Source organism: Planktosalinus lacus (assembly GCF_014640155.1).
GTDB classification, from domain to species: domain Bacteria; phylum Bacteroidota; class Bacteroidia; order Flavobacteriales; family Flavobacteriaceae; genus Planktosalinus; species Planktosalinus lacus.
The window spans coordinates 1-44,409 of sequence record NZ_BMGK01000014.1; the positions used below are offsets into that span (position 1 = coordinate 1).

Annotated in this window: 40 protein-coding genes and 1 tRNA gene; 27 read left to right on the forward strand and 14 right to left on the reverse strand. The window is 35.9% G+C overall.

Annotated elements, in window-relative coordinates; genetic code table 11:
* Together IEV69_RS13195 and IEV69_RS13200 are read left to right on the forward strand one after the other, a co-directional pair.
* A partial coding sequence (locus IEV69_RS13195) for a hypothetical protein (RefSeq protein WP_188443213.1) occupies positions 1 to 314 on the forward strand: 314 nt, incomplete at its 5' end.
* 12 nt (positions 315 to 326) lie between these two features.
* Positions 327 to 1,088, forward strand: a complete 762-nt coding sequence (locus tag IEV69_RS13200) for a hypothetical protein (RefSeq protein ID WP_188443215.1) — start codon at positions 327 to 329, stop codon at positions 1,086 to 1,088.
* A gap of 207 nt (positions 1,089 to 1,295) precedes the next feature.
* Here the strand turns inward: IEV69_RS13200 and IEV69_RS13205 are convergent, their stop codons facing one another.
* Both IEV69_RS13205 and IEV69_RS13210 read right to left on the reverse strand, forming a co-directional pair.
* Complete coding sequence (locus tag IEV69_RS13205; protein WP_188443217.1) at positions 1,296 to 1,925, reverse strand: response regulator; 630 nt, start codon at positions 1,923 to 1,925, stop codon at positions 1,296 to 1,298.
* Between the two features lie 75 nt (positions 1,926 to 2,000).
* Positions 2,001 to 5,099 carry a sensor histidine kinase gene (locus IEV69_RS13210; protein WP_188443219.1) on the reverse strand — a complete coding sequence of 1,033 codons (3,099 nt, stop codon included), beginning with the start codon at positions 5,097 to 5,099 and terminating at the stop codon, positions 2,001 to 2,003.
* Between the two features lie 63 nt (positions 5,100 to 5,162).
* Between IEV69_RS13210 and IEV69_RS13215 the strand changes: the two genes are divergently transcribed.
* The 5 genes from IEV69_RS13215 to IEV69_RS13235 all read left to right on the forward strand — a co-directional run bounded on the left by IEV69_RS13215 (position 5,163) and on the right by IEV69_RS13235 (position 10,267).
* Positions 5,163 to 5,867 (forward strand): hypothetical protein, encoded by a 705-nt coding sequence (locus IEV69_RS13215; RefSeq protein WP_188443221.1) that lies wholly within the window; start codon positions 5,163 to 5,165, stop codon positions 5,865 to 5,867.
* Positions 5,868 to 6,071: 204 nt separating this feature from the next.
* Positions 6,072 to 6,425, forward strand: coding sequence for a hypothetical protein (locus tag IEV69_RS13220; RefSeq protein ID WP_188443223.1), 354 nt, complete (start codon positions 6,072 to 6,074; stop codon positions 6,423 to 6,425).
* 34 nt (positions 6,426 to 6,459) lie between these two features.
* Positions 6,460 to 7,848 carry a TlpA family protein disulfide reductase gene (locus tag IEV69_RS13225; protein ID WP_188443225.1) on the forward strand — a complete coding sequence of 463 codons (1,389 nt, stop codon included), beginning with the start codon at positions 6,460 to 6,462 and terminating at the stop codon, positions 7,846 to 7,848.
* 480 nt (positions 7,849 to 8,328) lie between these two features.
* Positions 8,329 to 9,120 (forward strand): alpha/beta hydrolase family protein, encoded by a 792-nt coding sequence (locus IEV69_RS13230; protein WP_373283677.1) that lies wholly within the window; start codon positions 8,329 to 8,331, stop codon positions 9,118 to 9,120.
* A gap of 367 nt (positions 9,121 to 9,487) precedes the next feature.
* Positions 9,488 to 10,267 carry a peroxiredoxin family protein gene (locus IEV69_RS13235; RefSeq protein WP_188443229.1) on the forward strand — a complete coding sequence of 260 codons (780 nt, stop codon included), beginning with the start codon at positions 9,488 to 9,490 and terminating at the stop codon, positions 10,265 to 10,267.
* 152 nt (positions 10,268 to 10,419) lie between these two features.
* Here IEV69_RS13235 and IEV69_RS13240 read toward each other — a convergent pair whose 3' ends face one another.
* Positions 10,420 to 10,584 (reverse strand): hypothetical protein, encoded by a 165-nt coding sequence (locus IEV69_RS13240; protein WP_188443231.1) that lies wholly within the window; start codon positions 10,582 to 10,584, stop codon positions 10,420 to 10,422.
* Positions 10,585 to 10,619: 35 nt separating this feature from the next.
* On the opposite strand from IEV69_RS13240, the gene IEV69_RS13245 reads away from it, so the two are divergent.
* Entirely contained in the window at positions 10,620 to 11,735 is a 1,116-nt protein-coding gene (locus tag IEV69_RS13245; protein WP_188443233.1) for a DUF2914 domain-containing protein, read from the forward strand.
* A gap of 366 nt (positions 11,736 to 12,101) precedes the next feature.
* Here IEV69_RS13245 and IEV69_RS13250 read toward each other — a convergent pair whose 3' ends face one another.
* The 5 genes from IEV69_RS13250 to IEV69_RS13270 form a co-directional block, all read right to left on the reverse strand.
* Positions 12,102 to 13,334 (reverse strand): DUF418 domain-containing protein, encoded by a 1,233-nt coding sequence (locus tag IEV69_RS13250; protein WP_188443235.1) that lies wholly within the window; start codon positions 13,332 to 13,334, stop codon positions 12,102 to 12,104.
* A 78-nt stretch (positions 13,335 to 13,412) separates the two neighbouring features.
* Positions 13,413 to 14,894: a serine hydrolase domain-containing protein gene (locus tag IEV69_RS13255; RefSeq protein ID WP_188443237.1), complete on the reverse strand. Its 1,482-nt coding sequence runs from the start codon at positions 14,892 to 14,894 to the stop codon at positions 13,413 to 13,415.
* A 13-nt stretch (positions 14,895 to 14,907) separates the two neighbouring features.
* Positions 14,908 to 16,053, reverse strand: coding sequence for a retropepsin-like aspartic protease (locus IEV69_RS13260; RefSeq protein WP_188443239.1), 1,146 nt, complete (start codon positions 16,051 to 16,053; stop codon positions 14,908 to 14,910).
* A 94-nt stretch (positions 16,054 to 16,147) separates the two neighbouring features.
* Positions 16,148 to 16,879 carry a TMEM175 family protein gene (locus IEV69_RS13265; protein WP_188443241.1) on the reverse strand — a complete coding sequence of 244 codons (732 nt, stop codon included), beginning with the start codon at positions 16,877 to 16,879 and terminating at the stop codon, positions 16,148 to 16,150.
* Between the two features lie 150 nt (positions 16,880 to 17,029).
* On the reverse strand, positions 17,030 to 17,905 hold the full coding sequence (locus IEV69_RS13270; RefSeq protein ID WP_188443243.1) for a LytR/AlgR family response regulator transcription factor: 876 nt from the start codon (positions 17,903 to 17,905) through the stop codon (positions 17,030 to 17,032).
* A gap of 414 nt (positions 17,906 to 18,319) precedes the next feature.
* On the opposite strand from IEV69_RS13270, the gene IEV69_RS13275 reads away from it, so the two are divergent.
* Genes IEV69_RS13275 through IEV69_RS13315 form a run of 9 tightly spaced genes read left to right on the forward strand, consistent with a single transcriptional unit; the run spans position 18,320 to position 31,402 of the window.
* Positions 18,320 to 19,459, forward strand: coding sequence for an FIST signal transduction protein (locus tag IEV69_RS13275; protein WP_188443245.1), 1,140 nt, complete (start codon positions 18,320 to 18,322; stop codon positions 19,457 to 19,459).
* Positions 19,460 to 19,467: 8 nt separating this feature from the next.
* Entirely contained in the window at positions 19,468 to 20,628 is a 1,161-nt protein-coding gene (locus IEV69_RS13280) for an FIST signal transduction protein (protein WP_188443247.1), read from the forward strand.
* Complete coding sequence (locus IEV69_RS13285) at positions 20,625 to 21,716, forward strand: sensor histidine kinase (RefSeq protein WP_188443249.1); 1,092 nt, start codon at positions 20,625 to 20,627, stop codon at positions 21,714 to 21,716. Before IEV69_RS13280 ends, IEV69_RS13285 begins: the two co-directional genes overlap by 4 nt.
* Positions 21,713 to 27,571, forward strand: a complete 5,859-nt coding sequence (locus IEV69_RS13290) for an ATP-binding protein (RefSeq protein WP_188443251.1) — start codon at positions 21,713 to 21,715, stop codon at positions 27,569 to 27,571. The genes IEV69_RS13285 and IEV69_RS13290 overlap by 4 nt, the downstream gene beginning before the upstream one ends.
* A gap of 11 nt (positions 27,572 to 27,582) precedes the next feature.
* Entirely contained in the window at positions 27,583 to 28,875 is a 1,293-nt protein-coding gene (locus IEV69_RS13295) for an ATP-binding protein (RefSeq protein ID WP_188443253.1), read from the forward strand.
* Positions 28,876 to 28,896: 21 nt separating this feature from the next.
* Positions 28,897 to 29,274: a response regulator gene (locus IEV69_RS13300; RefSeq protein WP_188443255.1), complete on the forward strand. Its 378-nt coding sequence runs from the start codon at positions 28,897 to 28,899 to the stop codon at positions 29,272 to 29,274.
* A complete protein-coding gene (locus IEV69_RS13305; RefSeq protein ID WP_188443257.1) occupies positions 29,271 to 30,311 on the forward strand; it encodes an adenylate/guanylate cyclase domain-containing response regulator in 1,041 nt (346 codons plus the stop codon). Before IEV69_RS13300 ends, IEV69_RS13305 begins: the two co-directional genes overlap by 4 nt.
* Positions 30,312 to 30,340: 29 nt before the next feature.
* Complete coding sequence (locus IEV69_RS13310) at positions 30,341 to 30,913, forward strand: Pycsar system effector family protein (protein WP_188443260.1); 573 nt, start codon at positions 30,341 to 30,343, stop codon at positions 30,911 to 30,913.
* A 45-nt stretch (positions 30,914 to 30,958) separates the two neighbouring features.
* Positions 30,959 to 31,402: a nuclear transport factor 2 family protein gene (locus IEV69_RS13315; RefSeq protein ID WP_188443262.1), complete on the forward strand. Its 444-nt coding sequence runs from the start codon at positions 30,959 to 30,961 to the stop codon at positions 31,400 to 31,402.
* Between the two features lie 50 nt (positions 31,403 to 31,452).
* Here IEV69_RS13315 and IEV69_RS13320 read toward each other — a convergent pair whose 3' ends face one another.
* A complete protein-coding gene (locus tag IEV69_RS13320; protein ID WP_188443263.1) occupies positions 31,453 to 32,961 on the reverse strand; it encodes a hypothetical protein in 1,509 nt (502 codons plus the stop codon).
* 461 nt (positions 32,962 to 33,422) lie between these two features.
* Between IEV69_RS13320 and IEV69_RS13325 the strand changes: the two genes are divergently transcribed.
* The 4 genes from IEV69_RS13325 to IEV69_RS13340 all read left to right on the forward strand — a co-directional run bounded on the left by IEV69_RS13325 (position 33,423) and on the right by IEV69_RS13340 (position 35,588).
* Positions 33,423 to 33,983, forward strand: a complete 561-nt coding sequence (locus IEV69_RS13325) for a helix-turn-helix domain-containing protein (protein ID WP_188443265.1) — start codon at positions 33,423 to 33,425, stop codon at positions 33,981 to 33,983.
* A 396-nt stretch (positions 33,984 to 34,379) separates the two neighbouring features.
* A complete protein-coding gene (locus tag IEV69_RS13330) occupies positions 34,380 to 34,673 on the forward strand; it encodes a hypothetical protein (RefSeq protein WP_188443267.1) in 294 nt (97 codons plus the stop codon).
* Positions 34,674 to 34,767: 94 nt separating this feature from the next.
* Entirely contained in the window at positions 34,768 to 35,133 is a 366-nt protein-coding gene (locus tag IEV69_RS13335; protein WP_188443268.1) for a hypothetical protein, read from the forward strand.
* Between the two features lie 29 nt (positions 35,134 to 35,162).
* Positions 35,163 to 35,588, forward strand: a complete 426-nt coding sequence (locus tag IEV69_RS13340; RefSeq protein ID WP_188443269.1) for a hypothetical protein — start codon at positions 35,163 to 35,165, stop codon at positions 35,586 to 35,588.
* 19 nt (positions 35,589 to 35,607) lie between these two features.
* Here the strand turns inward: IEV69_RS13340 and murA are convergent, their stop codons facing one another.
* From murA to IEV69_RS13355, 3 genes are all read right to left on the reverse strand, one after another.
* The gene (gene murA, locus IEV69_RS13345; protein WP_188443270.1) at positions 35,608 to 36,918 is read right to left on the reverse strand and encodes a UDP-N-acetylglucosamine 1-carboxyvinyltransferase; all 1,311 of its coding nucleotides are present in this window, start codon (positions 36,916 to 36,918) and stop codon (positions 35,608 to 35,610) included.
* A gap of 11 nt (positions 36,919 to 36,929) precedes the next feature.
* The gene (locus IEV69_RS13350) at positions 36,930 to 37,571 is read right to left on the reverse strand and encodes a DUF4290 domain-containing protein (protein ID WP_188443271.1); all 642 of its coding nucleotides are present in this window, start codon (positions 37,569 to 37,571) and stop codon (positions 36,930 to 36,932) included.
* Positions 37,572 to 37,653: 82 nt separating this feature from the next.
* Positions 37,654 to 37,944 (reverse strand): DUF493 family protein, encoded by a 291-nt coding sequence (locus IEV69_RS13355; protein WP_188443272.1) that lies wholly within the window; start codon positions 37,942 to 37,944, stop codon positions 37,654 to 37,656.
* A 93-nt stretch (positions 37,945 to 38,037) separates the two neighbouring features.
* Between IEV69_RS13355 and IEV69_RS13360 the strand changes: the two genes are divergently transcribed.
* The 5 genes from IEV69_RS13360 to IEV69_RS13380 all read left to right on the forward strand — a co-directional run bounded on the left by IEV69_RS13360 (position 38,038) and on the right by IEV69_RS13380 (position 42,693).
* Positions 38,038 to 38,583, forward strand: a complete 546-nt coding sequence (locus IEV69_RS13360; protein ID WP_188443273.1) for an AAA family ATPase — start codon at positions 38,038 to 38,040, stop codon at positions 38,581 to 38,583.
* A 107-nt stretch (positions 38,584 to 38,690) separates the two neighbouring features.
* Positions 38,691 to 40,586, forward strand: a complete 1,896-nt coding sequence (locus IEV69_RS13365; RefSeq protein WP_188443274.1) for a RecQ family ATP-dependent DNA helicase — start codon at positions 38,691 to 38,693, stop codon at positions 40,584 to 40,586.
* Positions 40,586 to 41,533 carry a methionyl-tRNA formyltransferase gene (gene fmt / locus IEV69_RS13370; protein WP_188443276.1) on the forward strand — a complete coding sequence of 316 codons (948 nt, stop codon included), beginning with the start codon at positions 40,586 to 40,588 and terminating at the stop codon, positions 41,531 to 41,533. Before IEV69_RS13365 ends, fmt begins: the two co-directional genes overlap by 1 nt.
* A 186-nt stretch (positions 41,534 to 41,719) precedes the next feature.
* Entirely contained in the window at positions 41,720 to 41,992 is a 273-nt protein-coding gene (locus IEV69_RS13375) for an HU family DNA-binding protein (protein ID WP_188443279.1), read from the forward strand.
* A gap of 140 nt (positions 41,993 to 42,132) precedes the next feature.
* The gene (locus IEV69_RS13380) at positions 42,133 to 42,693 is read left to right on the forward strand and encodes a YqgE/AlgH family protein (protein ID WP_188443280.1); all 561 of its coding nucleotides are present in this window, start codon (positions 42,133 to 42,135) and stop codon (positions 42,691 to 42,693) included.
* Here the strand turns inward: IEV69_RS13380 and IEV69_RS13385 are convergent.
* Positions 42,686 to 43,531, reverse strand: coding sequence for an aminotransferase class IV (locus IEV69_RS13385; protein WP_188443281.1), 846 nt, complete (start codon positions 43,529 to 43,531; stop codon positions 42,686 to 42,688). The genes IEV69_RS13380 and IEV69_RS13385 overlap by 8 nt on opposite strands.
* 54 nt (positions 43,532 to 43,585) lie before the next feature.
* Positions 43,586 to 43,972 (reverse strand): START-like domain-containing protein, encoded by a 387-nt coding sequence (locus tag IEV69_RS13390; RefSeq protein ID WP_188443282.1) that lies wholly within the window; start codon positions 43,970 to 43,972, stop codon positions 43,586 to 43,588.
* A gap of 284 nt (positions 43,973 to 44,256) precedes the next feature.
* Between IEV69_RS13390 and IEV69_RS13395 the strand changes: the two genes are divergently transcribed.
* Positions 44,257 to 44,330: transfer RNA gene (locus IEV69_RS13395), tRNA-Met, on the forward strand.
* Positions 44,331 to 44,409 lie beyond the last annotated feature (79 nt).

The following is a 44,409-nucleotide window of genomic DNA, read 5'->3' on the forward strand; positions in this document are numbered from 1 at the left end:
GATATCTCGAACAGTTAAAAAGTAGAGAATTGAATGCCAATACTGAAATCAAAACAATGTATGAACCTTACGTAAAAGAACACTATTATTGGATATGGAACAAAACAAATCCGTGGCATCGACAAGCTGAATTTTATAAAGACGACCCAAGAACTCTGGAGAATATTGATTTACAAAGTGTAATAAGTAACAAGCAATTAGAGGTAATGATAATGAATAGAAGATATCAATCGATATTAATTTTAGATTTCTATTCAAACACCATGAAACTTGCGAAAGATATCATTGCTGACATCAATAAAGAACAAAATTAAAATAACTATCCAATGATAAAATTCTTCCAAAAAATCCGCAAAAAACTCATTGAAGAAGACAATGTTCGAAAATATCTGCTTTACGCCATTGGCGAAATTGTGCTTGTGGTGATTGGTATTTTGATTGCACTTTGGATTAATAATCTAAATATAAACCATCAACTAAAAAAAGAACAGACAACGTTAATTACAAATCTAAAACAAGAACTCAATGAAAATTTGACCCAGTTTAATAATAGGACAAAACGATTAGCAGATCTTAATAGGAAACTTATTGAAGTCCTGAATTTTTCAGCGAGCGCACCTAAAAATACACCTTTAGATAGCCTTAAAACCTATACTACAAGTGTATTCACATTTCCAGCTGCAGTACTAAATAACTCTAGATTAAGTAGTGCAAAATCCTCGGGTAAGTTTAGTTTATTATCCGAAAATATCACAACATCACTTACAGATTATGAGACTTCAATTAATAATTACAGTAAATTTACAGAAATATCATCTTTGACATTTCAAGACGACTGGTCAAATTTAGTCATTAGGCTTAACTCTTTACAGCGTTTTCATACTATATACTATCCAGATACAGATCTTATAACACACCCAGAATTTGTTTTGGATGATGAAGCATTAAGCTTGTATTTAAAAGAACCTCAAACTTATGAACTGCTTCACAAATATTATGTGCAATCTATGGCAGAACAAGCTTGGTTAGAAGAATTGATAGATAGAATTAATTCTACACTAAAAACTATAGAACAAGAACAGTTATGATAAAATTCTTCCGAAACATCCGCAAAAAACTGATCGAACAATCCAAAGTTCGCAACTACTTCTTTTTTGCTATTGGCGAAATTGTACTTGTGGTGATTGGAAAGATGATTACTTAACAAATTGCCCCAACCCGCCCACTAGAGGGTTTTCTAGGTGGTATGCTCTTCTAAAAATAGCTCAATCCAAACTGTATTTTCAACTACCAATTCACAACTCCTTATTATAAGATTTCTTAATCAACTCCGCCTTGGAGTTGATTTCCAAAGCATTGTAAATATTCTTGATATGACTTCTGACGGTGTCTAAAGAAATAAACAAATCATCGGCGATCATTTTATAGCTTTTTCCGTTGACAATGCCTTTTACGATATCCAGCTGTCTTTTGGTGAGTTGATGTTTGTTTTTGGGAGCGTAATAATCAGCAATTTTTCTGGCAATAGCAGGCGACATATACGAACCACCATCAGAGACTACCTCTACCGCTTCTTTGATTTTTTGCAACGAACTGCGTTTGGAGACATACGAGCAGGCACCGGCACTCAGGGCTTTAAAAATCATGTCAGTTTCTTCAAAAGTGGTGAGGATAATGACATCTAAATCCGGTTTCAATACTTTCATTTCGGGCAAAGACTCCACACCCGTTTTTCCCGGAAGTTGGATGTCTAAGAGCAATATAAAATCGGTTTCACTTTCATGCTTGAGCCAGTCTTTAAAATCTTCTGTATTCCCAAAAGTTTTTAAAACCTGAACAGAACTTTGAAACCCAAAATAAGTGACCAAACTATCTAAAACCACAGGGTCGTCTTCTACGATGATGATGTTATTTATAATTTGCAATTGACGCTGTTTTAGATTGTACAAGTTATGGAAATAAAGCCAGGTTTGGTATCACATCATAATGTGAGATTATTATCAAGCTACATTGGGGATAAAAAGATAGATTCCAAAGCCATCTTCCAAATCAAATTTTAAATCGGCATTGATGCTTTGAGCCCTCATTTTCATATTGGCCAGACCGAATCCTGAAACCTGTTTTTTTACTTTTATATGACCATTGTCTTTTATGCTAAACTCACAATTTCCTTTGTTGATATTAAGCTTAATTTTAACCTGTTTAGCATCTGAATGTTTGATAATGTTGTTGATGGCTTCTTTGTAAATTAAATACAAATTTCTGCGACTATTAAAATTTATCTTTTTTTGAAGGTTGAGGTCATCTATATCTATTTGGTAAGAAATACCTGCCGGCAATAAAAGTTCTTCTGCCAACTCGTGCATGCGTTCTACTAAATTCCCCAAGGTGTCTCTTCGGCTATCTATACTCCACACCAAATCTCTCATGTGAGAAATGGTGCTTCTACTTAGGTGGGTAATCTTATGAAGTTTGTTTTTTTGATTAGGATTGGTGGCTTGCATTTCAAGCATTTCGGTTTGCATAGCCAACCCAGTCAACATAGAGCCCACGTCATCGTGTAGGTCGCTTGAAATTTTGGTGCGCAAGCGCTCCATTTCCATAGCTTGATGGAGACGATATTGAAAAACACTGTAAATAATTACCGCAATACAAAGAATCATCAAAAGTAAAAACCACCAGGTTTTATAAAAAATGGGGTTCACTACAATGGGAATCATCAATCCGGCTTTACTCTCATTCCCGTTGATATCTACGGCTTTTATTTTCAATTCATACGAGCCGGCTGGCAATTGGTTATAACGGATGCTGTTGGTGTGGCCTTGATAAAACCACTGATTTTCCAAACCTTCCATCTTGGTATAATAGCTATAATAGTCTTTATGGAAATAATCAGGAATTGACCAATCTACCTTCAAGTTGATGTCATAAGGCGATAAAACCACAGGTTTTTGATTCCATTTCGTTAGCTGAATGAGACTGTCTTTTTGTTGATTAAATAGTTCTATTTGGGTCAAATTCATAGCCGGTAAATCTCGCTTTTTCGATAGATTTTCAACTGAAAATTTGGTAATGCCATTCAGCCCACCAAAGTAAAATTGGTCGCTTTCTGATTTGTAAGCTGAGGTGTAGTTGAATTCATTGTGTGTTATACCATCTTGTTCAAAAAATTTTTGAAATGAATTTTTATCTAAATCAATAAGGTTTAAACCTTTATAGGTGGCTGCAATTATCTTATTCGTGTCTATTGTTAAAATGGATACCACATTGTCATTTGTCAATCCCCTTTCTTGATTGATCACTTGCAGCTGTTGGTTTTTTAAGTCTAAAATGTTGATGCCCCCCCCATAAGTGCCTATATAGAGCTTTGAATTTACCTCATTAAGACTTAAAATAATGTTTTTACTCAAAGCCGGTATTGAATGAATGGTATAGATTTTTTCTATGCTTCCATTCAGGTTTAGTTTCAATATCCCGTGATTTTGCGTTCCAACCCAAATGGTTTCCGGGTCAAGTTGGCTTTGTTCAAAACAACGAAGTATATACTGATCTTCTTTGGGGGGTGTTTTAAATAGGGGTTTGTAAGCCTTTGTCTCAGGTTGAATACGTATCAATTTTGAAAGCCGATGTCCGGTAAGCAGCTCTCCTGTATTCAATTGAATAATAGGGTTAGGCTCAGTGCCGTCTAGGAAAGGCTCAAATTGAGGAAAGGTTTTTATGGAAGTATCCTCAAAATTAATTTCGATGAGTTCATCGTTTACTGAATAGGCTTTGTTATTTGAAGTATCAGAAACAAAAAACTTAGCATTATGCAGTTTTAGACCTAAGTTTTTGAATGGAATAGGTTTGGCTGCATCGTTTTTGCTAATCTCATAAAGTTGCCATTCAGTTTCGCATAAGGCGGCCAAATTTCCGTTTTTTAAAGGAAATATACTCCTAAACGATCGGCCCCAACCCTCGTTTTTATTCTTAAGAATGCTTTGAAAGTTTTGCAGGTTTTGTTTGACTTTTATCAAGCCATTGTCTGTTGCTATCCATAACAAATTTGTAGCATCAATGAACAGATGATTGATGTTCTCGTAGTCTAGTTTTGCATTGATATCGGTTGTATAATTTTTGATTTCACCTGAAGGATTGAGATAAAACAGCTCTTTTTTTGTTGCAAACCAGATACCGCCATTTGTATTTTCAACCGCTTTATAAAAGGGTTCCTGATGTTTAAAAAGTGTACCAATAAACTCAAAATCTTCATACAAATCTATACCGCCCGAGCTTATGGGAAAGTAATAATGTTGCCCTTTAGCATTAAAAAAAGATTCCCCAAAATGCAAGTCTTTTCCAAGCCAGTCATAAGTGTCTAAAATTTTGTTGTCCAGAATCAATCCATTTTGATCAAAAAGCGTTACCCCATGGTTGATGGTCGCCCAACAGATAGTATTCTTTGGGGTCAATTCTAATGAGGTAAAGCCAGTGGTATTTCTTTCATAAGATTTGATAAGCTCTATTTGCTCACCATCATATTTTTTCAATAGTTGAACAGGTTTTGAATTGGGTTTTTCCACTCCTTCTATCAGCCATAAATTATTGTTTTTATCCAATAAAATTTCAATGACTTTTCCTTTTATTTCTTCGACAATGCGTTGATGAGAAATGAAAGTTTCACTCTTTAGAGAGAATGCAAACAATCTGTCATTTGCAATATACCAGAGCGTTTGCCTTAAAGGGTTATATTGAAATTGTTTGATGTCTTCAAAAGGAATAAAGTTTGGATTGTTTTTATTGCTGTTAAAAATTGTGAAGGTATTGCCATCATATTTTATGATGCCTTGTTCGGTGCCAAGCCACATAATACCATCGGTGTCTTGTAGTATCGCTTTAACATTTCGATTGTGCAATCCATTTTCTGTAGTCAGGGTTTTGACCTGAATGGTATTTTGGGCAAAGAGAAACGGATTCATGCTACAGAAACCAAAACAGATGACCAGTATTAAAGCTTTCGCATTCAAAACAATAGGATTTGTATTATCAAATATACTATTTCCTTCTAAAACCACATCAAAATGTGATTGACGGGATTTGATATCTAGTCTAACTTGCACCAAACTAACTAAAAATATACTATTATGAAAAAAGCATTACTGATTTTATTAGTCTTACCGCTTATGGCTTTAGGACAAGAAGAAGAAAGAGGAAGAATCATGGCATTTATGGAGTTTACCGTCAAACAAGGACATAGTGCTCAATTTGAAGACGGTATGAAAAAACTGAAAGCCTGTTATAATGATAACGGCGGTGAAGATGGTTGGACTGTGTGGAAACGTGTTCAGGGAGAAGGCAGTGTGTATAACGTTGTAAGTGCTATGGATAACTGGGCAGAAATGGATGAAGTTGACGAAGGATGGAAAGGCTGTTATAATATTATTAGGAACTTTACCGCGCCTCATGTTGAAAAAGTAAAGCGCAGTTTCGCAAGACAACTACCTAAATGGAGCCAAAAAAACCACGAGGGTCCACACAAACTTGTCCAGGTGTCTAGCTTTATAGTCAATAACAACACCCTTTTTAGCGAAGCTATTAAAGAGTATATTGATATTATGACTGAGATGGACGAAGATCTCTCAGGGTATTGGTCATATAGTATGGGTGTTGGTAAAGATGGTGCTGATTATACTTTGGCGAGTTTTTATAAAGATTATGCCGCTTTAGATGAAACCAGTAACCTATTTGAAAAATATGAAAAAGCCAATGGAAAAAAGAAAGCCGATGAGATGCGGGATCGAATGAAAAAAGCCGGTGAAAAATGGAGTGAAGCAATTGAAGATTCATGGGGCTATATATGGGAACGCAAACCGGAATTATCTAACTAAACCGGTCTATTCTTTTATATAATTTACCTAAAACTGGGCTAAGAATTCATCTCAGCTCAGTTTTTAATAGTTCCACAAAGCTTAAGTCTCATTTCCAACACCTATTGATTGAAGCATCTTACTCTTGAAGACCCATTTTCATAGCTATGCCAACCTTAAAAATACAGACCCTATTTAAATAAATCATTTTAAAATTCTGTTACAATGAAAACAAAGTATTTAAAAAAGACACTATTTCTTTTCATGCTATGCTTTTCTTTATTGAGTTGTAAAGAGCGGATGAAAACAGTTGGAAGTTTTAAGTTAAACTCAGAACTTACAACCGCTTACAGTACTATGTATTCAAAAGAGAACCGCAATCATACCAATTTTATGTATACTGATAAGGTCAACTTAGACGCTCAGGCCGAAGACGTAATTAAAATTTTAAAAGTGGCTGACCAAAGAGCAAAAAACTACAAAAAACAACTTCCAAAATATGCTTGGTTTATTGTAGAGGATGTAGCTTTGATTGAATCTATTATTGAAGTTGAATTGGAAGGGTATACATTTGAATAGTTTTTAAAACTACTTAAATCAAAGAAGTAAACTTATGAAAACACGAATTACACTGGGATTTGCAATGGTGCTCCTCTGTTTATCCTGCCAGAAAAAACAAGAAATCCCTAATGAGGTTTCAATAACAGGTCAAATTGAAAATCACAACGAAACAGTTTTGAAGTTTCAAGAGTTTATGGGTAAAGGAACATGGTTTACTGAAATAGAGGTGCAGGATGGAACGTTTGCGCTAAACCTACCCCTAGATAAACCTGCTATCAAAACGTTGACCTTTGGGAGTATGTTCAAAACTATTTATTTACAGCCGGGAGAATCCTTAGAAATTTCATTTGATGCTTTAAAGATTGACAGCAGTTATAACTATGGCGGAAGTTTGGCTGTAGAGAATGTATTGTTAGACTTAATAAGAAAAAAAATCAGAAAGGTAGATTATAATTATGTTTACAATGAGTCCTTAGAAAATGCCGGTAAATACCTAGATTCTATGTCATCTGCAAACAAAGAATACATTGAAGAATTGATTGGGAACCAACCACTATCAACTGATTTTGAAGAATATGCAAAAGCGATGGTTGCGTACAATAATGCAGCACTTAAAATAATGTTAGGCGAACGAAAAGAGGAGCAACCCAAAAACTATTATGATTTCATCAATCAATTGTCATTAGAGAATGAAGATTACCTTAATATTTGGGAATATCGCTTTTTTTTAAGTAACTATATTGAGATGAAAGCCAACAAACGCTTAAATAAGATGGATTCTGTTAAAATAGCTGAACCCGATGCACTTTTTGATGAAAGCTTAGGTGTGATTAAAGCATTTAAAAATGAGAATATAAGAAACTACGCACTATTTAATGCGCTGAATATGAGACTGAGAGAGAAAGGTCTTGTAGGTTTTGAGAACTACTACACTTATTTTAAAGAGCATAACAAAGATCCTCATTATGCAGAGCACTTGAAATTACTTTATGAGAAAAAGCAATTGTTAGCACCGGGACAACCGGCGCCAACATTCACACTTGAAGATGTTGATGGTAATCTGGTTACATTAAATGACTTTAAAGGTAAGTATGTATACATCGATTTTTGGCAAACCCTCTGTCCGCGTTCAGGACGTGAATTACCCTATTTATTAAATCTACATTCAGATTATGAACATGAAAATATTGAATTTGTGAGTATCTCAGTAAATGAAGACGAGAATGTATGGCGTGACTATGTCAAGAAAAATAAAAATATGGGAACCAGTCTCATAGTTCCACAATCTTGGGATTCTAAAACCTACACAGACTATCAAGCTTTTGGGTTACCCACCTTCATATTGATTGATACAGAAGGAAAAATTATTGATCCAAAAGCAGCCAAACCTTCATCAAAAGAAATCAGGGAAACTTTTGATCAACTTTTAAAGAGCAGCTGACTTCGGGTTACCAACCTGGTTGCTAACTCCCAGCCCAAATAGACACGGAGTGCACCTTTGCCTACAGAATGATGGTTCCTATAAAAAATTAAAAATCAATGAATTAAGTTTACGGTTGTGCGTTGTAAGATCAAATATTTATATTTGAGTACTCCCTAAAAACATGTTGTTTATATGACTTATAGAGTGTATAAACACTATTAAAACCTAAACAGTAGCACATAAGAAATTGATAGCAATAACCGGAGATTTTTTTTTGATATACTTATGTCGAACACAATTTAAAAAAACCACACTATGAACTATTTAAAGTCAATTATCCTAGTTCTATTTACTGTATCAATTCAAGCACAAGAATCTAATCTTTTAATAAAAAAAGATTTGATTAACGATTGGTCAAATTATCCAATATTTCCTTATTTGATAGATTCTACAAGTGCTGATAAACAATGAAAACCTGAATTTAAATATCTAGACAGTATTGAAGTTTATGGCATCACTTACATCAGTGACGGTTTAAAAATTAAAGGATTAATGGCTAAACCTAAAAAAGATGGCAATTACCCTTGTGTGATATATAATCGTGGAGGAAATAGAGATTTTGGCTCACTGAAAGTTGCTCATGGCGCGATAACTCTTGGGCAAATAGCAAAAGAAGGATATGTTGTAATAGCAAGTCAATACAGGGGAAATGGTGGTAGTGAAGGAAAAGAAGAATTTGGCGGAAAAGATGTTAATGATATAACTATACTACCAACAGTCCTAAAAGAAATACAAGGAGCAGATACTGAAAGAATAGGCATGTATGGCTGGAGTCGAGGTGGAATGATGACATACATCGCATTATCAAAAATGGATGAAATTAAAGCTTCTGTTGTTGGTGGAGCATTATCAGATGCATTAAGCATGATGGAAGATAGACCTGAGATGGAAAAAAATGTTATTGCAGAACTGATTCCTAATTATGTAAATAGTAAAGATATTGAAATTGAGAAAAGGTCTGCTATAAAATGGGCAGATAAATTTCCTAAAGACGTTCCTATTCTTATGTTACACGGAAATGCTGATTGGCGTGTAAAACCCGAACAAAGTCTAAATTTAGCATTGGAATTTGAAAAATATAGAATTCCATACAGGCTAATAATGTTTGAAGGAGGAGATCACGGAATATCTGAACACAGGGAAGAAGTTGACAAACAGGTGATTAATTGGTTTAATAGGTTTTTAAAAAATAACGAGGAATTACCTAATATGGAGTATCATGGAAGATAAAAACTGTTTACACCCTATGATTTATGGCGAGAGAAGTGCTAAATCGAAAATTTTTGAATTTTTAGAAGTTAATTTATAAACCGAAACTTTGGCACTTCTTAACCGCTTACTTTTCAGATACCAAGCGTTGGCAAAAAATGTAAAAGATATGTATATGATGTATATTTACACTAACTAATAAAATTATGCCTAGACAAAGTATAGCATTTACAAAACCAAATGACAAATATCTGAAAAAGTCAAATTGAGAATTCTGTGATTTGTTTATTTTTTTAGTGCCTAACCAAACAACTAACTTTACACATAAACCTTAGCGGAAATTACAGATAAAAATCAAACAAATAACTTTCACCAAACTAACAACATTATGAAACAGCAAAAAAACATATTTCGTGTAATTTTAGCATTGGTCCTCTGTGCTTTGATTCTCCCTTGTACTGCGCAAGATTCCAAAAGTGGAAACCCTGAGATGCACCACGCTGAGGCAGATCCCGAGAATGACTATGTAACCGTGAAGTCTTGGGAGCACCAGCGTGAGCTTTTCATTGAGAAAGGAATGTCTGAGGCAAAAGCCGATTCCATAATCGCAGAATATTTAAAGTATCTTACAGATATGGATAGAACTGCAGGTGATGACCGCATCGGTGTTCAGGCACCTCCATTCAGGTTTGATGGATGGCTCAACTCCGAACCTCTTACTTTGGAAGACCTTAAGGGAAATGTTGTGTTGGTTCGTTGGTTTACTGACACCTGTCCCTTCTGCGCAAGTAGTACCCCTGCGCTTAATCAGCTGTACGAAGAATACGCTGACAAAGGCCTTAAGATGATTGGTGTTTTCCATCCTAAAGCCGGTATAGATGATCCTTTAGATAAAGAGCGGGTAAATCGTGTGGTGGAAGCTAGAGATTTTAAGTTTCCGATCGCTATTGACTGGGATTGGCGCAATAAAACACTAAAGGACTGGTGGTTGACAGGTCCTGATCGACCGGGCACTTCTGTGACATTTATACTGGACAAGTCCGGGGTAATACAGTTCATTCATCCCGGCATGGAATATCACGAAGACAATGGTTCAGAGCTGCACACAATGTGCGCGAGTGACATGGGTCGTATCCGAGCTGCAATAGAGCGGCTCATCGCTGAATAAATAGTCAGTGATGACAGATTTTACATTTTTGATGGAACTAACAAGGCCGTGGTTATAAACAGAACCTTGCGAGGAATTAGAATCAGTTGCACTTTGACGTTATTTGGGATGGAAGTGAATATAAGGAACTAACAAAAATAACTACCCCGCTCTCAGAAGTCTCTGACTTCGGAGCATACCAATTGCGATAAAGCTACCAAAGCAATGCTGCCATCTCCTGACGGCATTCCCATAATCCATTTACAGTCCCCCACCCCAACAGCCCCATACTCTCTACTGTAATTTCGATTGCTTACTTTATTTAAGAATAATATCAAGGGAAATACGCTACTTTTGTCGCGACTGCAATCGTATGAAAAGAACTTTAGTAAGATATAGAAACAGTGCTTTTGGAAAGACTGTGATTCGCAATCAAAAGTACGCCCCCATTCTTTTTTTTATGGGTGGCTTTATTTTTGACACCTTGACTTTAGGGCGTATAGATCGTGTTTATGATACGGTGGTACTTTGTTCGCATATGACCTTATTATCGGTAACGCTTTATATGTATAATTTAGCGGATGACGGCACCTTGAAAAACGCTTTTATCGAGCGTTATTCTGACTATTTTCCGCTCGCCATACAGTTCTTCTTTGGAGCACTTTCAAGTGCTTTTGTCATCTATTTTTTTAGAAGTGTATCCTTGTCAAAAACGATGTTTTTTTTCATACTACTGGTGCTCCTCTTATTTGCAAACGAGTTTCTTAAAAGGAAAATCTCCAATAAATACCTCCTGTTCAGTGTTTATTTTTTTATAAGTTTTACCTTTTTCACCTTTATGATTCCCACGCTGATAAAGGAAATGAACACCTTTATTTTTATTATTTCCGGACTTGTAAGTTTAGGGTGTACGCTGGCTCTCATCCTGTTTATTTACACGTCAAGCCCAAGCACAAGAGCAGAAATAAGTCTAAAAAAACTAATCAGCGGTATCCTTTCTATCTATTTAGTAATCAATGTTTTTTACTATTTCAATTTGATTCCACCGGTACCGCTGGCTATGGAAACCGGGTTGGTGGCTCATGATGTTCAGAAAAAAGATAACGAATACATCGTAACTTACGAGAAGGATGAATGGTATATATTTTGGCGTACTCACAACATCAATTTTCATCGTCAGGGGGATGAAAGTGTCTATGTGTTCACTTCTGTTTTTGCACCTACAGATATAAAAAAGTCCATTTTTCATCGCTGGCAATGGTACAACCCCGAAACCAAAAGTTGGGAAATAACCGAGGACATTGGCTTTGAGGTTACCGGTGGGCGTGGGCGTGGTTTCCGTGGATATACTTATAAAAACAACCTAACGGAAGGCCAATGGAAAATTCATATAATTACGAAAGAAGAACTGATACTTGGTGTTGTCGATTTTGTAGTTAAAAACACTTCTGAACCCAACAGAAGAAGAATGGTAAATAAATCATTTTAAAAACTGTTTTCCTCAATCATAGGACTGTAAACTATATGGTGCTTTAGGATTAAATATCCGTAAAAATCTTCTTTAAAAACACAAAACTAACACATATTTAAATTTGCCATAGGCGAGGACGAGCTTGTGGTTCATTAGATAAGAAATTCAAGAAAAGTAGTGAAAAATTTGATTCAATAAACCCTCAATTGATTTTTTTGATAAATATTTTTCGTGTTTTGAAATATTTTAATCCCTCTCTATTCAACACGGAAATTTTCTATGAAAGAAAAATCAATAATAAGGGAAAATCCAGTATCCATTCAATTTTCTCTAGAGCAAGATTCACCGAAGGTTTTCATCTGACTCTCGCCCTTATTGTAATCACTAAAGTTTATTTTCTCTTTGCATTGGCTGCATTTTTCCATATGTAAGAGAACGCCATAGCCATTCCAGCGGTCCAAATTGAAAACGATCCAACCAAGCCTTTGACCATACATATTGGATGATCCAAATAAACAACGTGATTAGTAACTGAATACTTCTATCTATTTGTCCGAATAGACCAAAACCAATACCATAAAATATAAAAACACAAATAACAGACTGTGCTATATAATTTGTTAAAGCCATTTGGCCAATAGCTGCAAATCGTTGTTTCACAGTCAAGCCTATTTTAGATTGACTTATCAACATGATGATGCATATGTATCCAAAACCTACGAACAGACTGCCGTAGTAGTTGTACTGAGAACCGAAAAACATAGAGTATTCAAAACTCCAGTTGGCATCAAAATTCTTAACCATCCCATATATCACTATCGGAAACCCAATCAACCAGGATATTAGCAATCCTCGTAAGTAGAATTTTTTGCTTTTCAATGCTTGCAGGATTTTCCATTTATATAAGGCCATACCAATCAGCATGAGCCCTCCGGCCCGCCATAAAAATAAGATCGGAAACACGAAAGTTTCCATAAATAAAGCCGATGCTGAATTATGTTTGATTTGCATAAAAAGCGGTCCTGTGACAGCTTCAATTTCGCTGTTGATTTCATTTTGATTTGGTATCCAGCTGTCTTTTATGGATGCCAATGCTTCTTTTGGCATATGCTCCAATGATGCTCCAAAAAACCAATAAATCAATGTATGAATAGAGATGAAAACCATACCCACAATGAACAGACTTAAAGGGCTTTTTTTGCGGAAAAAATAAACAAATAATGCGCAAATGACATAGGGAACCAATATGTCCCCGTACCATATAATGTGAGCATGAATAATACCGATTACCAATAACCAAAATGTTCTCTTATAATGCAGACCTGCAGAGCTTCCATGCTTTGTTTCGACCTTTTGAGTAACCAGAAGAATGCCTGCACCAAACAGTATGGAGAAAATAGTCATGAATTTTTGATCTGCAAACAAATGAGATACGATCCAAACCCACTTGTTTATGCCTTCCAAGTCACCGTATGCCGTTGGATTCATATAGGCGGCTCCCGGCATTGCAAAGCTCTGAATATTCATAATTAAAATGCCTAGTATAGCAAAGCCTCTGAGAATATCCAGACTCTTTATGCGCTCACTTGAATTTATCGGGGAAAAATCTTGTGTCATAATATTTCTTTTAAAAAATTAAAAGGACTTCATAATATCAACGAAATCAATAAAGGTTAAACGAGTTCATTGAAAAAACTACTTTATCTTCATAAAGGTTTCCCTTTGATGAAATAAGCTAACCACCTTTCCTTCTTTCAGATTAAAACCAATGATAGTTCCTGAACCTGGCACTAACTCTACCCGCATCGTATTTTCAGTAGGGAATGGAGTTGCTATAGTTCTTAAATTTCCCGCCATCACTACAAATTGTCCCTCCTCATATAGTATTTCTACTGAACCGTATTTTTCGCTGGTGAATATTCCCTCATATTGTGCTTCGGGTAGCGATAAATTCCATGTTCGTTCCGCCATCTTTTGCTCATGGTCAAGTTGTGCTTTGCGTTCTTGAGCAAGTGCCTTCGGCACTTTTTTGTTAAGAATTTTCTCTGCTTTTTTAAGCTCTTTTTTGTTTCCCAAATACAAATTATAAGCATATTTCGAAACTAAGTTAGCGGCAGTCATGCCCATATCTGTATTTGTGAAAATCGCCATGCCTATATTTTTTTTGGGAATGAATGAATAATGGGCAAAATAACCCGTGTATCCCCCAAAATGATACACGATTCTTTCCTTTTCAAATTCACCAATCCTCCAACCACTTGCGTAGCCGTTTCCGTCAAAAACTCGCACATATTCGTGCTTTGCATCCACTTGTTGTTGGTAAGAATTTTCAACTAAGTCTTCTGGATAAACACCTTTACCTTTTCCCAAATAAAACTGTAAAAACTTAGAAGCATCTTCAATATTGGTCATCAGTCCTCCTGCTGCGTGCATCAATGCATCTTTTTTTTGCAAAGGAGAAACGCTTACTTTTCCTCGGAACACGCCACTATGCGGACGCGCTAATTTTTCAGCGGGTACTTTAGAGGCATACGCTGTACTATTTTCCATGCCTAGGGGCTGAAAAAGTTTTTCGTCTAATAATTCTTTCCAACTTTTGCCCAATTCGGCTTTTAGCAAATAGTCTAACAAGTAGTAGCCAAAATTAGTGTATTCAAAGGCTTTGCCTGCTTCGTTTTTTTGTGTTTCTTCTTCTATGAGCTGCAAAACTTCAGCCTCAGTATATTCGCCAGTATATGCCAAACGAAAGGAAAGATAAGGGTTATCAATACCGCTTTGGTGAGAAAGTAAATCCAAAATGGTAATATTCTGGAAAACTTCTTTTCTTTTAAAATCCTTAAACGGCTTATAGTCTAGGATAGGGGCATTGAGATCGATAATTCCCTCTTCTGCCAATATATGGGCTAAAAGACCGTTAAAGGCTTTTGTGCAGGAAGCAATGTAATAAACACTTTGATTTGTAGCCGCTTGTTGCTTCTCCCAATTGGCATAGCCAAAGGTTTCTTGATATAAAATCTCCTCGGCACTTACTATGGCAACGCTCACTGAAGGCACAATTTCAGATGTTTTTAAGTTATTTTTAATGAAGGAGTTGAGCAATTGGTTAGTATTTGTTTGGGCCAAAAGTGGTATAGAAAATAAAAATGAAATGATTAAAGTTGAGATTGATTTTTTCATGTTGTTTTAAAATTTATTTAATTTTCACAATAGAGCCGTTCATTTTCTCAATAATTAGATTATCCTTTTCAAGTAATCTTCCGACATTCATCACAAAATCACAGTGTGAATTGAATAAATCGTTGGGCTTTTTTCCATTAACAGAGAGCAGGCTTTCTCCAAGTTGGAAGAGCAAATTGGGCGTAGTGCGGCTTACCATCCAAAGTGAATCGTTTTGAATCGACACCAAAAAACTATGAGGTTCAGCTATGAAAATTTGTTTCTTTTTTTGTAAATAAATTTTCTTAGTATCATAATTGATAATCACTTCAAAATGTTTTAGAAATTCATTACCTAAAAGCGCTTTATTGAGTGAAGAAAATTCAACCGGAATTTGTGCTTTAGCCCCTCCCACATTTACCGATAAATTTTTGACGAGTAAGGAATCGGTATTTGTGCCATAAATTCCCGAAGTAGATTGGTCCTGAATTATCTTCGACTCGATATTTTTAAAATGATTAGCTACCGATAGAGGCAAAACCAACCCGCCATTATAGCCTACATCAAATAAAATATTTTCTACCTTTTTGCCTTCAATTTCAAGGTTGATGGTAGGTGTACCTGAGAGTAAAGGGCGTTTAAATGGCAAAACATAGCTGTCACCTTCTACCTCAAAAGGGCTATCAGAGAAGTGTATAAGTTGGTTTTCATAGTCTATTTTCCAATGTGCCAATTTGATGAGGTTGGCTCCAATAATACCGCTATCTGCAATGCAAGGACTAGCAGAAGTAGTTGCATAAGTTAATTTACCTGCACCAATATTGTAAAAAGTTGATTCGCCGAGTTTTAAAGAGTCAATCTGTACAACCTCTATTTTTTGACTAATTCCTTGAGCTGTACTGTTAGTTTTTTCTGCAATTATTTCTAATCCCAAATTGTCTGCTAGTGAACTTTCTAATTTACTATTAAAAGCCCCTGTGTCAAAAATAAAATCTAAAGGCTGTTGTTTGCCATTGATTTGCGCCTGTACAACGATTAAATCCTTTTCAAAACGAAAGGGAATACTATCTGTAAAATTCCCACGCTCCAAATCGCCCGATGTGAGCAGATTGACATTTTTAAGGTAGTTGCAAGAGGTCAGACAAATTATGCTAATGAGTAAAATATTTAAGTTTTTCATTTGAATTTTTAAAGTAAGATTTTATATGTCTAATATTCAATGTGTTATGATGCATTGAGTTGATTTTAAGAATAGCATTATTGATTCTTTACTTTCATAACCTTTTTTTTCTATAGCGTTGATGGATAAATAATGCAATGGGAATTAAAAGATATATTAAACTTGAATATAAAAACCCATCTTTTTTAAACATCAATACAAACAGTATAGATAAAACTGTAATGCTTACTAAAATAAGGTATTCCTGAATAGAAGTTTGAGTTTTATATACCTCCATACGGTTTAAATCAAGCTGCGATTTTCTCTGTTTTGCATTCATATATAATAACATAAAAATGAAATAAATGGCTAAAAGTCCAAATCCAAATCGCAACATTATATCAGACCATTGTTCTACCTCTAAATCTGCTTGCTTTAAGTTTGTTACAGCCAATTGTAAGCCATCTGAATGATCTCCTAAGGAACGTTTTATTTTAACAAAGAGGACGGTTCCTAAATAAGAAAACAGGTACTTCATAGGATAGATGTAATAGAGCAAAACAAATACAAGCAAAAAATTAAGCAGGATTGTTTTTTTATCTTCCAAACCATATCTTAAAAAGAATGTTTTATGTTCATTCCAAATACTAAAAAGTAATAAAGCGCAGAAAATAAAACCGAAAAAACTATACATAGAAGCTTGAAGTTCTACATAAGTTTTAGGTACTTCAGAAGAAATCACTAACAAGGTTATCGAAAAACCAAAAATGATATCAGTTAATGTTTCAAATCGTGAACCATGTATCCCTCTATATTTAAAGCCATCTGTGGAAATATTTTTATTCATACTTTCTTAATTTAATTTTTCCATCAATATATTCCGCTAAATTTGATGGCACAAAATTGAATTAAAATCTACTAAATTACAGGCTGAAATCACCTTTTGGGAAGAATGGTCACTTATTTGTGACAAACGGGAATATGTAGCAGCTTCTAGTTAACTATTTAGCTGAAGAAGTTGAAGCAGCCTCTCAGATTTGGAGCGAGAGACCGGGATTTTTTCTTCAATATTTTCTAAAATAAGTTCAAAATTTCGGGCATTCCCTTCTACTTTTTGAATATGATGCAGGCTTACTAAGAAACGGTTGTGGCACCTAAAAAAATCAAAATCAGCTACTTGTTCTTCAATCGTTTTCAGGCTATTTCTTATGAGTTCTTTTTGTATTTTTTGGTTTTGATAATAAAACACCTCAACATAATTACCTTCAGACTTTATAAAGCACACGTCTATGGGGGTCACCTGCAAGGCAATTTTATTGTTTTCTGCCACCAATACTATTTTATCCGGTAAAGTAGTGTTCCGTTTTTTTTGAGGTGATGGAGATTTTCTTTGGAGTAGTTCTTGATTCAATCGCTCCGCTTGTCTCCTTTTTATTTTTTGATGTTGACTTTGCTCATAAAGCACCAATATAAGAACAGGAAAGAAGCTAATTGCTACTGTTCTCAAAACAACCAGCTGAAATAATTCAAATCTGTCGGCTTGAGGGTTAAGATTTAAAAAAAGCACAAATAGCACTAATGAAATCACTGTTAAAACAAAAAGAATAAGTAAAATTTCTTTCTTAACAGTCCAGTTTTCTTCAATGGTTTTGAGAAAATATCTTTTTATTACAGAAACACAAAAAAAGACAGTTATACCAACAAATACAGCAAAAAAGACACTCCAAAGAATCAACTGATTTGTATGAAAAGTATCAAATTCAAAAGGCTTGAGAATCACTAAAATTAAAAAAGTGATCATTGAAGGCAACAAAACACTGTACCGATTAAAAATAAAAGGATGTGGCTTATACAGTATTTTTTGAATTTTCATTAAAAAGTAAATAGTGGTCTATTGCATATAGTGTCCAAAATCAGTCAGTCCTAAAACTAAATTTTGGTTCTTGAGAATCGAATATATGAAAATTTAGTGGATGGCTACCCGAATATTTAATTCTCATCTTGAGGTTTTTAGACATTTTAACGTCTCGCGCATAACATAAGTTGCAAGCTAAAATATGCAAGAATTTTAAATTTGCTCTCGGTGAAAAGCAGTGAAAAATTTGATTCAATAAACAGATAATCGATTGCTCTGAAAAAGATTTCCCCCGCTTCGGAAAGTTTTAAAGCGGCTTTATCCAACGCAGTAATATTCTATAAATTAATTCCATAACTTTAACATACTCCCCAAAAGAAATAGTTCAAAGTCATTTTATCAATTGCATTTTTTTAAATAATATCAATTTCTATGAAAGCTAAAACCATAAAGGAAGAATCTCCTGAAGACATCAAAACTGCTTTGGCAAAAAGCATTGATGATGATTTTAAACCAACATTGGCAATTGTCTTTATGTCCTTTAAGAAGGATATTAATGCTGTGTGTGAATTATTAAATGATGAAGGGATTCAGATTTTTGGTGCTACCTCTGCCGGTGAATTTATTGATAGCGAAATTGAAGATGAAAGTATCGTAATTATGCTACTTGATATAAATCCATCCTATTTCAAAATAATGTTTCTGGAAGCCGGAGAACATTCTGAATTTGAAATTGCAAAACAGCTGGGTGTAGAGGGAAAAAAGACCTTTGCAAATGCTGCTTTTATCATTGCATCAGGATGGAGCAATGAGATAGATGGTGAAGAAGTAATCAATGGCATTGAAAATGGTTTCGGAGGCGGTGCTACCATTTTTGGCGGGATGGCGGGTGACGACCTTACCTTAACGGGACCCAAAGCGTTCACACATGGAAAAAGTAGTGTCACCGGATTGGTGGCACTAATTTTAGACCAGGATAAAGTGGAAGTATCTGGGGTCGCGACTTGTGGTTGGAAACCCATTGGAATCACAAAAACCGTAACCAAAAGTGAGGGAAATGTTGTTTACACCATCGATGATAAGCCCGCACTGGATCTGGTCGCTAAATATTTGGGTCTCAATCTGGACAAAAAATTCAACAACACTGTCTTTGATCTTGGTGGTTATTATCCACTACAATTGGAAAGAGAAGGTGCGCCACCAGTAATGAGAACCGCACAGATGGGGAATATTGAAAACCGTTCACTAATATGCGCCGGGAATGTTCCTCAGGGTTCAAAAGTTCGTTTTTCATTGCCGCCTGACTTTGATGTGATAGATACTGTTGTTGAAGAATGCAATGAAGTTAAAAGTGAACAGCTTCAGGAAGCCGATGCCGTCATTATGTTTTCATGCATCAGCAGATATTTGTCATTCGGTGTGATGACCAGCGAAGAAATCAAAAGAGTAAAAGAAGTTTGGAACGCGCCACTCGTAGGTTTTTTTACCTATGGCGAATATGGCAAAGCAAAAGGCGGACAACATGAATTCCATAACAATACTTGCTGTGTAGTAGCATTGAAAGAGAAATAAAATTAATTATGAAAGCAAAATCTATACACGGAAAATCTTTACAAGATATTAAACAATCATTGCAAAATAGCCTTTTAGATGGTTTTAAACCAACTTTAGCTATAGTATTTATTTCGGTAAAACAAGACAGAAAGGCCATTTGTGAATTTTTAAATGATAACCATATCAATGTTTTTGGAGCTACTTCCTGCGGCGAGTTTGTGGATGGCCATCAATCAGTGGGAGAAATTGCAATTTTACTTTTAGAATTATCAAAAGAGAATTATACCATTGTTTTTGAAGATATAAGAAATCGAAGTTTAGAAGAATCCGTTCCAAATTTGGCCAAATCTGCATTAAAACAATTTACAAATCCATCACTAATTGTTTGTAGTACAGGTGTTAATAAACAAGGTGAATTTTTTAAAGGTGAGGAAATGGTAACGCTTTTAAAACATAGTCTAGGAACAGAGAAATTATTTTTTGGAGGCATGGCCGGAGACGACTGGGTATTGAATAGTAGCTTTGTGTTTACAAATAACAAAGAAACAGATAATGGTGTTGTAGCTTTAGTTTTGAATGGAGAAAAAATCAATTTAACGGGAATGGCTATAACAGGCTGGAAACCATTAGGAATTACAAGAACAGTCACTAAAAGCATAAACAATTTACTGTATGAAATTGATGGAAAATCTGCAGTGGAATTGTACCTGAAATATCTTGGTAAAGAAGATAAAATCACCCAAAACAATTATAATATATTTGAAGAATTATCTTTTGAATACCCATTTATTGTTAAAAGAGACGAAAACGAAACCCTTCTAAAATCACCAATGAAAATTGATGATCAAGTAAAAGCATTGGTTATGGACTTACCAATGCCTGAGGGTACCAAATTTTGGTTTACCTATCCACCAGATTTTGATATTGTTGAAGAAGTTATTGAAAAGGCAACTCAATTAAAACAAGGTACTAATGAAGGAGCAGATGCCCTGTTGATTTTTTCATGTGCAGGAAGAGAGCCAATTCTAGGGCCAATGGTAACAAATGAAAACGAAGGTATTGCCAAAACATGGCAAACACCAATGGCAGGTTTTTTTACCTATGGTGAGTTTGGTCGCGCATTAAATGGCAAACAAAATTTTCATTCCGGTGCATGTTGTTGGGTAGCATTAAAAGAAAAAGAATGAATCAACACTTAAAACATATTTTAGAATTTATCGAAAGTGCTAACCACCTTTCTGAAGATGAAAAAGCAGCATTACTTAAATCAATAAAAAATGCTGAAAACGAATTGGCTATTGCCCTATTCAAACTGGAGCGCACCGAAAAAGTGAAACGCACCACTGCCATCCTTCTGGAAGAAACCATTGAAGAGCTCGAGCAAAAACGAAAATCCATTGAAGAAACCAATCAGGCCCTGAATAATTCACTTACAGAACTGAAAGCTACCCAAAACCAACTCATACAATCTGAAAAAATGGCGAGTTTAGGAGAACTCACCGCCGGTATCGCCCACGAAATTCAAAATCCGTTAAACTTCGTCAATAATTTCAGTGAAGTGAGCAAAGAACTTCTTGAGGAAATGTTGGAGGAACTAAAAAATGGTGATACCGAAGAAGTCAACGCCATTGCCAAAGATGTGATTGAGAATTTAGAAAAAATAAACCACCACGGCAAACGTGCCGACGGCATCGTAAAAGGAATGCTGCAACACAGCCGCAGCAGTAGTGGTGAAAAAGAATTAACTGACATTAATAAATTGACAGACGAATACCTGCGACTCGCTTACCACGGACTCAGAGCCAAAGACAAATCGTTCAACGCAACCTTAAACACCAGTTTTGATGAGTCACTGGAAAAAATAGAAGTTATTCCACAAGATATTGGGAGAGTCATTCTTAATTTGATCACCAATGCGTTTTATGCCTGTACTGAGCGGAGTCGAAGTGCTGTGAGCGAAAAAAAGTTACATCAACCCGAAAATTATGAACCCACAGTATCAGTATCAACCAAAAAATCAAACAATAACGTATTGATTACTGTTGAAGACAACGGCAACGGTATTCCTCAAGCCATCGTCGACAAAATATTTCAACCTTTTTTCACCACCAAACCCACGGGGCAAGGCACGGGATTGGGACTTTCATTAAGTTACGATATTATAAAAGCCCATGGTGGAATTATCAATGTTGAAACCAAGCAAAATGAGGGCTTGCCTGCAGGCAAGGCAGGTACAGAATTTATCATTTCATTACCAACAAACAAAGCCGTATGAAACTAACCAAAAAACAAGAAAAAGAAATTTGGCAAGTCTATGATGCTTGGTTAAACAGCTATCTTAATGGTGATGTTGAAACTTATAATTCATTTTTAGATGATGAATATCATTTTATTGGTTCTGCAACTAAAGAAGAATTTTTAAACCGAAAGGATACCACGGAATTTTTCGCAGAAACAGGAGATCAATTTGCCGGTAAAACTGAAATACGAAATGAATCAAAATTTATAGAACAATTTTGTGACCTTATTTTTATTACACATGTTCTTGATGGTTGGTTTCTTCATGAAAAGGAATGGAATTTTTATAGCAGATTCCGTTTTTCCAGTATTCTAAGAAAAAACAAAGACGGTTGGCGTTTTATCTATCAGCATTTCTCGATTCCAGACCCAAAAACAGCAGAAGGTGAAACCATAGGTTACGACAAGATAAATGAAGAAAACCAAGAGCTTAGAGAAGCTATACAACGTCGCACCATTGAACTCGAACAAAAAAATCGAGAGTTAAAAATAGAAGGTGCCTTAGAACGGATACGAGCACAAGCCGTCGCCATGAAAACATCCTCAGACCTACTCGATATCGTTGTTACCATGCGCAATGAGTTTATTAAACTCGGTCATGAGGCGCATTATTTCTGGCACATGATGTGGCTACCTGAAACTTATGAAAAAGCAATGACCTCCGGTGATGGCAGTAAAATTGGTTTTGTCATGAAACTACCGCGACATATTCATGGTGACATCCCTTTGTTAGCCAATTGGGAAAAAAGCAAAACACCAACGGTGGTGTATCCAATGAATACAGAGGAAGCCATTGCTTATGTGGATAAAATGGTTGCTTTGGGTGATTTTCAAAATATAGATCCTCAAGCACCATCACACGATGATATTAGACATATTGGTGGTCTCACCTTTATTATGGCGCGAACCACACATGGAGAAATAGGCTATAGTTTACAAGGTATTATAGAAAATCCTCATAAGGAAGACATCGATATATTAGTCAAGTTTGCTGGGGCATTCGATCTGGCACATCGTCGTTTTCTAGATCTTCAAAAAGCCGAAAAACAAGCCAGAGAAACCCAAATAGAATTAGCACTTGAAAAAATACGTAGCAGAAGCATGGCTATGCATAAAAGTGATGAACTCAAAGAGGTCATTCAAGTCGTTTATGACCAATTCGTGCAATTGCAGGTCACTATTGACCATGCCGGTTTTATATTAGATTATAAAGAAAATGAGGACATGCAAATTTGGTTAGCTGACCATAATGCTGTATTTCCAAAGATTGTATTGCCCTATTTTGATTGTGCGCATTGGAATAACTTTATTGAAGCCAAGAAAACAGGAGGAAATTTCTTTACCAATCAATTAGACTTTGAAGAAAAAAATAAATTTTATAAAGACCTGTTTCAGTTTATCCCGGATTTACCTGAAGAAACCAAAACCACCTATTTTGGTTTTGAAGGCTTGGCCATCTCAACGGTACTTTTAGATACTGTCGGATTATATATAGAAAACTATAACGGCAATCCATTTTCTGACGAGGAGAATGCTATTTTAATGCGCTTCGGAAAAGTATTTCAGCAAGCCTTTACCCGCTTCCTCGATCTTCAAAAAGCAGAAGCGCAAGCAAGGGAAGCAAAGATTGAAGCAGCTTTGGAGCGCACGCGAACCCAAAGCATGCTGATGCAGCATGCAGATGAAATAAAATCCATTTCAAATGTTTTTCACGAGCAATTGCTTTCCTTAGACATCCCCACTGAATTCTCTTATGTATGGCTGCCGGATGAATCAACAAATTCTCATCAGTTTTGGGCCAGTTGGTCTGAAAATAAAAAAGGCAAAACCACACTAAAAAACAAACAAGTCACTTATCCATTAGATAAGTCGGAACCTTACACGGCCGCTTGCTTTGCGGCCTGGGCCAATCCGGATGTGATTCCGGAAGTATTTATCCCCCCTTCAGATATTGTCGGGTTTTTTGATGTTTGGCAGGAGCTTTTGCAAGGCGCTCAAAAACTCAAAGCTAAATTCTTCCCGCAAGGCATTTATTATTCAGAAGCCTACATGCGTTACGGCTGTTTTGGGATCAACATTCGGCGCACACTCTCTGATGAAGAGAAGAATATTTTAAAGCGATTTTCGATTGAGTTTGAAAGAGCCTATACCCGCTTCCTCGATCTTAAAAAAGCCGAAGCACAAGCACGAGAAGCACAGATTGAAACGGCATTGGAGAAAATCAGAAGTAGAACCATGGCAATGCAAAAGGGCGAAGAATTACAAGAGGTTGCTGTCCTTTTGTACAAAGAGCTCATTGCTTTGGGGGTTACCAATTTTGTGACCTGCGGTTACGTTGAGGTAAATGAAGAGATTCAGAGACAACATACCTGGGTGACCTCTCCCGGTGGAGATACCTTGGGTTTGTTTCATCTTCCATTAACAGGAGACGAAACGTTTGACGAACGTTATGCCGCTTGGAAAAACCAACAAACAGTCTTTCACCAATCGGTAGCCGGTCAGATACGAAGCAACCATCTTGAATATGCCATAACCACTTTTAATTCCAAAGAGGCGGAAGAAATGGTTCGAAGCCAGTTTCCTGACCCGACCGTTTTTTATTGCTTTAATTTTTCACATGGATACCTGCATTTGGTAACAGGCTCACTATTAAAGAAAGAAGAAGAGTTATTACTGGCCAGATTTACCAAAATATTCGAGCAAACCTATACCCGCTTCCTCGATCTTCAAAAAGCAGAAGCACAAGCCAAAGAAGCACAAATAGAAGCGGCATTAGAGCGCGTAAGATCCCAATCTATGGGGATGCAATCGAGTACCGATTTTAGTGCTGTTACTACTGAGATGTTCAACCAATTAAGACGTTTTGATGGCGATTTATTTGCTACTGGAATTGTTTTTTGCGATAAACATGAAGGACATGTAGAACAATGGCATAGTATTCCGGGTGCTGGTATGATGACGCCTTTTATAGTCCCTGTTGACCTGGATTATATTCATCAATACCGTTATGATGAATGGAAAAAAGGAACAGAGCTGTTTTCTGTAGAAATTCCGGAGCATTTTATAAAGGAACATTTTGATGCTATTTTCAACTTACCATCAGCACAAAAAGTCTTAAAAGATTTGGAATCGAACAACACACCAATGCCCGAAGCGCCAGCCTGGGAAATTGATTATGGTGCGTCTTTCAAAAATGGGTATATATTGGTATCTGCCTTGCAACCCTTTGAATCGCTTGAAATCCTACCGCGATTTGCAAAAGTATTTGAACAAGCCTATACACGCTTTTTAGATCTTAAGAATGCAGAAGCGCAAACAAGAGAGGCACAAATAAATCTTGCCGTCGAGCGCGTACGAGCCAAAGCCTTGGCCATGCACAAGTCTGAAGAAATTTTGGAAGTGGTTGCCAAACTTAAGGACGAAGTGATGGGTTTAGACATTCCAGATGTGGTAGCATCTACCATTTTCCTAAATGAAGAAGATGATAAGGTGAGAATGTGGGACCTGTCTTCCTTAGAACTAGACGACAATTATTCTGAAGTACCATTTGATATCACTTTTAAACTCAAAAAATCAGATCCACATTTATATGTAAAACGTGTTTGGGAAAATCCTGAAAATTATTTCGTTGAGTTACAAGATGAAAAAGACTTTAAAAGACTCATGGTATGGTTACGTGAGCAACATAAAAATGAGATTGCAGATGAAGTTGAAGATCATATTGAAAAAGCACAATTAAAACGTTTACACCATGCTGTAAAAAAACTAAATAATGGCAAATTGGTCATCGACTTATTAAACCCACCTTCAGATGAAATGGAAACCATTCTCACAAAAATGGGAGCTGCCTTCGATTTGGCTTATAAACGCTTTGAAGATCTTAAAAAAGCCGAAGCACAAGCACAGGAAGCAAAAATTGAAGCGGCACTTGAAAAAGTGAGATCAGTAGCACTCTCCCTTAAAAACTCTGATGATATGCTGGAAATTGCTCAAGTTCTATACGAGCAATTATTGGAACTGGGGTTTACCGATATTCGCAACGCCATTATCGATATTCATAACGACAATAATGAAACCTTTTTAGACTACGACTATTCCCACGATATGTCAAGCGCTGTTACAGAGTTTTCATTCTATGGCGATCCTGTTATTGAACAACAAATCAAAAAGGTGCAATCCAGTAATGACGCCTTTTTTGAAATTGAACTGAAAGGAAAAGAGCTGGAAGAACTCATTGAGACGCGACTAAGAAATGGCGAAAAAGATGATCCACGATTACACAAAACTGATCATCTTACCTATAACCTCTATTCCTTTGGAAACGGTGCCATTGGGATTTCCAACTTCGGAATTTTGAGTGATACTCAAAAAAAGGTTTTAAAACGCTTTCGAAATGTATTTACATTCGCCTATAAAAGATATACCGATCTGGCAAACGCCGAAGCACAAGCCATGGAAGCAAAAATTGAAGCTTCACTGGAAAGAGTTCGTTCCGTTGCGCTTGGTTTAAACAAATCTGATGATATGCTCGAGGTTGCCCAGGCGTTGTATGAACAGTTGTTGGCTTTAGGCTTTACTAATATCCGCAACTCAATTATTGATATAGATAATGGCGATGGTTTAACCTTTTCAGATTTTGATTATTCTCACGAAATGGGCGGCACGGTAACGCAAATGTCCTACAAAGATGACCCTACCTTAAAGGAACAGCTGGAAGATATTATTGCAACAACCGATGGTTTTTCTGAATTGGCCTTAGAAGGACAGCAACTACAAGACCTCATAGATATGCGACGAAATAATGGAGAAAAAGATGACCCCCGGTTACTCAAAACCGATAGTGTGTCTTATATCCTGTATGCTTTCGGTAAAGGTGCCATTGGAATTTCAAACTTCGGTGTGTTGCCCGAACATCAGAAATCAATCCTGAGTCGTTTTCGCAACGTGTTTACATTTGCCTATCAGCGGTATACCGATCTTGCCCAATCTGAAGCTCAAGCAGCTGCACTCCTTGCCGAAAAACAAAGATTAGAGGTAACACTTTCTGACCTTCAAGCTACCCAATCTCAGCTCATCCAATCCGAAAAAATGGCGTCACTGGGTGAACTTACGGCAGGCATTGCCCATGAAATTCAGAACCCACTTAACTTCGTTAATAATTTCTCTGAAGTAAGCAACGAGCTAATTGACGAAATAGACGAAGAATTGACCAAAGGCGATATGGAAGAAGTGAAAGCCCTATTAACAAACATAAAACAAAATCTCATAAAAATTAACCACCACGGCAAACGTGCAGATGGCATTGTAAAAGGTATGCTGCAACACAGTCGCAGCAGCAGTGCCACCAAAGAACCCACAGATATTAATGCGCTCTGTGACGAATACTTGCGATTGAGTTATCACGGACTAAGGGCCAAAGACAAATCGTTTAACGCCACTTTAAAAACAGATTTTGAAGACAAGCTGAAAAAAATAAATGTAATCCCGCAGGATTTAGGCAGGGTCGTACTTAACCTGTTAACCAATGCCTTTTATGTAGTGAACGAGAAAAAACAACAAAATCCATCCGGCTATGAACCCACAGTCACTTTAATCACAAAAACTGAAGGCAAAAACTTAGAAATAAAAGTCACCGATAATGGCAATGGTATGCCACAAGAAGTTGTGGACAAGATCTTTCAACCCTTTTTCACTACCAAACCCACAGGACAAGGTACTGGACTAGGATTAAGTATGAGTTATGACATCATAACCAAAGGTCATGGTGGCGAGTTGAAAGTTGATACCAAACAAGGACAAGGAACTATATTTAGCATACTTTTACCTATATAAACCTACCAAAAATGGATAAAAATAAAGAAAAAGATTTATTAGACACTTATAAACTTTGGGCAGACAGCTTTATGGAAGACGCACCTGTGGACCAGCTGGATGACATCGCATCGCCAGACATTATGGGCTATGGTACAACCACGGAAGAAAGCGTTTTTGGTATTGATCAGGTGAAAGAGCTATGTCTTCTAGGTCAAGAACAAAAAAAGCATTTAGAAGATTACAAGTATAGTTTAGACATTGTTAAAAAGCAGTATTTCAATGACGAAAAAGGTGCCGTAATAGTTGCAGAAATTGATTTGAGTTATACATTTAATAATGTAAAGGCAGAACTTCCATTAAGAATTTCTACTGTATTATTCTTTGAATCAGGAAAATGGAAAGTGGTTCATTGGCATGGTTCGGTTGGTGTAGAATCTGAAGGGGATACTTGGCACAAAGATGAATTGAAACGAGAAAATGAACGCTTACAAAAGAAAGTTGATGAACAAACCAACGAGTTAAGACAATCTTTGGAGAACCTAAAAGCGACCCAAGCCCAACTCATCCAATCAGAAAAAATGGCTTCGCTAGGAGAGCTCACAGCCGGTATTGCCCATGAGATTCAAAATCCCTTAAACTTCGTCAACAACTTTAGCGAAGTGAATAATGAATTGATTGATGAAATGAACCAAGAACTAGATAAAGGCGATACCGAAGAAGCCAAGGCCATTTCAGCAGACATCAAACAAAACCTCGAAAAAATATACCACCACGGCAAACGTGCCGATAGCATTGTAAAAGGCATGCTACAACATAGTCGTAGCAGCAGTGCCACCAAAGAGCCCACAGATATTAATGCGCTCTGTGATGAATACTTGCGCTTGAGTTATCACGGACTAAGGGCTAAAGACAAATCGTTTAACGCCACTTTAAAAACAGATTTTGAAGACAAGCTGAAAAAAATAAATGTAATCCCGCAGGATTTAGGCAGGGTCGTTCTTAACCTGTTAACCAATGCCTTTTATGCAGTGAACGAGAAAAAACAACAAAACCCAACCGATTACGAACCAAGCGTTTCAATAAGCACCAAAACTGTTGGCAAATATTTAAAGATTACAGTTAAAGATAACGGCAACGGAATGCCACAACCTGTTGTGGATAAAATCTTCCAACCATTTTTCACCACCAAGCCCACCGGCAAGGGCACCGGACTGGGATTGAGTATGAGTTATGACATCATAACCAAAGGCCATGGTGGCGAGTTAAAAGTTGAAACAGAACAAAATGAGGGAACAGAATTTATTATTAGTCTCCCAATTTAAAAACCATAAAAAATCAGTGATATGAAAATATTAGTAGTAGATGATGAACACGATGTAAAAACCTTGTTTCAGCAACGGTTTAGAAAAGAAATAAAATCGGGCGAAATGGATTTTGACTTTGCCTTTTCAGGTGAGGAAGCCTTGCAATATTTAAATGCCAACGAGCGAAAAGCAGTGTTGATTCTGTCAGACATTAATATGCCGGGTATGAGCGGGCTGGAGTTGCTGGAAAAAATCAAAACCACCTATCACAAACCACCACCTGTGGTGATGATGATAACCGCCTATGGCGATGCAGATAATTTCAATACCGCCAAAAAATTGGGCGCCGACGATTTCTTGACCAAACCATTAGATTTTAGGCTTCTAAAAGAAAAACTTAAAAACACTACCTTATGACAAAGATACTTGTAGTTGACGACGAAACAGACCTGGAAACCTTGATTAAACAAAAATTCAGAAGGCAAATTCGGGAAAAGGAATATGAATTTTTCTTTGCCATCAATGGTGTAGATGCCTTGAGCAAACTCAAAGAAGAATTTGAGGTGGATATTGTCTTGAGTGATATCAATATGCCCGAAATGGACGGCCTTACCCTTTTATCAGAACTAACAGAGTTAAAACCCTTGTTAAAGTCGGTGATTGTTTCTGCTTATGGCGATATGGACAATATAAGAACTGCGATGAACAGAGGTGCTTTTGACTTTATTACCAAACCCATCAATTTTGAGGACTTAAACATAACAATTGAAAAAACCATCAAGTACACCAATCAAATCAAAAAAACCCTACAAGCCATAAAAGAAAATAATATCCTCAAAATGTATGTGGACGAAAACGTACTCAACTTTATGGGAAGCCGTGATTATGAAACCACAATTATGGCCAATGAAACCATTGAAGGCACAGTGATGTTTATAGATGTATGTGGTTTTACCAAAATAAGTGAAACTGCCCCAGCCGATACCGTGGTAAAAATGATCAACAATTATTTTGACGTGATGGTTACAGAAATTATTGAACAGCAGGGATTTATCGATAAATTCATCGGTGATGCCGTGATGGCTGTTTTTAGAGGTGATTATCATTTAGACCGGGCCATTGATGCGGCTTTGGCTGTGCGCAATAAAATTAACAGTTTATCAAAACCCGAATCACTAAAAGACTTTAAACCCAAGGTGTCCATTGGTATTAAAAGTGGGGAAATGATTTCCGGAAATATTGGCTCTGCCAGTTTAAAACGGTTGGATTATACGGTTATTGGAGATACGGTTAATACCGCTGCCCGAATGCAGGATGCCGCACAACCCAACCAGATTGTTATTTGTGAAAAATGCTATCTAAAAATTAAAGAGGCTTTCCACTGCAAAGAAGTTGGATCGATAACTTTGAAAAACAAAGAGGTAGCGACAACAATTTACGAGGTTATTGATTAAACTTACTCATAAATTAAATGCTCGACCCTATGGAAAAGAAAATTAAACCACCCAAGAAAATTGAAGAAGTTCACATCAAAAACAAACACACAGATGATCTTGTAGATCATTACTGGGGAAGTATCAATTATGTGGCTTATTTAATTAAGGCTTCAGAATTAAAGGCCGGACTCATACTTTCTTTTTATGGAATTCTATTAAACTTTATTTACCAAAGCGTGAACTTGTTATTGAAACAATTCCCCAATGACATTTTTATTTACATCCTTTTAGGCCTTTGGTTTTTATGTATAGTGCTTTCTATTTATTACAGTGTACGATGTTTTATTCCCAGGTTTGAAGCACGGTTTGATAAAAACATTTTCTTTTTCAGGGATGTGATTTCAAAATTTGGAGATATAGATGAATACTCAAAAACCTTTTTTGAAATAAGCAAAGATGAAAATCGTTTATTTCACCAGCTGGGTCAGCAGATTTTTATTGTCTCAAAAATAGCAGATGTGAAATTTAGATATGTGCAAAAGTCACTGCGGTTTTTGGCAGCCGGGTTGATTGTGCTACTTATCGTTTTATTGTATTACTTTATTATTTCGATGCTCTAAAAAACCAATACCAATTAAATAATCATTTAATAAAAAACAATTTCAATGAACAAGTTTTTTCTTATACTCATAGTAAGCTTTCTTTTCTCATATCAATCTGTTGTAAGTCAGGATTCTGATAATCGGGAACAGTTAACTGAAATGCTCCACAACTTCATGGAAGGCGCTTCAAACAATGACAAAGAAACCCATGACAATTTCTGGGCAGAAGACCTCATCTACACCAGTTCAAATGGAACCCGTTTTGGCAAAGCCGAAATCATGGCCGGGTTTGAGAATGAAACTGAAGTTTCAAATACTCCACAAACCATCTATACCGCAGAAGAAATTCAAATCAATGTCTATGACGATATGGCCGTTGTAGCTTTTAAAATGAAAGGCACAACCGGCGAAGCTGTTCAATATTACTACAACAGCGGTACCTTTTTAAAACGCAATGACAACTGGCAGGTAGTAAACTGGCAGGCAACCAAAGTTCCAAACATATAAAAAAACCGCCTAAAAAAGGCGGTTTAAATTTAAACGTAAACAAGGTTTAGTTATAACTTTTCAAAACGTAAGGTGTCAACACTTCCGTCGCCACCACTTACATCTTTCAGTTCGATGGAGATATTGGTAAAGCCTTCAACATCCCAATCGTCATTAAACTCATCAAAAGGCACTTGTGAACCAAAATCAAGTACTACATCCAGTCCACTTCCGTCGCCACTGATGGTAACCGCCCAGGTTCCGGTAAGTGTTTGACTGCCATTGTCTGCGGTTACAGAGCCATTTGCCATGAAATCAACGGTATAGCCCGAATAAGGAGCTGTTTGGTTGTTACCATCATCCAGATAGTTTGCGACAAACCAGAAATCTGATACCATGATATCGATGAGTTCTTGAGGATTTGCACCTCCTGTACAATTTTCAGCCGGTGTTCTGCCAAATTTGAGAATATCAGTACTGCCATCTCCTCCACTTATGTCCAGTAAAGAAATCAAGTTTGTGTTAAACTCAACAACATCCCAGTCATCATTTAAGTCGTCAAAGGGATCGTCATCACCGGTAATCTGGAAATTAAGCACCAGATCAAGACCACTGCTGCTGTTCTGTACTTCCCAGCTACCATTCACAGTATTCCCTGAACTAGTGGCTGTAACGGTTTGGTCTGTGGCAAAATTGAATGTATAGTTAATATAATGACATGTTTCAAGGGTGCCGTCGTCATCCAGAAGATTTACAAACCAGTCTCCAGTTGTTAAATCTTCAACAAAGGAGTTTGATCCACCACCACCACCGGTAGTGGGTGTCCTTCCAAAGGTTAAAAATTCAACACTTCCGTCACCGCCACTCACATCTTTTAAACGGATGATTTGCGGTGTTACTTCAATGATATCCCAATCGTCATCCAATTCATCAAACGGGCTGTTTGAGCCAAAAAATAAAACAAAATCAGGGGTGGAACTACTTGTTAATTCCCAGGTTCCGTTTACTTGAGTTGAACCATTATCTGCAAGTGCTGTTTGATCTGCTTGAAAACTGAATTGGTAACCGTTAAACAAAAAGGTTTCATCCTCATCATCAAAGAAATAATTGACATACCAGACTCCATCTGTTAAAATATCAGCAAAATCTGTAGGTACTTGACCCCCTGAAGCATCACAGGCTAAAATAATATCCTGCAGTTCCTGCAAATTATTTATTTCCACGGTACTACCGTTTTCAAGGGTTACCGAAATAGGAAAGGCAATTGAAAAGGTTGTACCTGCTTCTAAATTACCTATAAAGAGCAACAGTTCCAATTCACTGTTAATTGTTTGTGTTCCTGTTTGTTGACCTGTAGCATTAAAAATATTAATATTAATTGGATAATTGATACTCACACAGGTTATAGCCGTTGGCTCTGTGGGCGGTTCTGACATACGGGTAAGCAAGTTAGCCATCAATGAGGTCTTGTTGATAGTGCTTGTAGTATTGTCTGGTGGTGTAACATCATCTGTCGTACACGATATAAAAAGCAAAGCAACAAAAATTAAATAGACGGGAAATAGGGCAAATTTTTTCATAAATTAAAAATTTAGGTTATTTATACTTAAAACAAGTTAACCCTTTTATACCCTACTTTATTTTTAATAAAAATAAAATCATTAGAGTATTTCTTAAAAAAGAAATATTTTTTCAGTATATTTAATGTTACATTGAAATTAATAATGAAAAAAAGATTTTTATTTTAAATCAAAACCTTTAAATAATTATTTTAATTCTGTTCTCCCTTTGTTATTAAACGGGCAAGTTAATTATAACAATATTTGCTCCAGGTTTCATAGTCAAAAAATATCTCCTTGTACATCGACTATGGTATATAAAACATATATTAATTTATTTGAATTGTTATAAACTTAATAGTTTACTGTGAAGAAAACACCGAAAAAAAACAAAATCAATTTCTCTTAAACAGTTTACTTTTTTTCTTATAAAAAAAAGAAACCTTATATCATTAAGAGATTGCAAATTATTTGGGCACTTTATGAAATTATATATAAAATACATGGTAAGCCTTCGTTGTAAAATGTTGGTTAAACAAGAACTCGTAAAACTAGGCTTTAAATGTTTACACGTTGATTTAGGAACGGTTGAGATTAAAGAGGAAATATCTTTAGAAAAAAAAGAGCTATTAAAACGAGTATTGCTGCAATCAGGTTTAGAACTTTTAGAGGACTCCAAGCATATCTTAATTGAAAAAATAAAAAGTGTCATAATAGAAATGATTCATTATGAAGATAAAATCCCTAAGGTTAATTATTCCTCATATATTAGTAAAAAATTAAACTACGATTATTCTTACCTCTCCAATACATTCTCAGAAGTTAAAGGTATCACGATTCAACAATACATTATCTTTCACAAAATTGAAAAAGTAAAAGAATTGCTGCTATATGATCAACTTACCCTTACTGAAATATCCTTCAAGCTTCACTATAGCAGTGTAGCGCATTTATCAAACCAATTTAAAAAAGTTACAGGACTTTCTCCTTCTTATTATAAAGAATTGAAACTTAGAAGAAATAAAAATTTAGAGTATCTGTAGCTTTTATCTAATTCAACTTCAGCTCGATAAAATTATTATCTCATAGTTTTTAGTAATCGACGCGGTTCCATTTGGTTAATTTTTCTCATCAATTTCCTATTCAATTATAACTTGTGAAATTGGATATAATACATCCATATCCACCAGCGGGTTGGAGTAAACTATTTTCCAGTTTCTTTTGTACTCAATCAATTTTACCGGTTGATTTAATGCATACTGCAATAAAATCTATCTCAGCATAGCAATCAATAGATATCTCTCATTTTTGACAAAACAATTGTTAATTTAATGGAAAAAGTAGAGGATTTATACAACTTTTTAAAACATTTATGTAACGTAAATTATTTAACAATATAGCATCTTTACCTATATAAATTATAAATTAAAACACATAAGATGGAACAGAAACAAAATGAAAATCGCGATCGTGAGAATTCCGGTGATCAGTCAAGAGGTGACCAGTCAAGATCTCAATCTCAACAAGGGCAAAATCCCAGTGATCAAGAACGAAAAAAAGATACGGATCCTAACAATCCTACTGCTAAAAAAGACAATAAACAATTCAGTCAAGGCAGAGAAGGAAGAGAAGGAAAGGAAGAAAGAGAAGGAAATGAAGATAAAAAAAGCACTTTATCTCAATTAAACAACAAAGATGGAGATTCCAAGGATAAGAAACATCAAAGAGAATAAATAAAGTAATTGTTGTTTATGCACCCCTGTTGTATTCAAATTGTGAAGGTTACAGAAAACAACAGGGGTTTTTAAAAAAATTAAATTAAGAGTTATGAAAAATGTACAGCCAACCATTATTTGCATCCTCATGTTGTGCTATGTAACTATGAGCGCACAGAGTTATATTGAACCAACTGATACAAATAAAGAAAAAACCACAAGCCATTTACTACCTTTAAATAACCCGATGCCCGACTGGGAAAAACATTGGACCAGAGAATCAGTCAAGGCTATAAATGAAATTATTGATCAATATGGCTATCCTGATGAAAATAGTGCCACCAGAATGTACTGGATTATTCCCGGCAAAATCAAGAGAACCATAACCTACACAGAAAATTTCTTATTTGATCTCCCTTTTGAAACCAACACTTGCAATAAAGACAGCGTAGCTTTAAGTATTAAAAATCATTTATAAAGCAAAATCTGACTTAAAACAACCTCAAAATGGAATATAAAATACAAATACAAATTTTAAATAGCTTGTTAGAGCTCAACAACGATCGCATTATTATATACACGATGGTAAGGAATGAAATAATTTATCATGACCTCAAAAAGACTCTTACATCTTGTATACAAAAAAGTTTACTATTCAAAGAGCAATTGAAGGACGAAAGAAACAGGTTGGTCTCACAAGCAAAAGTAAATTATAAAGCTAAACCAAACCAGGAATTTTTTAATATTTGGCTGGAAATCAATGAGTGCCTTTCTTTACAAAAACACAGAAGAATTAATTCCCTCTTTAATGCGAGTGAAAATATATTTGAATCTACCTATACCAATACGTTGAAAGAAGACAATTTGAAACATCTTTCTTTAAAACATAAAAATCTTATTTTAAAACAAAAAGAATTACTGAAAGCAAGTTAAAAGTCTTTCCGAAGTCCTATTAATCCAATCTACTGATTCTTGCACCAATGGCCTGCAGACGTTCTTCAATGTTTTCATACCCCCGGTCAATCTGCTCAATATTGTGAATCGTGCTGGTCCCAGTAGCTGATAAAGCAGCAATCAGTAAGGAAATACCCGCTCTGATATCAGGTGACACCATTGTGGTAGCCTTTAGCATAGACTGAAAATCGTGGCCAATTACAGTCGCTCTGTGCGGATCGCAAAGTATTATTTTTGCTCCCATATCAATCAACTTATCTACAAAGAACAAACGGCTTTCAAACATTTTTTGATGAATAAGCACACTACCTCTAGCTTGAGTACAAACCACCAAAACGATACTTAATAAGTCAGGTGTAAAGCCGGGCCAGGGTGCATCAGCTATTGTTAAAATAGATCCGTCAATATAACTTTGTATTTCATAATGGTCTTGCTCAGGGATGTAAATATCATCACCGCGTTTTTCAAGCGTAATCCCAAGTTTTCTAAAAGTATCAGGTATGACTCCCAAGTTTTCCCAACTCACGTTTTTAATGGTAATTTCACTGCGCGTCATAGCAGCCAGACCAATCCAACTACCTATTTCTATCATATCTGGTAAAACAGTATGTTTACATCCTCCCAGTGACTCAACCCCTTCAATGGTTAGCAGGTTGGACCCAACACCGCTTATTTTTGCGCCCATTCTTTTGAGCATATTACACAGTTGTTGCAAATATGGTTCACAGGCTGCATTGTAAATGGTGGTGGTTCCTTTAGCCAAAACGGCAGCCATCACTATGTTTGCAGTTCCGGTTACAGACGCTTGGTCCAGTAACATATATGTACCCGTTAATCCCTCAGGAGATTCTACACCATAAAAACGCTCTTCTCTGTTATAACGAAATTTTGCACCCAGATTGATGAATCCTTCAAAATGAGTATCGAGTCTTCTACGACCAATTTTATCACCTCCTGGCCTGGGTATGTAACCTTTTCCAAAACGAGCCAGTAAAGGACCTACAATCATAATGGACCCTCTCAACGAACTTCCCTCCTGCTTAAACAATTCTGATTCAAGATAACTCATATCCAAATCATCTGCCTGAAATATATAATACCCTTTTCCTTTTTTTTGGATTTTAACTCCCAAATGTTCTAAAACGGAAATAAGCTTGTTGACATCAATGATGTCTGGAATATTTTTGATTTCTACTTTTTCTGGAGTTAGTAAAACAGCACAAAGGATTTGAAGTGCCTCGTTTTTGGCACCTTGCGGTTGAATTGCACCCTTGAGTTTATGACCGCCCTCAATCTTGAAAATACCCATAAAATAAAATCTTAGTAGCGTTTACGAGACCTGTTGCTTTTGAAGTTTTTCTTACCAGACCCTCCATTGGAATGCTTCTTTTTACTTTTCATCAAATCTGAAGCATTGGAAAGATCTTCATCACTCTCTTTCAGGTTAATTTTCCCTCCTGAAAGTTCAAATAAATGACCAAAAATCACATCATCCTCAACGGTGTCCTTGTTCCAGTTGAGATACGATTTTTTCATGTGGTTTGCAATGGTGAGTATCAGGGCTTCCTTTTTTTCACTGTCTTCCCAATCGTTGGCTACATCTATCATTCGTTTGATATTGTTTCCATAAAAACGGTACTTAGGATAGTTTTGTGGATATCCCAATGGATCAGGGCGTTGCATTAAAACCTCTTTTTCCGGAATGGGAAAAGGAGATTCCACATCAAGTTTAAAATCTGAAATGATAAAAAGCTGATCCCAAAGCATATGTTGAAAATCGGGCACATCACGTAAATGTGGATTTAAATTTCCCATCACGGCAATAATGCTTTTGGCTACTTTATTGCGTTCTACATTGTCTTCAATGGTAATGGTGTGCTCTACCATTTTTTGAATGTGTCGCCCGTATTCGGGAATGATTAACTTAGGTCTTTCGGTATTGTATTCTAATTGATCTAACAAAATTGTATAAATTTAATTTGAAGTTTACTTCTTTTTCATTGCTTTGCGCAAAGTACTGAAAAAAAGTTTGTTTATAGTTAAGCTAAAGCGAAATTATTCCCTCAATGTAGGAAACTTCGAGGTATTTTTCAATGACTGCATCAGGGTTTTTCATTCTTACATGAATAGAAACACTAACAAAATTTCCTTTTGAAGATTCTTTCAATTGAATATTGGCTTCATGTGATTTAAACGCTTCTTTGATTTGAAAAACTTTTTCTTCGTCTGAAGGCACAATGAATTTATAAAGATAATTGGACGGCCATAAGGTGTCATTACTCAACTTTTCTTTCAGTTTTTTATAAAACTCTACCGTTTTTTGATCTGAATTCATAAAGGAAACTTTCTTGCTTTTGTTTATCTTGCAAAGATACCATTTCAAATTCAATTTCTTTTTCCGTATTTTGTATTTTTAAACACCGCTACATTGAAACCAAAACGCATTGTCATTACGGGAGGTCCAGGTACAGGTAAATCTTCTGTAATTAAAGCCCTGGAATTACACGGTTATCCCTGTTTACACGAAGTTTCCAGAGAGGTAATTTTGCAAGCCAGAAAAGAAGGATATGAACAATTATTTCTCGAAAAACCTTTACTTTTCAGTGAACTTTTACTCGAGGGCAGAATCAATCAATTTCACGAAGTTCTCGAATTTAATAGCAAAATTGTTTTTTATGACCGCGGTTTGCACGATGTAGTAGCTTATTTGCATTATGCAGATGAAAAATATCCTGAAGAAATGCAAGTGATTTGCAAAAGTTATACCTATGATATGGTTTTTGTTTTACCACCCTGGAAAGTTATTTACAAACCCGATAATGAGCGCTATGAAAGTTTTGACGAAGCCAAGAAAATTCATTATTACCTTGAAAATGCCTATAAAAGTTATAACTACTCCCCTGTTGTTGTTCCAAAGTGTTCGGTTGAAGAACGTGTGGCCTTTATTTTGGATCAGGTAAGCCATTTGCAATAAAACGTGTTGCAAACTTGCTCAAAAGCCTTAATCAAAAAATTTATTACATAATATAATATTAAATTCTATATTCATTAAATGATTAACACCTTCTTTAGTTTTAAAGTGTGACAAATCCTTTAGAAATATTACAACAGTATTGGGGGCACCACAGCTTCAGACCCCTACAAGAGGAAATTATTTTAAGTGTCCTTTCAAAAAAAGATACTGTTGCCCTGTTACCCACAGGTGGCGGAAAATCGATTTGCTTTCAAGTTCCGGCACTTATCAATGAAGGCCTTTGCATTGTGGTCTCTCCTTTGATTGCCCTGATGAACGACCAGGTAAATGCACTCACCAAAATGGGAATTAAAAGTATGGCGCTTACCGGCGGTATTTCATATGCAGACCTTGATAGAATGCTTGACAATTGCATTTATGGAAATTATAAATTCTTATACCTTTCGCCAGAACGATTACAACAGGAATTGGTTCAACAACGCATTGAAAAAATGCAGGTCAACCTCATTGCCATTGATGAAGCCCATTGTATTTCTCAATGGGGAAACGATTTTAGGCCGGCCTATAAAAACGTAAACCTGCTTAGAAACCTAAAACCCGGTGTTCCATTCATCGCATTAACTGCCACCGCGACTCCTGATGTGCTTTCAGACACTATAAACGAATTAGAACTCGTAGAACCCTCCATTTATCAAAATTCCTTTTTTAGGGAAAATCTCTCTTATCAGGTTTGGAAAGAAGAAGATAAATTTTATCGCATAAGGCAGCTGTTGGAAAAACAACAAGCAGCCATCATTTACACCCGAAACCGAAAAAGCACTGAAGAAATTTCAAAGCAACTGAATCTAGAAGGAATCAAAAGCACTTTTTTTCACGGTGGATTAAACACATCTGAAAAAAACAAACGCCTTAACAATTGGCTTGATGAAACCATCCCCGTTATGGTGGCTACAAGCGCATTTGGAATGGGTATTGACAAAACAAACTTGCATATCGTTATTCATATAGATTTACCTGAAAGTCTGGAAAGCTTTTTTCAGGAAGCAGGGCGTGTTGGCAGAGACGGTGCCTATTCAAAAGCTATATTACTATACAATGAAGCCGACAAATCTCAAGTCTATAGACAATTTATCAGTAATTTACCAACTATTGATTTTCTCAAGCTTATTTACAGAAAACTCTGCAATCACTTTTACACAGCATATGGTGAAGGTGCCTTTACAACCCATGCGTTCAATTTTGAAAAATTTTGTATCCAGTATCAATTACACACCGGCAAGGCATATAATGCCATACAAACCATGGACAGATTGGGGATTATAAAGCTTTCGCTGGAATTTGGACGTAAAACTGAAGTTCAATTTTTAGTTTCTTCAAAACAAACTGTATATTATTTGGATCAAAGCATGAAAACTGCTGTGATTGGTAAAACCATTTTGAGAATCTACACCGGAATTTTTGATAAACCTATAGCCATTGACCTTGAATTGATTTCAGACAAATGTGGCCAATCAACTGAAGAGGTGATTAAACAACTCAAACAATTTGAAAAAGACAAGGTGATTTCCTTAAATTTAGCAACTACTGATGCTTCTATTACCTTTATTGAACCCAGAGAAGACGACAGAACCATCAACAGGATTTCAAAAATGGTCGAAAAACAAAACCGACACAAAAAAGACCAGGTTGCAGCCGTTATCAATTTTATTGAAAACGATACTACTTGCAAAAGCATCCAGTTGCTTAGGTACTTTGGGGACCAGTCAGCTGTTCCTTGTGGTATTTGCAGTGTTTGTGCAAAGCAAAAAAGTATTCCTTCAGCTAAAGAAAAAAGACTTATTGCCAATGCCCTACTTACATTATTAGAAGAAAAAGTACTTTCGTCAAGAGAAATCTGTGAAAGCAGTAGTTTTTCAGAACCAAAAACACTGCTTGTCTTACAACAACTTGTAGAAGCTCAAAAAATCATGTTAACCCCAACAAATAAATACACTTTGAAATAATGTCTGACTTAAGAATCATTTTCTACGGAACCCCCCATTTTGCAGTTACAACTTTGAAGTCCCTTATTGATAATCATAAAAATGTAGTAGCCGTTGTAACTGCTCCTGATAAACCTGCGGGAAGAGGCCGTTCTTTAAAACAATCGGCCGTAAAGGAATATGCGCTTGCTCAAGGTTTAAAGATCTTGCAACCCACAAACCTTAAAAGTGAAGAATTCCAGTCAAATCTAAAAGACTTGCAACCCGATTTACAAATTGTAGTTGCTTTTAGAATGTTACCCGAATCGGTGTGGCGTTTACCTAAAAAAGGAACCTTTAACCTGCACGCATCCTTACTGCCTCAATACCGAGGAGCAGCCCCCATTAACTGGGCCATCATTAACGGCGAAACTAAAACAGGTGTAACTACTTTTTTTATTGATGATAAAATTGATACCGGAGAAATCATACTTCAAAGAGAAGTGATCATCAACCCACAACATAATGCAGGTGAATTGCATGACCTACTAATGAATTCAGGAAGTCAATTGGTGCTTGACACAGTTGAGCTTATTGAAAAGAATGGAGTGAAGCCATTTACACAAGCAACAAAAGAGCCACTCAAAACAGCCTATAAATTACATCACGACAACACAAAAATTGACTGGAATAAACCTGTTGACCAAATTCACAATCTAGTGAGGGGACTGAGTCCTTATCCGGTTGCATGGTGCTATTTGGAAAATGGCGGAGAGGAAATGAAGGTGAAAATCTTTAAAACCACAAAGGAAAAAATAAAGCACCAAGACCCCCCCGGAATGATATTTTCTACAAAAAAAGAACTCAAAGTAGCCGCTAAAGATGGTTATATTGGTATCAAAGAAATTCAATTGCCAGGCAAAAAAAATATGCACACAAAGGATCTTTTAAATGGATTTAATTTCGAGGCAAATTCAAAAATGCGCTAAAGGCTTATCCCCGTTGATGTATCTAAAAAGCAATAAAAAAATAGGCAGTTTATTAACAATGTGGGTAAGTTATTAACAATAACTCCGATTTACCGCGTTATTACTTGCGTGAACCGATAAACCGATTAAATTTGTAAAGCGAAATAATTTACGTTTAACCAACAATTTAATTTAAAAATCAAATTTATGAACAAATCAGATTTAATCGATGGAATGGCAGCTGACGCCGGAATTACAAAAGCAGCTGCAAAAAAAGCTTTAGAATCTTTTTTAGGAAATGTTGAAAAATCTCTTAAAAAAGGAAATAGAGTGTCATTAGTAGGCTTTGGATCTTGGTCAGTTTCTAAAAGAGCGGCTAGAGAAGGAAGAAATCCTCAAACAGGAAAAACTATTAAAATTGCTGCTAAAAAAGTAGTGAAGTTTAAAGCAGGTGCTGATCTACAAAAATCAGTGAACTAGTTTAACCTAACGGTACATTATTAAACCCTGTTCAAAATTGAACAGGGTTTTTTTTATATTCTAAACTTTCTAGTTTCTGCATTTAAATTTCGGTTTTAAGAAAAAAAGAATTAGATTTAATCTAAGTTTTACACTACTATATGACTTCTTTAAAACCAACAAAAGGACGCTTACTTGTTGCAGAACCCACTATAATTGGTGATGTCTCTTTCAACAGGTCAGTAGTGCTGTTGGCTGAAGAAAATGAGAGTGGCTTTATTGGTTTCATTTTGAACAAACCACTTGATTATACCATAAACGACTTAATTCCTACTATTAATTCAACCATTGTTGTATACAATGGTGGACCTGTAGAACAGGACAATATGTATTTTATTCATAAAATACCTGATTTGATCCCCCATAGCATTGAAATTTCTAATGGAATTTATTGGGGCGGTGACTTTGAAACCGTTACTATGCTTCTTGAAAAGAACCAAGTGACCGAGAAAGATATTCGTTTCTTTTTGGGCTATTCCGGCTGGGACACAAACCAGTTGGAACAGGAACTCTCCCTAAACAGCTGGATTGTAGTGAATAACACTTATGAAAATGGGATTTTTTCGATTGAAAATGCCTCTTTTTGGAAAGAAAAAATGAAAGAATTTGGTGGAGATTATCTAATTTGGTCCAATGCTCCTGAAAACCCCAACTTTAACTAAGCCTTATTTTTACATTTAATTTTGTAAGCAAATCTGATGCTACATCAGATTTGAATATTTTTTTTCGATACTTTGATATTGGTTGTATTCCTGTTATAACGTTGGTTATAAAAATTTCATCAGCTTTTTGCAGTTCAAAAGGAGATATTATAGTTTCCTCAAAAGTATACTCCGGTAGTTGTTTTCCCATTTCGAGGAGTTGTTTTCTCAAGATTCCTCTTAAACATCCCTCTATTATAGATGGTGTTTTTATGGAGTTTCCAAAAACTAAAAATAGATTTCCGTTCAAAGCCTCAACAACCCGTTTGTGCTCGTTTAATAAAATACAGTTTTGATAGTTGTTTTCCATGGCAAAAATACCTCCTAATATATTAGCCTGCTTATTGGTTGTTTTAATCGTAGAAAGGATACCGGAGTTGATGTAATGATCCTTAAACAACTCTACTTCATAAAAATCGGTATGTTTGAGGTAAAAGGGTGTTTGCAATTCACTGACAGAAATTACAAAAGAGACTGAATTATTAATTGGACTATACAAGCCACCATCATTTCTAAATACGGTGAGTCGTGCCCTTGAGGCTTTAGAATTATCGTTTACAGCGATAACTGTATGGAGAATTTGATCTTCGAGATATTCCATAGTAAATTCCATCGGAATGTCCATTCTCATAATTCTCATTGAAGCCATCAGTCGCAGATAATGATCTTCCCAAAATAAAATTTTACCCGCTGTTATCCGCATCGTTTCAAAAACAGCATCACCAAATAAAAATCCACGATTTGAAGGAGTTAAAATAACCTCTGTTTCTTCTAAAATGTTTCCATTAAAATTCACCATAAAAAAACCTCGTTTAAAATAAACGAGGCAAAGATATAGCTATTTAAAATATTTTTAAGTAGACCCCAAAATGTGTTTTAATTCAGACACTGTATTGTCCCAAAGCATTTTGTTTTCATCGAGTTCATCTTCAGACGAAAAGTCAGTTACCATTAATGAGACGTCTTTGGTAATTTCATCAACCTGAATGCGCATTTCAAAAAAATAGTCGGTTCCTTCATCTGCCATCCATTTAAATTTAATGCGTTCTCCGCTTTTCTTGCCCATTAACTTGGCTGTTTCTTCAGATCCATTCCATATAAATGTAAAGAGTTCACCACGTGAATTTACATTGTCTGCATACCATTCTGAAAGACCAGATGGGGTTGATATATATTGATAAAGAAGTGATGGTGAGACCTGTATTGGGAACTCCATCTCAAATTTAGTTTTTGCTTCCATTTATTTCAAAGTTAGTTAATGCACAATATAGATATTAAATTGAAATTAGAAAAGATTTTAAAAATTATTTTCTTAAAATAAAGCTTTGCGCTACTGTAAATTGTTTTTATATTTGCGCTCTCAAAAATAATGTTTGAGACCCAGGTTTACGTGGGAAAAGATGGCGGGTAACTCAGTTGATTAGAGCGTCGGATTCATATCCGCCAAAGGCGGACGGAGGATCTGACAGAAATGGAATAGAATTGCTAAAGTGAAATAAGATTCCCGCTTGCTCGGGAATTCATGGCGAGGTAGCTCAGTTGGTTAGAGCGTCGGATTCATAACCCGGAGGTCGGGGGATCGTGCCCCCCTCTCGCTACAAAAAATCCCTAATGAAAATTGGGGATTTTTTTATTTTTACAGAATGAATGAGTTTGTCACATATGTACTGTATTCAA

Excerpts from the sequence above, each read along its gene's own strand:
- IEV69_RS13200 (WP_188443215.1), top strand. The coding sequence starts at position 327 with ATGATAAAATTCTTCCAAAAAATCCGCAAAAAACTCATTGAAGAAGAC.
- IEV69_RS13215 (WP_188443221.1), top strand. The coding sequence starts at position 5,163 with ATGGCTTTAGGACAAGAAGAAGAAAGAGGAAGAATCATGGCATTTATG.
- IEV69_RS13220 (WP_188443223.1), top strand. The coding sequence starts at position 6,072 with ATGAAAACAAAGTATTTAAAAAAGACACTATTTCTTTTCATGCTATGC.
- IEV69_RS13225 (WP_188443225.1), top strand. The coding sequence starts at position 6,460 with ATGAAAACACGAATTACACTGGGATTTGCAATGGTGCTCCTCTGTTTA.
- IEV69_RS13235 (WP_188443229.1), top strand. The coding sequence starts at position 9,488 with ATGAAACAGCAAAAAAACATATTTCGTGTAATTTTAGCATTGGTCCTC.
- IEV69_RS13245 (WP_188443233.1), top strand. The coding sequence starts at position 10,620 with ATGAAAAGAACTTTAGTAAGATATAGAAACAGTGCTTTTGGAAAGACT.
- IEV69_RS13250 (WP_188443235.1), bottom strand. The coding sequence starts at position 13,334 with ATGACACAAGATTTTTCCCCGATAAATTCAAGTGAGCGCATAAAGAGT.
- IEV69_RS13255 (WP_188443237.1), bottom strand. The coding sequence starts at position 14,894 with ATGAAAAAATCAATCTCAACTTTAATCATTTCATTTTTATTTTCTATA.
- IEV69_RS13260 (WP_188443239.1), bottom strand. The coding sequence starts at position 16,053 with ATGAAAAACTTAAATATTTTACTCATTAGCATAATTTGTCTGACCTCT.
- IEV69_RS13265 (WP_188443241.1), bottom strand. The coding sequence starts at position 16,879 with ATGAATAAAAATATTTCCACAGATGGCTTTAAATATAGAGGGATACAT.
- IEV69_RS13270 (WP_188443243.1), bottom strand. The coding sequence starts at position 17,905 with ATGAAAATTCAAAAAATACTGTATAAGCCACATCCTTTTATTTTTAAT.
- IEV69_RS13275 (WP_188443245.1), top strand. The coding sequence starts at position 18,320 with ATGAAAGCTAAAACCATAAAGGAAGAATCTCCTGAAGACATCAAAACT.
- IEV69_RS13280 (WP_188443247.1), top strand. The coding sequence starts at position 19,468 with ATGAAAGCAAAATCTATACACGGAAAATCTTTACAAGATATTAAACAA.
- IEV69_RS13285 (WP_188443249.1), top strand. The coding sequence starts at position 20,625 with ATGAATCAACACTTAAAACATATTTTAGAATTTATCGAAAGTGCTAAC.
- IEV69_RS13290 (WP_188443251.1), top strand. The coding sequence starts at position 21,713 with ATGAAACTAACCAAAAAACAAGAAAAAGAAATTTGGCAAGTCTATGAT.
- IEV69_RS13295 (WP_188443253.1), top strand. The coding sequence starts at position 27,583 with ATGGATAAAAATAAAGAAAAAGATTTATTAGACACTTATAAACTTTGG.
- IEV69_RS13300 (WP_188443255.1), top strand. The coding sequence starts at position 28,897 with ATGAAAATATTAGTAGTAGATGATGAACACGATGTAAAAACCTTGTTT.
- IEV69_RS13305 (WP_188443257.1), top strand. The coding sequence starts at position 29,271 with ATGACAAAGATACTTGTAGTTGACGACGAAACAGACCTGGAAACCTTG.
- IEV69_RS13310 (WP_188443260.1), top strand. The coding sequence starts at position 30,341 with ATGGAAAAGAAAATTAAACCACCCAAGAAAATTGAAGAAGTTCACATC.
- IEV69_RS13315 (WP_188443262.1), top strand. The coding sequence starts at position 30,959 with ATGAACAAGTTTTTTCTTATACTCATAGTAAGCTTTCTTTTCTCATAT.
- IEV69_RS13320 (WP_188443263.1), bottom strand. The coding sequence starts at position 32,961 with ATGAAAAAATTTGCCCTATTTCCCGTCTATTTAATTTTTGTTGCTTTG.
- IEV69_RS13325 (WP_188443265.1), top strand. The coding sequence starts at position 33,423 with ATGAAATTATATATAAAATACATGGTAAGCCTTCGTTGTAAAATGTTG.
- IEV69_RS13330 (WP_188443267.1), top strand. The coding sequence starts at position 34,380 with ATGGAACAGAAACAAAATGAAAATCGCGATCGTGAGAATTCCGGTGAT.
- IEV69_RS13335 (WP_188443268.1), top strand. The coding sequence starts at position 34,768 with ATGAAAAATGTACAGCCAACCATTATTTGCATCCTCATGTTGTGCTAT.
- IEV69_RS13340 (WP_188443269.1), top strand. The coding sequence starts at position 35,163 with ATGGAATATAAAATACAAATACAAATTTTAAATAGCTTGTTAGAGCTC.
- murA (WP_188443270.1), bottom strand. The coding sequence starts at position 36,918 with ATGGGTATTTTCAAGATTGAGGGCGGTCATAAACTCAAGGGTGCAATT.
- IEV69_RS13355 (WP_188443272.1), bottom strand. The coding sequence starts at position 37,944 with ATGAATTCAGATCAAAAAACGGTAGAGTTTTATAAAAAACTGAAAGAA.
- fmt (WP_188443276.1), top strand. The coding sequence starts at position 40,586 with ATGTCTGACTTAAGAATCATTTTCTACGGAACCCCCCATTTTGCAGTT.
- IEV69_RS13375 (WP_188443279.1), top strand. The coding sequence starts at position 41,720 with ATGAACAAATCAGATTTAATCGATGGAATGGCAGCTGACGCCGGAATT.
- IEV69_RS13380 (WP_188443280.1), top strand. The coding sequence starts at position 42,133 with ATGACTTCTTTAAAACCAACAAAAGGACGCTTACTTGTTGCAGAACCC.
- IEV69_RS13385 (WP_188443281.1), bottom strand. The coding sequence starts at position 43,531 with ATGGTGAATTTTAATGGAAACATTTTAGAAGAAACAGAGGTTATTTTA.
- IEV69_RS13390 (WP_188443282.1), bottom strand. The coding sequence starts at position 43,972 with ATGGAAGCAAAAACTAAATTTGAGATGGAGTTCCCAATACAGGTCTCA.